Raw genomic sequence first — 56533 nt, 5'->3', positions numbered from 1 at the left:
ACGACCGTTGGGACCGCGCCTGGGACAAGGCGGGCCCGGACTGGGGCAGGACAGGGACCGGCAGCTGAGCGGCCTTCCGCTCCGGTCAACTCCCGTCCTTCGCGCACGCTACGGTGGACCCACCTTCGCCGCGGGGAACGCAGCGAGGACCCGCGTACGACGAGGTGGGGGCACGACAAAGCCATGGCACAGGGCACGGTCCAGGTGACGCACACCGGCACGTCGCGGTGGCGGCGCCGCACTGGGGAGTACGGATCGCTCGCCGCGGCTCTGGAAGCCGCGGGTGACGGCGACGTGCTGACCGTGGCGTCGGGCACCTACAGAGAGAACCTCGTCGTGGAGCGCGCGGTGACGCTGCGTGGTCCGGAGGGCTCGCCCGGGTCCGTGCGGATCGCCCCGGTCGACGGGGTGCCGCTCACGGTGCGCGCGTCCGCGACCGTCATCGATCTGCATGTCGAGGGGCAGGACTCGGCGGCCCCGGCACTCCTGGTGGAGGAAGGCGCTCCGGAGCTCTGCGATCTGCGGATCGTCACGCGCTCGGCGGCCGGCATAGAGGTGCGGGGCGGCGCGCGGCCCACCGTGCGGCGCTGCACCGTCGACAACCCCGGAGGCATCGGCATCGCCGTGCTCGACGGCGGGGGCGGTGTCTTCGAGGAATGCGAAGTCGTCTCGGCGGGCCAGGCCGGAGTCGCCGTACGCGGCGGCGCGCACCCCCGCCTGGAGCGCTGCCGGGTGCATCACGCGTCGGGTTCCGGACTGTCCGTCACCGGCGAGCACAGCGGCCTGGAGGCCGTCGGCTGCGAGGTGTACGAGGTCAAGGGCACCGGCGTGCAGATCACCGGGCGCGCCACGGCGCACCTCACGGACTGCGATGTGCACCGCACCACGGCGGACGGTGTCACGCTCGACACGGACGCGGTGCTCACCCTCTCCGACTGCCGTATCCACGAGATCCCGGAGAACGCGATCGACCTGCGCTCCCGGTCGGTTCTGACGCTCACCCGCTCGACGGTGCGCCGGTTCGGGCGCAACGGTCTGTCCGTGTGGGACCCGGGCACGCGCGTGGACGCCAACCAGTGCGAGATCCAGGACAGTACGGGCGACTATCCGGCGGTGTGGGTGAGCGACGGCGCGACCGCCGTGCTCGACGCGTGCCGGGTGCACGACGTGCCCGACGCCCTGTTCGTGCTGGACCGCGGCTCCCGCGTGGACGTCGTCGACAGCGATCTCTCCCAAGTCCGCAACACGGCCGTGTCGGTGAGCGACGGCGCCACGGCCCAGCTGGACGACTGCCGGATCAGGGAGGCCGCGACGGGTGCCTGGTTCCGTGATCACGGGAGTGGCGGCACCCTGGCCAACTGCACTGTGGACGCCGTCCAGACGGGCGTGATCGTCACCAAGGGCGCCGACCCGACGATCGAGCGCTGCACGGTCAGTTCCCCCGCCGAGGCCGGCTTCTATGTGTCGGCCGAAGGCCGGGGCAGCTTCCACGGCTGCCGCGTCACCGGGAGCGAGGGCTACGGCTTCCACATCATCGACGGCTGCCGCACGACGCTCAAGAAGTGCCGTACGGAACGGTGTTCGCGCGGCGGTTACGAATTCTCCGAGGACGGTCCCGTCGTCGAGGACTGCACCAGCGACGAGAGCGGCGGGGTGCGCTCCGCGGGTCAGGCCGCTCAGGCGCCCGGCGTCCAGAAGGCCACGCAGACCGTGGGCCTGCTCAGCGCGCTGCCCGACCAGCGTGCCGTGGCACCCGAGACAGAGGCGTCGGCCACGACGCGTACGTCGACCGACGTCCTCGGTGAACTCGACACCCTGGTGGGCCTGGAGAGCGTCAAGCGCGAGGTGCGCGCCCTGACGGACATGATCGAGGTGGGCCGGCGCCGGCAGCTGGCGGGCCTCAAGGCGGCTTCCGTCAGACGGCACTTGGTGTTCACGGGCTCCCCCGGCACCGGCAAGACCACCGTGGCGCGCCTGTACGGGGAGATCCTCGCCTCGCTCGGTGTCCTGGAGAAGGGCCATCTCGTCGAGGTGTCCCGGGTCGACCTGGTCGGCGAGCACATCGGTTCGACGGCCATCCGCACACAGGAGGCCTTTCAACGAGCCACCGGCGGCGTGCTGTTCATCGACGAGGCGTACGCCCTGTCCCCCGAGGACTCCGGCCGCGACTTCGGGCGTGAGGCGATCGACACGCTGGTGAAGCTGATGGAGGACCAGCGCGACTCCGTCGTGGTGATCGTCGCGGGCTACACCTCCGAGATGGAGCGCTTCCTCTCCGTCAACCCCGGTGTGGCGTCCCGTTTCTCACGGACCATCACGTTCTCCGACTACCTGCCCGAAGAGCTGCTGCGGATCGTGGAGCAGCAGGCCGACGAGCACGAGTACCGGCTCGGCGAGGGCGCGTCCGAAGCCCTCCTCAAGCACTTCACGGCGCTCCCGAAGGGGCCCGCCTTCGGCAACGGCCGCACGGCGCGGCAGACCTTCGAGTCGATGGTCGAGCGCCACGCGGGCCGGGTCGCCCAGCTCGCCGAGCCGAGCACGGACGACCTGACCCTGCTCTACGAGGACGACCTGCCCGCGCTGCCCTGAGGCGCGGCGGGCTCGCCGTCCGGGCGTGGCCCCGGGACCTCCGGGCGCAGCCTGGCGAGGAGGCGGGCCCGTTCCTCGGCGAAGACGGGGTCGGCCTGGTAGTCGGAGTGGCCCAGGATCGGTGCGGGCAGCGGGTGTTGCTCGGTCCGGCCGTAGGCGAGCGGATCCTTCAGTGCCGGGTGATCGACCTGGGGGCCGTCCTCGCCGGGCAGCCGGACGGGGCCGCCGATCGGGTCGGTGGTGCGGTGCAGATTGCGCCAGCAGTCGACCTGGCGGTGCAGGGCGCCGAGCGCGGCGGGGCCGAAGTGGGCCGGGAACCAGCGCCCGTAGAGGCGCTCCAGAGGCGAGCCGTAGGTGAGCAGGGCGACGCGTCGGCGGACCGTGGGATGCAGCTGCCAGGCGGCCGCGGCAGCGAGGACGCTGCCCTGGGAGTGCCCCGACAGGACGAGGCGGCCGCCCGTGGTACGAATCCAGGTGGCCATGCGCCAGGTCAGGTCGGGCACGGCGCGCTCCGCGTAGCAGGGCGGCGCGAAGGGGTGTGCGGCGCGCGGCCAGAACGTGCCGACGTCCCACAGGATGCCGATCGTGCGGCGGGCCGACGCGTCGCGGTAGGCGCGCCTTCCCCAGGTGACGAAGAGTATGAAGCCGAGGCCGATGAGCCAGGAGCCCATCGCCTGCGCGGTCTGCGCGGCGCCTTCCACGATGTCGTATGTGCCCTGTGCCGCCCGGCCCGGGACCTGGTGGGTCGCCCACGCGCCCGTGAGGGCTCCCGCGCCGAGGAGGAGGGTCACCGTGGAGACCACGCCGATGATCATGGGCGCCTCGTCGGTGAGGGCGGCACGCGCGCGCGTGCCCGCGATGCGGCTGGTGCGGGCGGCGTCCTCGGGCTCCCCCGGGTAGTCGGTCGCGACCGTGGCCATCTCGCGGCGCTTGAGCCGCATGGTGCGCTGGGCGAGCACGGCGCACACCACGGCGACGACGATCAGCAGGGGCGGGATCACGGAGGCCTGCCAGGACAGGAGGACGGGCGGTCCTTCGATGGTGCCGTCGGCGCCCGGCGTGCCGGAGCCGTCCAGCCAGTCGGCGACACGCTGGGCCACTCCCCCGGACATCACACCGCCCAGGGCGCAGGCGAGCATCGCGGTCGCGGGTCCGCCGAGGCCGCGCAGAGCCGCACGGGAGTCGCGGGCGCGGCGGTGGATGGCGCGGGCGACCACGGCGAGCGCCACGATCACGGCGCCCTGGACGAGGACGATCCCGCCGAACGTCGCGTCTCCGGGCAGGCGCCCGTGCGAGCGCCACTCGGGGCGCGACCAGCCCGCGTACAGGAACGTGAGTACCAGGAGGGCGAGGGCTGCCGCGGGCAGGAGGCGGACGAGGGTCCGGTCGAGGGTGCGGTCGACCGTGTTCTCGCTGCGGCCCCTGCGGCACACCACCCAGACGACGATGGCGGTGCCCACGACGAGCGCGCCGTCGAGGATGCGGCCGAGCACGTCGAGGAGGACGGGGCCGCCGCTCTCACGGTCGAAGCGGGCGGCCGAGGTGCCGACGGCGGCCACCACCGTGAGCAGGCCCGCGGCGGTGTGCGCGGCGCGCAGCCGCGCGACAAGACGGCGGCCGTACCAGAACCCCGGACGGCCGAGCGCGTTGGTCGGGGCCTCCTCCTCCGGGTCGGGCTGGTGGGGCAGCGGCTGCTGGGACTCGTACGCGCCCCAGGTGCGGTGGGAGAGATACCAGAGGAGTCCCGTGACGGCGGCCGGGACGAGGGCGGCGAGGGCGAGGCGACGGCCGGGCTGGCTCCACCAGCCGCCGTGTCCGTGCGCGTCGACCGACAGGAAGCCGAGCCAGGAGCGCCCCTCGGCGCACGCGTGCGTGCCCGCGCACTGCCAGGCCACCAGGTCGAGCGCCACCTCGCAGGCGGCGGCGACCAGGAGGACGGTGAGGCTGAGGCCGACGAGGCGCACCAGGAGTCCGTAGGCCCGCACGGTCCGCGTGCGGCGGTGGGCGTTGGGGCGCATCCAGTGGGCGAGGTTGACCACCATGAACGGCAGGAGCAGCAGCCATAAGGCGCGCGAGCCGTTGCCGGACGTGAGGTTGCACCAGACGTACGCCTCGGGGACGGGCTTGCCCCGGTAGTCGTCGGGGCGTTCCTCCGCGTCGACGTCGTCGGCGCGGCGGTAGACCGCGGCCGTGTCGTCGCCGGAGACCCGGACCGTGCGCGGGTCGTTGAGCATCACGTCCGGGGTGGTGCCCCCTACGCCGTGGACCAGAAGTTCGAGGGCGGTCTCGTCCGCCGTGTCACGCTCCACCGTTCAGCATCCCCCGATTGACGTGCGCGTGTGGTGCCGGAATCAGAATCCCCGCTCACGCCCGCGCTACGCATCCCTCGTCACCGAATCTCCCCCATCCGTGCCACCGCGCGCCATACTGCCCGCGCGAGCGGGCAGTGGTCCGACTGTCGGTGGCGCGTGCGAGGATGTGGCGACCAGGACGGGTGTGACGAGGCGAAGGGATCCGACAGGACGTGAGCGAGAATCAGAACCTCCTCGCGGAGCAGCGCCGGGCCTTGATCCTCGACGAGGTCAGGCGCCGTGGCGGCGTCAGGGTCAACGAGCTCACTCGCAAGCTGGGCGTCTCCGACATGACGGTCCGCCGTGATCTCGACGCGCTCGCCCGGCAGGGCGTCCTGGAGAAGGTGCACGGCGGCGCGGTCCCCGTGGAGGAAGCAAGCACGCACGAGCCGGGCTTCGAGGCGAAGTCGGGTCTGGAGCTCAGCGCCAAGGAGGACATCGCGCGGACCGCCGCGGCCCTGGCGGCGCCGGGCACGGCCATCGCACTGTCCGGCGGCACCACGACGTATGCGCTGGCCCACCACCTCCTCGACGTGCCGGACCTGACCGTGGTGACCAACTCGGTGCGGGTGGCGGACGTGTTCCACGGTGCGCAGCGCTCGTCGGGACAGCGGCAGGGCGCGGCGACCGTGGTTCTCACGGGCGGCGTGCGAACGCCTTCCGATTCTCTGGTGGGGCCGGTCGCGGACCAGGCCATCGCGGCGCTCCACTTCGACGTGCTGTTCCTCGGTGTGCACGGCATATCGCTGGAGGCCGGCCTGTCGACGCCGAACCTGGCGGAGGCGGAGACGAACCGGCGCCTCGTGCAGTCCGCGCGCCGGGTCGTCGTGGTCGCCGACCACACCAAGTGGGGGACGGTGGGCCTGAGTTCGTTCGCCTCGCTCGACCAGGTGGACACGCTCGTGACGGACGCGGGGCTGCCTGCGGACGCGCGCGCGGAGATCTCCGAGGAGCTGCGGCTCATCATCGCGGGCGAGCCCGGAACAGGTACAGACATCTGACAGTTCGCCAGCTATGGTGACCTCTGCCCGGTCAACCGCCCGATTCCGCTTGGGGGCTGAACGTCCATGGCACGCCGACTGAAGCCCGTGGGGCTCGAGTTCACCGAGTCCGCGCCACTGCGCCTGGTCTTCGCCCGTGAGGTGTCAGCACCCCCGCAGGCGGTGTTCAGGGCGCTCTCCGAAGACGTGACGGGCTGGCCCGAGTGGTTCTCCGCCGTGACGCTCGCCCGCCCGACGGACGGCGGCGCGGGGCGCGAGGTGCGGCTCAGGGGCGGTACGCGCATGCGGGAGACCATCCTCGCGGCCGAGCCCGACACGGTGTACGCGTACCGGGTGGACGAGACCAACGCGCCGGGGATACGTGCCCTGGTCGAGGAGTGGCGGCTCACGCCGTCGGGCGTCGGCGGGACGCGGGTGCAGTGGACGTTCGCCGCGGACGGCGCCGCCGCTTTCCGGGTGGGCCTGCGGCTCGGCCGGGCCGGACTCGGCCGAGCGTTCCGTGACGCGGTGGCCGCGCTCGACCGCAGGATCGCCGTGAACTCCCGGGATTCCAGGGCGAGTTGAGGCAGGTCCCGGGCCTCAGTCCGCGCTCGGCCAGACGCCAGTGGCGAGCAGTGTCTCGATGGTCCGCGTGTACGGCGCGATGTCCATACCCTGGTGGGCCAGCCACTGGTCGGAGTAGTACTTGTCGAGGTAGCGGTCCCCCGGGTCGCACAGCAGGGTGACGACGCTGCCGGTCCTGCCCTCGGCCACCATCTCGGCGACGATCTTCAGTGCGCTCCACAACCCCGTACCGGTCGAGCCGCCCGCCTTGCGGCCGATGGCGCCCTCCAGGGCGCGCACGGCGGCGACGCTTGCGGCGTCCGGCACCTTCATCATGCGGTCGATCGCACCGGGCACGAAGCTCGGCTCCATGCGGGGCCTGCCGATTCCCTCGATGCGGGAGCCGCAGTCGCAGGTGACGTCCGGGTCCCCGGTCGTCCAGCCCTCGAAGAAGCAGGAGTTCTCGGGGTCGGCGACGCAGAGGCGGGTGTCGTGCTGCATGTAGTGGACGTACCGGGCGATGGTCGCGGAGGTGCCTCCGGTGCCGGCGGTGGCGACGATCCAGGTGGGCTCGGGGTAGCGCTCCAGCTCCAGCTGCCGGTAGATCGATTCCGCGATGTTGTTGTTGCCGCGCCAGTCGGTGGCCCGCTCCGCGTACGTGAACTGGTCCATGTAGTGGCCGCCGGTGTCGACCGCGAGGGCCGCCGACTCCTCGTACATCGTGCGCGAGTCGTCGACGAAGTGGCACCGGCCGCCGTGGAATTCGATCAGGCGGATCTTCTCGGGGCTGGTGGTGCGGGGCATCACGGCGATGAAGGGCACCCCGATGAGCTTCGCGAAGTAGGCCTCGGAGACGGCGGTCGAACCGCTGGACGCCTCGATGACGGGGCGGCCGGGCCGGATCCACCCGTTGCACAGGCCGTAGAGGAACAGCGAGCGGGCGAGCCGGTGCTTCAGGCTGCCGGTGATGTGCGTCGACTCGTCCTTCAGATAGAGGTCGATGCCCCACTCCTCGGGGAGCGGGAAACGCAGGAGGTGGGTGTCGGCCGACCGGTTGGCGTCGGCCTGGACCTTTCGTACGGCTTCTTTGAGCCAGCTTCGGTACGCCGCGTCCGTGTGGTCCACGTCCAGCGTGGGCACCGGTTCCGGCCCTTGGGGGATCACGGCTGACGGGTCCTGCCGAGGGGTGCTCACCACATGGCTCCTTAGCGTCGTTCCGAGCGCCGGTCCGACGCCGTCCACACCCGGCCGTCGTCTTTGCGACCGGTCGGACGCCCCGATCATAAACACCTTCCGCACGCTTCTCACCTGCATAAACACCCCTTTGAGCAACTCAAAGGAACACCTGCCCCAAGGCAGGAACAGGCGTGCGGAGGAACAAAGGCGTGAGTCGACCCTTCCCCTGCCGGGCGCACTCCCCCGCGCACTGGTGCGGACGCCTTCGTGCGGGCAGACTGCACCGCGGGGCCGGTGAGAGCTCACACCAAGGGGGCGGACGACATGGCGGAGCCGGAGTTCACGGCGACGGGTGTGCGCATAGGGCGACTGCTTCGCTCGCTCACCCGGGCAGGCGAGGTCCGCATCAAGGGCGGCCGTCTCGAACTGCTCACGAGTTACGGCAGCGAGATCGACAGCGCGCCACTCCAGGAAGTCCGCGCCGGCAAGGCCTGGTTCGCGCCCGGCGACCGGGCGCTCGCCGATGTCGGCGGCAGGCGCTACCTGCTGAAACTCGGCGACGATCATGAACCCGGCGACGCGGTGCCCCGTCTCGTCGGCGAGAGCGGGCCGCCCACGACGCGTCGGTTCCTCGACGCGGTGCGCAGGGCGCGCGGCCGGCTGACGTAGTCGGCGGCGGACTGGGGGACTGCGTGCGCGAGTTGCAGGCTCGCACCCCCTGAGTCACTCTGGTCACACATCACTACTCAGGGTTTACCGGCGATAACGCTGCGAACCAGCCCGCCGGACATGCAGCAGGCGGGCCTCGGCTGACAACGCGACCCTCTGCTGGCTCGGTACTCCGCCTTCTTCCGGACCTTCAATTCGGGGAGTCGCAGCCGTGATCAGCCACCCAAGCAAGCATTGCACGGTGGAGCTCCAGGCCCTGCCGTCGCGGATCCGCCAGGTCCGCAGAATCGTATCGGCGCAGTTGCGCTACTGGCATCTGGAACCCCTGATCGACGAGGCGATGCTCGGCGTGACCGAGTTGCTGACCAACGTCCATCGGCACGCCGGTCCCGACAAGATGTGCACCGTCGAGATCGAGTTGCTGCGCGACCGCCTCACGGTGTCGGTGCACGACCACGACCCGCACCTGCCGCAACTGTGCGACGCCGACCCGCTCTCGACCTGCGGCCGGGGCCTCGCCCTGGTCGCCGCGGTCAGCGAGAGCTGGGGCGCGCGGCCGCAGGGCGAGGACGGCAAGGTCGTGTGGTTCACGCTCCCGGCACCGCCGGCGGCGCTGCCGCTGCCGCCGATTCCCGAGTACCGGGTGACGGACGCCTTCCCCGAGCTGGACTCCCCGGCGGACCGCCGCGCGGCCCGACATGCTCCCGCCCGGTCGGCCGTTGTCGGCTGACCGGGCGGTGACCACCCCCTCGTACGGCACGGGCCGCGTCACTCCTCACGGCACGGACCACGTCACTCGGTGGCGATGGCCCGCAGCACATCGAGGCGTGCGGCGCGGCGGGCCGGACGCAGGCCCGCGAGCGCTCCGGCGGCGAGGCCCACCAGGGCCACGACGACGAGCTGGAGCGGGGGCAGGGCGAACGCGAACGCGCTGTCGCTCGCGCCGTCCGACGCCTCGACCAGGACCCAGCCGAGGAAGCCGCCGAGCACCAGGCCGCCCGCGGTGCCGAACGCCGCGACCAGGACGGACTCCCACCGGACCATGGCCCGCAGCTGGGCGCGGGTCTGGCCGACGGCCCTCAACAGGCCCAGTTCACGGGTGCGTTCGTGGACGGCCAGGGTGAGGGTGTTGGCGATGCCGAGCAGAGCGATCAGCACGGCGAGGGCCAGCAGCGCGTAGACCAGGGTCAGCATCATGTCGATGCCACCGGCGGACGACTGCGCGTACTCGTCGCGGGTCTGCACCTCCGGATTCCCGTACGCCGCTGCGACCTTGGAGACGGCGGCCTTGCCGTCGGCCGTGCTCACGCCGTCCTCGAACGTGACGGCGATCAGGGTGTCGGAGTCCTGGGCGCGGTGCGGGGCCCAGGCCTCGCGCGTGATGACGTAGTCCCCCGCGAGCTCCGACTGGCCGTAGACCGCGCGAACCGTGAAGTTCTGCTGCTTGCCGTCGGTGAAGGCCAGTCGGGCGCGGCTGCCCGGTTCCAGGTGCTGCTTGTCGGCCTCCTTGCGGGTGATCGCGATGCCGTCCGTGCCGAGGTCGTTCAGGGAGCCGCGGACGGTGCCCAGGTCGAAGGACCTGGCGAGCGCGGCCGGGTCGGTGACGGTGAGGGCGCGGCCCTCGCCGTCGACGTCCGCGACGCCCTTGCCCAGGCCGACGGCTGTCGCGACCTGCGGCTGCTCGGCGATCGCCGGGGCGAGCTTCGGGCTGAGGCCGCTGCCGCCCGCGCCGAACGACGGCGCGGACACGGCGATGTCGCCGGCGAAGGAGCGAGACACCGTCTGGTCCATGGTCGCCTTCAGCGAGGCGCCGAAGACGGTGAACAGGGAGACGACGGCGACACCGATCATCAGGGCGCTCGCGGTCGCGGCGGTGCGCTTGGGGCTGCGCAGCGCGTTGCGCCGGGCGAGGCCGCCGGTGACACCGCGCAGCTTGTCGAGGGGGCTGCCGAGGACGCGTACGGCGCGCGACGAGGCGACGGGACCGAGCACCACGAACGCGACGAGGATCAGCACACTGCCGAGGCCGGCGAGCCAGATGGACGGCGCCGCGAGGACACCGATCAGGGTGACGGCGACCGCCGTGACGCCCAGTGCCGTACCGACGACGGCGCGGCGGCGCGAGGCCCCGGACTGGTCGACTGCCGTCTCGCGCAGGGCCGCCAGGGGTGCGGTGCGTCCGGCTCGTACGGCGGGCAGGAGCGCGGAGCCGAGGCAGACGAGGATGCCGACGGCGAGCGGGAGCAGCATGGACAGGCCGCTGATCACGAGAGCGCCGTCGGGGAACGGGAAGCCGATCGCGGGGAAGAGCGCCTGGAGCCCGGCCGCGATGCCGATGCCGCCGGCGAGACCGGCGACCGACGCGAGGACGGCGACGGCGCTCGCCTCGACGAGCGTGGTGGCGGTGACCTGGCGGCGGGAGGCGCCGAGGGCACGCAGGAGCGCGTTCTCCCGGGTGCGCTGGGCGACGACGATCGCGAACGTGTTGTGGATCGAGAAGGTCGCCACCAGCAGGGCGATGCCGGAGAACACGAGGAGGAAGGTGGTGAAGAGGGTCAGGAACTGCCCGGAGATCATGTCTGTGTTCTCCTGCGCCGACGCCTCACCGGTGATGGCCTCGACTCCCTTGGGCAGTACGGGAGTCAGCTCGTCGACGAGTTCCCGCTGGCTGGTGCCGGGGCCGGCCCGCACCTGGATGGACGCGGCCTCGCCGGGCTTCGGCGTGAGGTACTTCTCCGCGTCGGCCTGCGTCATGCCGGTGTACGTCACCTGGGCCATGCCGTCCTCGCCGCCGAACGTGGCGAGGCCGACGATCGTCACCTTGACGGGGTCGGGGGTGCGCAGGGTCGTGGTGTCGCCGATCTCGAGGTCACCCTTCTTCGCGGCTCCACGGTTGACGACCACCTCGCCGGTCTTCGAAGGGGTGTGCCCTTCGGCCAAGCGGTACGGGTTGAGTTCGGGGTCGGTGATCCAGTTGCCCGCGAGGGTGGGCGGGCCCTGGCCGCCGATCGCCTTGCCGTTGCTGCCGACGAGCTGGCCCGCGCCCTGGATGCCGGGCACGGCGGCGGCGACGCCCGGGGTGTCCGCGAGCTTCTTCGCGAGCGACGCGGCGACAGGCTGTCGGGTGCCCTGGCTCTCACCGGGGGTCGTGATCACGTTCGTGCTGCGGACGACGGCGTCGGTGCCGCTCGACGCGTTGCCGAACATGGTGTCGAAGCTGGCGCGCAGGGTGTCGCCCATGACGAGCGTGCCGGCGAGGAACGCGACGCCGAGCAGGACGGCCAGGAAGGTGCCGGCGAAGCGCCGCTTGTGGGCGCGCAGGGACGACAGGCTCAGGCGCGCGGAGGTGCTCACGGAGCTCATGACGGTGTCTCCCCCGCATGCCGTGCGCCGCCGGCCGCGTCGAAGGCCTTCATGCGGTCGAGGACCTTGTCCGGGGTCGGGTCCTGCATCCGGTCGACCAGGCGGCCGTCGGCGAGGAAGACGACCTCGTCGGCGTGGGCGGCGGCCACCGGGTCGTGGGTGACCATGACGACCGTACGGTCCATCTGCCGCACGGCGCGGCCGAGGAGCCCGAGCACCTCCTCGCCGGAGCGCGAGTCGAGGTTGCCGGTGGGCTCGTCGGCGAAGACGACGTCGGGGCGCCCCGCGAAGGCCCGGGCCACGGCGACGCGCTGCTGCTGTCCGCCGGAGAGTTCGGACGGTCGGTGGTGCAGGCGGTCGCGCAGGCCGACGACGTCGACCAGGGCGTCGATCCACTCCCTGGAGGCGGCGTCGTCCTTCGCGCCCGCGAGGTCCATCGGCAGGGTGATGTTCTCCGCGACCGTCAGCGTCGGCACCAGGTTGAAGGCCTGGAACACGAAGCCGATGCGGTCGCGGCGCAGCAGGGTCAGGCGGCGGTCGTCGAGGTCGCTCAGGTCGGTGTCGCCGATGAAGGCGGAGCCGGCGCTGAGGGTGTCGAGGCCCGCCGCGCAGTGCATGAGCGTGGACTTGCCGGAGCCGGAAGGACCCATGATCGCGGTGAACCTCCCGGCCTCGAAGCCGACGCTCACGCCGTCCAGGGCCCGGACCGCGGTGTCGCCGCTGCCGTAGACCTTCACGGCGTCGACGACTCGGGCCGCGGTCCGGGTACGGGTGGCGGTGGTCATTCCGCACCGCCCTTGGTGCGGCCGAACTCCTCGTTCAGGACGGAGCTGCGGCGCCAGTACTCGTCCTCGTCGATCTCGCCCGCGGCGAAGCGCCGGCCGAGCACGGTGAGGGGCGAGTTCTCGTCGGCGGCGGGCCGCCAGGGGCCACCACGACGGCGTCCGCGCCACACGGTGCGGCGCAGCAGCGTGACGACGCCGATGACGACGGCCGCCCAGATCAGCGGGAAGAACAGGATCCACGGGCCGGGCCCGCCGTCCCAGTTCGCCAGGGTCTGCATGAGAGTCATCTCCTCGGAACGTGTGCTCACGTCTTCTCGATGACTCGAGACTCGCTCCGAAAGGGGGTCGAAGTCGTCGTACAGCCAGCGGCAGCGCGCGTACCACCACGGGAGTACTGGGCCTGCTTCCGCCTACTCTCCTCGCTCTCGACTTCTGTACCTACTAGTATGTACAGTGGCTTTATGAGCACTTCGGAGCGGTTGATCGAGTCCACTCGTGAGCTCCTGTGGGAGCGGGGGTACGTGGGCACGAGCCCCAAGGCGATCCAGCAGCGCGCCGACGCGGGGCAGGGCAGCATGTACCACCACTTCGGGGGGAAGCAGGACCTCGCGCTCGCCGCGATCGAGCGGACGGCGCAGGAGATGCGGGCCACGGCCGCGAAGTCGTTCGACGGCGCCGGCTCCGCGTACGCCCGTATCGAGGCGTATCTGCGGCGCGAGCGCGATGTGCTGCGCGGCTGCCCGATCGGCCGGCTCACGATGGACCCGGATGTGATCGCGAGCGACGCGCTGCGCGCTCCGGTCGACGAGACGATCGACTGGCTGCGGGAGCAGCTCGCCGGGATCGTCGAAGAGGGCAAGGAACAGGGCGAGTTCGCGCCTTCGCTGGATGCCGAGGAGATCGCGGCGACGATCGTCGCGACGGTGCAGGGCGGCTATGTGCTGGCCCGCGCGTCCGGCTCGCCCGCCGCTTTCGACGCGGGGGTGCGCGGACTGCTCTCGCTGCTCGTACCCGCCGCCTGAGCCGAGGAGTGACACGACCGTGCACGCGATGCAGTACGAGATCACGCTGCCCGCCGACTACGACATGGCCATCATCCGCAAGCGGGTGGAGACCAGGGGGCATCTCCTGGACGACTTCCCCGGACTCGGGCTCAAGGCCTATCTGATGCGGGAGCGCGGCGTCGCCGGGTCACCCGTGAACCAGTACGCGCCGTGCTACCTGTGGAACACCCCTCAGGGCATGAACTCGTTCCTGTGGGGGCCAGGTTTCCAGGGCATCGTGGACGACTTCGGCCGGCCCGAGGTGCAGCACTGGGCCGGACTCGCATACGAGGAGTGCCCGGCCTCGCACGCCACCCCGAGGAGCGCGGTGCGCCGCCGCACCCCCCTCACCGGGCAGGCGCCGCTCGCCGAAGTGACGGACGCCGCCGTGCGCGACGCGGCCCGCGTCGCCGGGCAGGACGGGGCGGTGTGCGCGGCAGTCGCCGTCGACCCGCGCCGCTGGGAGCTGCTCACCTTCTCCCTCTGGGACCACGCGTCGCCGGACACGCCGGGCGACCTCTACGAGGTGCTGCACCTGAGCGCCCCCGAGCGCGACCGGCTTCCCCGGGGGAGGCAGTGGTGACCGCGACCGTACGGACCGTGCTCGGGGACGTGGCGCCGGAGGAACTCGGTGTGTGCGACGCGCACGACCACCTCTTCTTCCGCAGCCCGCTGCTCCCCGGCCAGGAACTCGACGACGCGGCAGCCGCCGAGGCGGAACTGCGCGCCTACCGGGAGGCGGGCGGCGGCGCGGTCGTCCAGTGGACGCCGCACGGTCTGGGGCGCCGGGCCGAGCTGCTGCCCGAGCTGTCGACCACGACGGGTGTACGCATCGTGGCCGCGACGGGACTTCATCAAGCCGCCCACTACACGCCGGAGTTGCTCGACCGGCTGCGCCCCGTCCTCGCCGACGTGTTCGTGCGGGAACTCACGGACGGGATCGGCGACAGCGGTGTGCGTGCCGGGCTCATCAAGGTCGCGGGCGGCTTCCACGCCCTCGACGCGCACGCGGTGTGGACGATGCGGGCCGCAGCCGAGGCCCATCACGCGACGGGCGCGCCGATCGCCGTCCACCACGAACTGGGTACGGGCGTACTGGACGTACTCGACCTTCTGTGCGGGGAGTTGGGGGTGGCGCCGGAGCGGGTCGTGCTCGGGCACCTCAACCGCTCCCCCGACTTCGCCGTGCACCGCCAGGCCGCCGAGTCCGGCGCGTATCTCGCCTTCGACGGGCCGTCGCGCGCCAACCACGCGACGGACTGGCGGATGCCGGACGCGATGGCGGCGCTCGCCGAAGCGGGGTTCGGCGAGCGGCTCCTGCTCGGCGGCGACACGACGACCGCCGGGGCGCGTTCGGTGAGCGGCGGGCCCGGGATGCCGTACCTCCTGCGCCGCGTCCGCCCACGGCTCGAACTGGCCCTGGGTAAGGAGTTGGTGGACCGGATCCTCGTCGACAACCCGGGCAGGGCGTTCGCGGTGGAGCGGCTGCCCGGGCAGTGACGGACGGCCTCACTCGGCCGGTGCGGTTTCCGCCGGCGGTGTGCGGCCGTCGTGGTGCACAGGGCCCGCGGAGGCCACGACCGACGTCGGCACCGGCGAGAGGATCGGGTACATGAGCCGGTTGGACAGATAGGCGAAGACCGGCCCGAGCGCGTTCATCGCGACCACGCAGACCCAAGCCGCCCATATGTTGCCCGGCTTGTACCCGAAGCCGCCGAAGAACGTGGCGAAGTAGCTGGCGAAGCCGAGGAACATGCCGGGAATCAGCGAGAACACCTTGATGCGGCCCGTGTACATCAGGACGGTGTTGACGACCATGATCACCAGGGCCAGCACCGTGTTCCGGGCGAACTGGCTGTCGCCGAACGCCGTGCCCACGTGCTGGTCGATCAGCACGATGACCAGGGCGAAGGCGGAGCCGGCGGGCATCGTGCACCACAGCCTGCGTGCGTTCGCCCAGCTCGGCCCTCCGAGTGCGAAGACGGCCGCCCACGAGATGAAGATCGCCCAGGGCGGGAGATGGAGCGCGGTCCCTCCGATGAACGCCGTGAGACCGGCGAGTACGGAGGCAACGATTTCGTGAGAGAGGCGTTCGCGCATGGGGATTCCTCTGCTGGAGTCGGATGGCAGAGCGCGGTGCCGTGCGGGGGCGGGTGCGAGGGAGGGAAGCGGAGGCTCAGTGGAGGAGGAGTTCGCTGGTCCTGGTCGTGCGGGCCACCACCTTTCCCGCCTTGACGACATGGGCGCGTTCGGGCCGGTCCAGGACGATGTCGTCGTAGACCTGCGTGTCGAGGACCACCAGGTCGGCGCGGGCGCCGGGCCGTACGCCGTAGTCGTCGGCGACCCCGATGACGCGGGCCGCGTCGTGCGTCACCATGCGAAGGACCCGATGAAGGTCGACGGGTCCGGACAGATGGCCGGTCTGCGCCAGCAGGAGTGCCGTGTCCAGGGGGTCCGCGCGCCCGAACGGGGTGAAGGCGTTGCGGATGTTGTTGGAGGAGCAGGCGGCGAGCACGCCGTGGTCCCACAGCTCCCGGACCGGAGCGATCCCCCGCCGGACCGACCGGGTGTCGCGCCGCCCCCCGAGGTGCAGGTCGGTCGCCGGGAGCGGCACGACGGCGACGCCCGCGCCGGCGAGTGCCGCCATCGCCCGCGCCCGGTCCGCCGGCTCCCGGCCGCCGAGCGAGGTCATATGGCCGAGCGTCACCCGGCCCCCCAGGCCCCGGCGCACGGTCTCACCGGCGATGAACTCGGCGAGCGCGTACCGGGGGTCGGACGCGTCGTCGGCGAAGTCGGCGTGCAGATCGGCCGGAATTCCGTGCTGTGCGGCGAGGTCGAGTACGAGCTCGACGTGACGGTGGCAGTCGTCCAGGGTGGCCTCGTTGTACGTGCAGCCGCCCACCACGTCGGCGCCCGCCGCCAGCGCCGCGATCAGCAGCTTCTCGGTGCCGGGTGCGCGCAGGACGCCCTCCTGGGGGAACGCCACGATCTGGAGGTCCACCACATCCGCGTACTCCTCACGGAGTTGGAGCAGGACCTCGACGCCGAGCAGCCCCGCGATCGGGTCGACGTCCGGATGGGCGCGGATCGCCGTCGTGCCGTTGAGGACCGCCGCCTCGAGGACGCGCCGCGCACGAGCCAGGACGTCCTCGTGCGTGAACGCGCTCTTCAGTTCGCCGGTCACCGCGATCGCTCCGGCGAGGGTTCCGTCGGGACTGCTTCGTACGCCGTCCAGGAGGGCCTTGTCGAGATGCAGATGCGGTTCGACGAAGCCGGGCAGGACGACCCGGCCCGCGCAGTCGATCACCTCGTCGGCGTCCTGGCCCGAGGCGTCACCGACGGCTCGCACCCGGCCGCCGTCGATCACCACGTCGCAGGGCGACCGGGCGTCCTCGACGCGCGCTTGACGCAGTATCAGTTGAGGCATACGGGCTCCCGGTGGATGGATGGGCGGGGGCGGATGCGGGGGGTGAATGGCATACGCGGCAGGCGCGATCGGACTGGATGGAACTGGATCAGTCGGGGAAGTCCGCCTTGCGGATGAGGCAGTGCACTCCCTGGACCTGGTCGACGACCTGCGAGATCTCGAAGTCCGCCGCCGCGCTCAGGTAGGCGTACGCGGTCGGCCCGTCCATGCCGAAGCGGTCCGTGAGGAAGCGGACTGCGGCGCGGACCGCTTCCCGCATCGCCTCGTCGAGGTCCTCGTGCAGCCCCACGGGGATCCAGTGCCGGTCGGTCTCGCCGAAGGGATGCGTGAGGGCCGCGGCGGCCGCGCGGGCCCGTGCGCCCTTGAGGAGGGTGAGCCGGAACGTGGCGCGCAGCGGCGCCTCCAGGGCGGTGAGGGCGACTTCGCCGTTGCCCTGGGCGTAGTGCGGATCTCCGGTGTAGAAGCCCGCGCCGGCCGTCTGTACGGGCAGATAGAGCGTGGAGTGCGTCGCGAGGTCCTTGATGTCGAGGTTGCCACCGTGCCGTCCTGGCGGCACGGAGTGCTCCGGCCCGTCCGTGTCGGTGGCCACGCCCATGATGCCCATGAAGGGCCGCAGCGGGAACCGGGCCGCCGCCCGGCCGTTGCCGTAGCGGATCACGCCGACGTCCCGGCCGTCCGCACGCTCCACCGCGCAGAAGGTGAACTCCGGCCCTGTGCAGGAGAATTCATCGGGCAGGGCGCCACGGCCGTGACGGCTGGAGATGACGCCGTAGTCGGCGCGCCGGTGCAGGGACAGCACTTCGGCCTTGAGGAGGTCGCCCGGCTCGGCGCCCCTGATGTGGACGGGCGCACTGACGACGTGAGGCCCGTCCCCCTCCGGGTCCCGTGGCGGCGGGGACTTGGCCAACAGGCGGGCGTCGGACAGCACTTCGGTCGCGGCGATGCCGTACCGCCCGAAGAAGGCGGCCGGATCGCGCCCCTGGTCCTCCAGGATGCCCTCGTGCGAGACGGTGTCGAAGGTGACGCTGTCACCGGAGTCGATCGTGAGCGCCGGCGCGGTGGTCCGGCAGGGCAGCCGCCCCCAGCCGGCGGTCTCCGGTGTGGCCCGCAGATAGTGCGTGCCGTCGATCGGGCCCTGTCCCGCTTCGAGTATCACTGCGGCCTCCCTGCCGTGACGGTGCCGTTGAGGGGTTCTTCGGTGGTCCGCGCCGGTTCGCTGTCGAGCCGGGTGCCGCCGCGCCCGTCGAGGGCGGCGCCGAGCTGCCGCGGTGAGGTGATGAGCACCTGACGGCCGGGGGCGCCGCGCAGGAAGTCGAGGGCGGCGCGGATCTTGGGGCCCATGCTGCCCGGCGGGAACTGGCCCTGCGCCAGGAGCCGTTCGGCCTCGTCGTGGGTGAGCCGGTCGAGGTAGCGCTGCGTGGGCCGGCCGTAGTCGACGGCGACGCGTTCCACTCCGGTGGTGATGACCAGCAGCTCCGCGCCGAGTTCCGCAGCGAGATGCGCCGAGGTCAGGTCCTTGTCGATGACGGCTTCGACGCCCCGGTAGCCGCCGTCGTCGGTCTCTACGAGGGGGATGCCGCCGCCGCCGGCCGCGATCACCGTGAATCCGGCCGAGGACAGCGCCCGTACGGCCTCCGTCTCCAGGACCCGGCGCGGCCGGGGCGACGGGACCACGCGCCGCCAGCCCCGCTCGCCCTCCTCCGCCACGGTCCAGTTGTGAAGGTCCGCCAACTCCCTTGCCCTGGCTGCCGGACAGAAGGCTCCGATGGGTTTGGTCGGGTGGCTGAACGCCTCGTCGTGCGCGTCCACCACGGTGTGGGTGATCAGGGCGGCGACCCGGTCGTCGGCGCGCCCGAGCGACCGGAGGCGGCCCGCGATCGCGGTAGCCAGGATGTATCCGAGGCCGCCCTGCGAGTCGGCCACGCACATGTCGAGGCCGACGGCGGGCAGTTCGGGCGCCAGGGCCGCCGCGAGCTCTGCGCGGCGCTTGATGAATCCGACCTGAGGGCCGTTGCCATGGGTGACGACGACCCGCCACCCCGTGTCGGCCAGCGCCACTACGGGGGACGCGAGCCGGCGCGCGGCCTCGACCTGTTCGGCGACGGTGGCGTGGGTGCCACCGCGCAGCAGCGCGTTGCCGCCGATGGCGACCACCGCTGTCCTCGGCACGGCTCGGGGAGTCATGCGGGTCACCGTAAGAGAGGCGGGCCGAGCCGGTCATGGGCACCGGACGCCAGGATGAGCGGCCCCCCGTTGACACCCGCTGACAAGGGGCGTCCCCAACCGTGGTGGGAAACATGGAAGTTACGCGCGGGGTATTACAGGTTACTCGCGGCTGTCGCATAGTGACTGTGCATGACAGGCATCGGTATCGGCACCGCCCCGACCGTCCCCCACGGCCTCTCTCCCGGGCTGACCGTGAGCGAGGCGCTGGCACTGCCCTGCCTCAGCGGCGCACGACTCGTCGCCGGGGCGAGCGGCCGCGGCCGCCGTATCCGCGTCGTCAACATCATGGAAGTCCCCGACATCGTGCGCTGGATGCGCGGCGGTGAACTGCTGCTGACCACCGCCTACGCCGTCCGTGACGACGCACAGGCCCTGAGCGACCTGGTCCCCGTGCTCGCCGAGCGCGGCCTCGCCGCCCTGGCCGTGAAGGTGGGTCCCTATCTGCCCGCGTTGCCGTCGGCGATGCTGGAGGTGGCGGACGAACTCGGCTTCCCTGTCGTCGAGTTGCCGGGTGCCGTCATGTTCAACGACATCCTGTCCGAGGTGCTGGGCACCGTACTGAACCGTCAGGCCCTGGAGTTGGAGCGCTCGCGGGCCATCCATGAACGGCTCACGGCGGTGGCCCTCGACGGAGGCTCCTACCAGGAACTCATGAACGTACTGCTCGAACTGTCCGGCTGCGCGGCCGCCGTGCTCGACGAGCACGGGTGGATCCTGGCCTCCGCGGGCTCCCCGCCTCCCGACCGTCCGCCCGCCGCCGAGCGCGCCATCGAGACGGGCACGGGCGCGAGCGGCGCCGTGGCCCTGTGGCGGGACGACGCGGAGGCCGCGGACCACGGGGCCGGGGCGGCCCTTGCTTCCACGCATGAGCTCGACACTCATCAGCGAATGGCGCTGGAGCACGCCACGACCGTCGCCGCCACCATCGCCGCCCAGGAACGCGCCCTGGCCAGCCGCCAGCAGCGCTACCGCACGCTGCTCCTGATGGAGCTGGTCTCCCGGCCGCCGCGCGACCGCGCCGAGACCGCGCGCCGGGCCGCGGCCATGGGCTGGAATCTGCGGCTGCCCCGCGCGGTCGTGCTCGTCGAGGTCGCCTCCACCGGCACCGGCAGTCCCACCGACACCGAACTCGCCTTGGAGGAACGGCTGTTGCCGCTCGTAAGGCCGGCGGCCGGGTCCGGCGCGATCATCTGGGGCAGCCAGAGCGGACTCGTCCTGCTGATGGAACCGGGGCCGTCACTCGCCGGCCGATGTCAGGCCCTGCATGCGGCTGTCACCGCCGCGCACCCCGGCTGGGACGTGGCTGTCGCCGCCGGGACCGTCCGGGACGACTTCACCGACTACCACCACAGCTACGAGGAAGCGGCGCAGACCCTGACGCTCGGCCGCGAACTGCACGGCCCCGACTTCGTTCGCGGCTACGCGGACCTGGGGGTGTACCGGCTCCTCGGACAGCTTCCCGCAGCGGAGCTCACGGCCCTCGTCGACGACGCGCTCGGCCCGCTGCTCGCCCATGACGCCGAGCACGAGGGCAGCCTCGTCGAGACCCTCGGCGTCTATCTCCTCGAGGACCGAAACGGTGTGGCCACCGCCGCGCGGCTGCACATCCACTACAACACCCTGCGCTATCGACTGCGCCAGATCGACCGCCTCACCGGCGGTCTCGAACGCCGGCCGACGGCCCGGCTCCAGACCGAACTGGCCGTCCACGCCCACCGGTTGCTCTCCTCGCGCGACCGGCGCTGAGCAAGCCCTCCTCGCGGCCGACCCCGACCCCCGCGAAGGCGGGTCACTGTCACCCGTTGCCGGTAAATGCCCGACCGGTTCTGGCACTTCGAGCCATGCCGCAAGGGGCGGGCCGCTGCCTAGAGTCGGAACCATGGTGCTACGAAACGCCGTGCACAAGGATCTCTACGCCGACTCCGTCGCCCTCATGAGGGTCGCCGCCCGCCTGGCCGAACCGCCGGGCATCGAAACCATCAGCCTCGTGATGGGAACACCCGCCAACCGCGACGTCCTCGCGCGGTCGGGGCTGCTGACCACCCCGGGCCACGACGCCGGACCCAACGACCTGCTCGTCGCCGTCCGCGGCGAACCCGACGCGGTGGACACCGCCCTCGCCCTGGCGGTGGATGCCCTGTCCGGTCCCGGTGAGGGACCGGGCGCAGGGCCGGAGGCCGGTGCGGACGCCGGGCCCCCGGTGCGCTCGCTCGCCGGCGCTCCCGCCGACGCAGGTCTCGCGCTGATCTCCACCCCCGGACCGTACGCGGCCGCCGAAGCCCTCAAGGCGCTGCGCCTGGGCATGCACGCCTTCGTCTTCAGCGATCACGTGCCGATCGAGCAGGAGGTGCTCCTGAAGCGGGAGGCCGCCCGCCGCGGGCTGCTCGTCATGGGGCCGGACTGCGGAACCGCAGTCATCAGCGGCATCCCCCTCGGCTTTGCCAACGAAGTGCGGGCGGGCTGCGTCGGCCTGGTCGGAGCCTCCGGTACAGGACTGCAGCAGGTCTCGAGCCTCCTGCACTCCATGGGCGCCGGGGTCAGCCATGTGATCGGCACGGGCAGCCGCGACGTGAGCGCGGAAGTGGGCGGGCTGACGATGCGGGCCGGGCTCGACGCCCTGGCCGCGGACCCCGCGACGGACGTCATCGTCCTCGTGTCCAAACCGCCTGCCTCGCACGTGGCCCAGCAACTGATATGTCACGCGGGCGCGTTGGGGAAGCCGGTGGTGGCCTGCTTCCTCGGCACGGACGAGACCTCCCCGGCTCCGGCCCGAGTCACGCTCGCTCCCACCCTCTTCGAGGCGGCACGGTCCGCAGCCTCCCTTGCTGCCGGCGGGGCGCTCCCTCCCGGCGAAGAGCTGCCCAAGCTGCCCGCCCCCGCTCGGCCTCGGCGCCTGCTGCGGGCCCTGTACGCGGGCGGCACGTTCGCCCACGAGGCGGCCTGGCTCCTCGGCCCGGTGCTCGGTGGCATCACCCGTTCCGCTCCCCCACCCGCGCCGGGCGCGGCCCCGAGCCTCCCGGACCGACATCTCGTACTCGACCTGGGCGACGACGAGTTCACCGCCGGGCGCCCCCACCCGATGATCGACCCCACGGTCCGCACCGAGTATCTGCGGGCAGCCCTCGCGGACCCGCGCAGCGCCGCGGTCGTCCTCGACGTGGTCATCGGACACGGCGCCGCGCCGGATCCGGCAGCGGCTCTCGCCGGAGCGCTGGCCGAGGCTCCTGCCGACGCACCACCGGTGATCGCGTTCGTCGTGGGCACCGATGACGACCCGCAGGGACTCACCGCACAGCGGCGGATTCTGCGCGCCGCGGGCGCGCATGTCGTCGACAGCAGTACGACCGCTGCGCGGGTGTGCGCCGAACTCCTGTCCAGCAGTGACGACTTGGTACTCGCCCCAGCTGCGTCTGCCCCCGCCCCCGCCTCCCGGATCGGAGAGACCGCATGACCGCACAGGCCATGCCCGCACAGGCCGTGCCCGCGCAGGGCCTCCTGACCGGCGTCCCGCACGTCGTGAACGTCGGCGTCGACGCGTTCGCCGGGCCGCCGCGGGCCGCGGGCGCGACGGTGACCGCGGTCGACTGGCGCCCCCCGGCCTACGGTGATCCGGAACTCGGCGCCGGGCTCGCCCGCCTGGTCGCGCACCCGGCCGTCGAGGCCGCCAACTCCGAAGCCCTCGAACGGATCCTGGGCGTCGTGCCGATGTGGACCGACGTCCGCGCCGCCGGGGAGCTGATCCCTGAACTGACGCAGGAGAGACTCCTGTTGCACGCCGGACCGCCGATCGAGTGGGAGCGCATGTGCGGCCCGATGCAGGCCGCCGTCGTCGGCGCCGCACTCCTGGAGGGCTGGGCGGCGACGCCGCCGGAAGCGGAAGCGCTCGCCGCCGCGGGAGCCATCCGCTTCGCCCCCTGTCATCACCACGACGCAGTCGGCCCGATGGCGGGCGTCATCTCCGCGTCCATGCCCCTGCTCGTCGTGGAGGACGAGGCCACGGGGCTTCGGGCGTACTCCAACCTCAATGAGGGACAGGGCCGTTGCCTGCGCTACGGCGCACTCGGCGACGACGTCATGGAGCGGCTGCGCTGGATGGGAGAGCGCCTCGGCCCCGCTCTGCGCGCTGCGATCGGCTCGCTCGCCGAGCCGGTGAACCTGCGGTCGGTCACCGCGCAGGCCCTTCAGATGGGCGACGAGTGCCACAGCCGCAACACCGCGGCGAGCGCCCTGCTCACCCGCGAACTCTCCGCCGTGCTCGCCCGGCATGCGGACCTGGGCGGGATCGAGGCGCTGGACTTCCTGCGTGACAACAACTACTGGTTCCTCAACTTCTCGATGGCCGCGAGCAAGTTGGCGCTCATGGCCGGGCACGGTGTGCCGCACTCCACGGTCGTCACAGCCTTCGCGCGTAACGGTGTCGACGTCGGCATCCGCGTCAGCGGCCTCGGCGACACCTGGTTCATCGCACCCGCCGCCCCCGTGGACGGCCTCTACTTCGCCGGTTACGGACCCGCCGACGCCAATCCCGACATCGGTGACAGCGCCATCACCGAGATGCACGGCCTGGGCGGGTTCGCGCTGGCCGCCGCCCCGGCGATCGTCGGCTTCGTGGGCGGCACGCCCGAAGGGGCCCGCCGCATCAGCCAGGAGATGGGGACACTCACCGTCGGCCGGCACCGCGACTACCGGCTCCCCGGCCTCGACTTCGTCGGCAGCCCCGTCGGCGTCGACATCCGCAAGGTCGTCGACACGGGCCTCGAACCGGTGATCACCACGGGCATCGCCCACCGCGAGCCGGGCATCGGCCAGATCGGTGCCGGCCTCACCCACGCCCCGATGCGCTGCTTCACGGACGCGTTGAGCGCCTTCGAGGTGCCCCCGGAGCCCGCGGAGTGACGGGTACGCCGGCCGGCGGGGGTTCTGTACGGGCCGGGGCGACCCGCCCTGAGCACGTACACCTCGGCACCGTCAGTCACGTACACCTCGGCACCATCAGCACGGCCGTCGCCCCCCTGCTGCACGGTCCGTTCCGGCCGGCCCGCGTCGTCGCCGCCACCCGCTACGCGGTCCATCTCGCCACCGGCGACCGGGAGTTACCCGCGCTCGCCGTGGTGACCAGGGACGCGATCCGCCTGCCGAACGCGCTCGTCCTGCCCTTCTCGTCGGCGGACCGGCCGTTGGACCTGAACACACCATGGGCCGGCGTCGGGGCGGGCCGCGTAATCATCGGGCCCGTTCGCCTCGAGCCGGAGGCGTCCTGGACACCGCCCCGTGTCCAGGACGCCTCCTCCCCACCGGACCCGGCGCGCATCGGACAGGCGACGGTGCTGCTCGACGCCCTGGCCCAACCCCTGCCGCCCCCATTGGCGCCCCGCCTGACGGACCTGCGCCACGCCCTGCACGCCGATAGGTCGAGCGAAGTCCGGCGGGCCGCCCGCGCACTGGTCGGCCTCGGCCCCGGACTCACCCCGTCCGGTGACGACATCCTGTGCGGCGCACTGCTGGCGAGCCGAGCGTGGGGAGGCCCTCTCACGCCCCTCTCGGGGGCGGTCGCGGACGCGACCCTGCGCACACCGCTGCTCTCGGCGGCGCTCCTGCGGCACGCGGTGCGCGGCGAATGCGTGCCGCAGGCCCACGCGTTCCTGCGGGCGCTGAGCGGGGCCGTGCCCCTGGAACCCGCTCTGCGCGAACTGCTCGCCGTCGGGCACCACTCGGGAGGCGATCTGGCGCGTGGGGTGCTCGCGGTGGCCCTGAGCACAGCGCGCGCGGCGACCGGTGACCGGTGACCGGTGACCGTAACGACTACCCGGTCAACTACCCGGGGCTGAAGCCCGGGCTTGCTGCTCGGGTCATCAGTGGCGGTGATGAGGCCCGGCTGCATCCAGCGCTCACGCGATGAGGGTGAGCGCAGGGGCCTGTGACTCAGCCCCGCGAACCCACGTCCACCAGCCGCGTGCGGCGATGTTGTGGGACGAGTTCGGATCCGCGTGCTCAACGAAGCCGCAGACCTGGCACGCGAACCGTGCCTGCGAGGGCCGGTTGCGTCTGTCGATGTGATGACACTGGGAGCATTCCTGGCTGGTGTACGCCGGATCGACGTGCACCAGCGGGACCCCGGCTCTTTTCGCCTTGTAGGCGATGAAGGCGCCGAGCTGATGGAAGGACCAGGAGTGCAGCGTGACGCGTTGGGGCTTCCTGAGCCGTGCCCGCTCGCGAATACCGCCCAGGTCTTCCAGGGCGATCCCGCGGCCGGTGCGTTGAGCCTCTGCCACGATGTGCTTGCTGATCTTGTGGTTGATGTCCCGGGCCCGCCGTGCTTCCTTGCCCGCGTGTTTCTTCGCCCGCCGCTTCGCGGACTTCGTGCCCTTCCTCTGCAGTTTGGCCCGCAGCGTGCGGTCCGCCTCGCGGCGCCGGTTCAGACGGCGTCCGCTGTGGCGGGCGCCGGTGGAGGTGGTCGCGATGTTCACGATCCCCAGGTCGACCCCGACGAAGGACGCCGGGTGCGCGTCCAGTTCGGCCTCTGCAACCTCACAGGTGGCGATCAGATACCACCGGCCGTCTCGGTACAGCAGGTCACTCTCGCCCTTGCGGTACGCCTCAAGGACGGCGAGGTGCACCGGTGAGCCGGTGAAGGCGATGTGCTTCATCCGGCCCGTGACGGTCCAGATCGACACCGTCCGCTCGCCCATCTGCCACGACAGACAGCGGTCATCGAAGGGCTGGGCCGCGGCCTCACGGAAGACGACCGGCTTCCCGGTGGCCTTCGCATGCCGGCTACTACTTGACCTGTGTCACCAAGATGGGAACCAAATCCGAACATCCGCAGGGGTCGTAGCGTCATCTACACGCTGCACGCCCATTTGGTCTTCGTCCCCAAGTACCGGCGTGCGGTCTTCACCGACGAGATCCTCACCCGCTGCGAAGAGATCATGGCCGAGGTGTGCGGCGACTTCCGGGCCGAACTGACCGAGTTCAACGGCGAGGCGGACCATGTCCACCTGCTCGTGCACTATCCCCCGCAGATCGCCCTGTCCCGGCTGGTCGGCTCCCTCAAGGGCGTCTCCGCCCGCCTGCTGCGCAAGGAGTACCCGGAGCACATCCACCGCCACCTGTGGGGCGAACACTTCTGGTCACCGTCATACTTCGCCGCCTCCGCCGGGGGCGCCCCACTACAGGTGGTCAAGGAGTACATCGAGAACCAGAAACGTCCCGGCTGAGCAACGCCCCGGCTCCGCCGGGACGGCAATGCGCCGCTCCGCGACGACCATCGGGTCCGGCTCCGCCGACACGCCACCGCGCCCGTCCGGAGCGCCGTCACAGGATGCGATTCCACCCGATGGCTAAAGACACGGGATTCCTCGCAAGAATCAGTTGAAGTACCGGTTGCCCTTGTCGATGAGGTGGGAGGCGTAGACGCGGCCGATGGCCGGCTTGCCGCGATAGAAACCGACGTAGCGCTGTGCGCTGTCCACGACGACGGGGCGCGCGAAGCAGGCGAAGCGGTTGCGCTGCTGCTGTTCGGCCCAGGCCATGGCGGCCGGGTCGACGCGCTCGCTGACGAGGACAGGGAAGGCGGCGACGCCGGTCTGCAGGCCGACCGGGAGGCCGCCCTTGTTCTTCTTCGCGTACGTCAGGACCTGCGAGGTGAACGCGTCGACGCTCTGCGGGGTGATCTCGGGCACGGCGGCGGCGACGGTGAACAGGTGCAGGTTGGTGGCCATCCAGCGCATCCGGAAGTCGGCCCGCCGCCCCACGAGGACGGGCACACCGAACCAGTCCTCCCAGCGCGTCGCGCAGCCGTCCGCCTGGAGGCGGTTCTCCACCGAGGCCAGGTAGTTTCGGGCCGATTCACCAGTCATGGCGGTGATTGTGCACGGTCAAGTCCCTGCCGGACCAGTCGGGGTGCGACGGAGTCCCGCGCGTCAGGCCAGGCCCAGCGCCGAGAGCGGGTCGTCGAGGACCGGCTGCCACGCCAACTCGGCAGCTCCCACGAGGCTGTTGTGGTCGAGGGTGCACGCCAGGATGGGCACGCCGCCGCTGCGGCCCCACAGGCTGCGGTCCGCGACGACGGCCCGCAGGCGGTCCGGGTCCGCGTCGAGGAGCGCCCGGTGCAGGCCGCCCAGGATGATGCGGTCGGGGTTGAGGATGTTCACCAGGCCCGCGAGGCCGAGTCCGAGACGGTCGATCAGGGCCTCGGTGGCCATCCGCACCTTCGGGTCGTCGAGGCTGCCGGTGATCAGGTCGCGGGCCTGCTGGAGCAGGGAGCCGTCGGGGCCCGGTTCGCGGCCCGCCGCGTCGAGCAGGGCCAGCGGGTCGGTCTCCACGTCGAGGCAGCCGCGGCTGCCGCAGTAGCAGGGCCGGCCCTCGGGGTTCACGGTGAGGTGCCCGACCTCCAGGGCGAGGCCCGAACTGCCGGTGTGCAGACGGCCGTCGAGAACGAGCGCGCCGCCGACGCCGCGGTGGCCGGTGGCGACGCACAGCAGGTCGCGCGCGCCACGGCCCGCGCCGTGCCGGTGCTCGGCGAGGGCGGCGAGATTGACGTCGTTCGCGGCGAACGCCGGCCGCCCGATGCCGGCCTCCCGTACGCGCTCGGCGAAGATCTCGCGGACGGGCGAGCCCGCGGGCCAGGCGAGGTGCAGCGGGTTGAGGGCGGTGCCGTCGGGCTCGGCCACGGCGGACGGCACGGCGAGGCCCGCACCGACGCAGTGGCGCCCGCTCTCGCGCAGCAGTTGGGCGCCGGCCTCCACGACCGAGCCGAGCACCTGCGCCGGGTCCGGGTCGATGATCTCGCAGCCGGGCGTGGTCGCGACGATCCGGCCGCCGAGGCCCACCAGGGCGGCGCGGTAGCCGTCGGCGTGCACCTGCGCGGCGAGTGCCACAGGTCCGTCCTCGGCGACGGACAGCCGGTGCGAGGGTCGCCCCTGTGAGCCTGCGGCGGCGCTCGGCTTGGCGTCGATCCTGATCAGCCCGAGCGCTTCGAGCTCGGCGGCGACCGCGCCTGCCGTGGCCCGGGTCACGCCCAGTTCGGCGGTGAGGACGGCGCGGGTCGGCGCGCGGCCGGTGTGCACGAGTTCGAGCGCGGGCCCGAGCGCGCCACGGCCCCGCTCCAGACGTGGCGAACGCGCGGAACCCTCCGCCTCGCCCGCCGTCTGCCCCCCGGCCCCGGAGGCCGCCTTGCCACGCATCAGCAACTCCTCGCCCTGATCACCGTGTCGCATCGTATCCGGTGAACGCCGCAGCCCCTGCGGGTGAACTCACCCCTGTGGGGAGGGTGCGGAGGGCGGTGCGGTGAGTCCGGTGACGCGCATCGTGAGATTCAGGCGGCCCCGGGAGAGCCCGGTGGCGGGGTCGCCGGTGCCGGGGTACACCTTCGGCACCCCGTGGAAGGCGAGCCGCGACGGCCCTCCGAAGACCAGCAGGTCCCCGGAGACCAGCTCCACGTCCTCGTACGGTCTGCCGCGGTTCTCGGTGTTGCCCAGCCGGAAGACGCAGGTGTCGCCGATGCTGAGCGAGACGACGGGTTCCCGGGCGCGCTCGTCCTTGTCCTGGTGCATGCCCATGGTGGCGGCGCCGTCGTAGAAGTTGATCAGTGCCGTGTCGGGGGCGTAGCCGTCGCCGGCCGTGTCGTCCTCGTACGCGTCGACCAGCGCGCGTCTGCCCAACTCCTGTAGCCAGTCGGGGAAGTGGGCCACCGGGGCGCCGTTCACATCGGATGCCGTACGCGTGTAGCGGTAGGGCTGCCAGTGCCATCCGACGCACACGGTCTGGACGGACATCACGCCGCCGCCCGGCAGTCGCGTGTGGCGCATCGGCACGGGCCCGGCGGCCCAGCCGCGGCAGGCTTCGACGAGTGCGCGCCGGGCCTCGGCGTCGAGCCAGCCGGGCACGTGCACGGCGCCGGGGGTGATCTCCCGGCGCTCCCGGTGCACCGGGAAGAGCGGGGGCGCGTGCGGTTCGTGCCGGCGGGCCATGGCCCCATTGTCCCCGGTACGAGGTGTCTTGCGCGTACCGGGGCGGGAGCGGGGCACGGGTCAGCGGCGCATCACCTCGACCAGCTCCGTCACGGTGCGGGCCATCGCCTCGCGGCCCACGCTCAGGTACTTGCGGGAGTCGACGGCGTCGGGATGTGCGGCAAGGAACTCCCGGATGGCCCCCGTCATCGCTATGTTCAGAGCGGTGCCGACGTTCACCTTGGCGATGCCGCCCCGGACGGCCTGCGAGAGTTCGTCGTCACCGACACCGGAGGAGCCGTGCAGGACCAGCGGTACGTCGAGGCCCTCCGAGAGCTGCTTGAGGAGGTCGTGGTCGAGCGTCGCGGTGCGGGTGGTCATGGCGTGCGAGGAGCCGATCGCGACGGCGAGGGCGTCGACGCCCGAGTCCGTCACGTAGGCGCGGGCCTCCCCGGGGTCGGTACGGGCACCCGGCGCGTGGGCGTCGAGCGGCGCGGAGCCGTCCTTGCCGCCGACCTCCCCCAGTTCGGCCTCGACCCAGAGCCCGTTGGCGTGGCCCCAGTCGGCGGCAGCGCGGGTGGCCGCGAGGTTCTCGTCGTAGGGGAGCCGGGCCGCGTCGTACATCACCGAGCTGAACCCGGCGTCCGCGGCCTGGCGGAGCAGCTCGTCGCTCTGGACGTGGTCGAGGTGGAGCGCCACGGGCACCGAGGACGCCTCGGCGGTGGCGGCCGCGGCCCTCGCGAGGGGCAGCAGGCGCCCGTAGCGGTAACGCACGGCGTTCTCGCTGACCTGGAGGATCACCGGCGCGTTCGCCGCCTCGGCGCCCGCCACGACGGCCTCGATGTGCTCCAGGGTGATGACGTTGAACGCGGCCACCGCGGTACGCGCCGCGGTGGCCTCGGCGACGAGCGCGCCGGTTGCTGCGAGGGGCACGGCCCCTCCTTTCGGAAGGCTCGGAAGCTCGGTCGACGGTCAGCCGGCGGTGAGGATCACCGAGCGGGTGAGGTGGCGCGGCTGGTCGGGGTCGAGGCCGCGGGCGGCCGCGACGGCGACGGCGAGGCGCTGCGCGCGCACGAGTTCGGCGAGCGGGTCGAGGCTCCCCTCGACCCAGAGCGCGCCGGTGCCGGTCACCTGCTCGGCGAGCCCCTCGGGCGCCGTGCCGATCATCCAGGTGGCGGTGCCCGCGGTGGTGACGCTGATGGGGCCGTGGCGGTACTCCATCGCGGGGTACGCCTCGGTCCACGACAGGGACGCCTCGCGCATCTTCAGAGCGGCCTCGTTCGCGAGACCGACGGTCCAGCCCCGTCCCAGGAAGGTGAACTGGCCGCACTCCACGAGGCCTTCGGGCAGCGGCGTCTCGAGCGCGGTGCGCGCGTCGGCGACGGCCTGCTCGGTGTGCAGGCCGAGGTGGGCGCGCAGGAGCGTGAGCGCCGTCGTCGCGAAACGGGTCTGGACGACGGACTGCTCGTCGGCGAAGTCCAGGACGATCACGTCGTCGGCGGCGGAGACGATCGGTGTGTTCGGGTCGCCGATCACGGCCGTCGTCCGGATGCGGCCCTTGACCGCGGCCAGCAGCTCGACGACCTCGGTCGTCGTGCCGGACCGGGACAGCGCGATGAGGCGGTCGTAGGGGCGCCCGGCCGGGAACTCCGAGGCCGCGAACGCGTCGGTCTCGCCCTGTCCGGACTGCTCGCGCAGCGCGGCGAAGGCCTGCGCCATGAACCACGAGGTGCCGCAGCCCACGATCGCGACGCGCTCCCCCGGCGCGGGCAGCTTGGCGGCCTCGCCCGCGGCCAGGCCCGCCGCGCGCGTCCAGCACTCCGGCTGGCTGTTCAGCTCGTTCTCGACATGGCTCATGCCGTGCCCACTCCCTGATGTGTCGTGTCCGTGGACCGGTCGAACACGTCGTATGCGTCGCGCTCGAACGGCCCTGTCGAGCGTATGCTCGTTCCTGCAAGAATTCGATACCTTTCGAGCATAACCAAGCATCAGGTAGTGCGCTAGGGTCACCGGAGAACGACGATTGGAGGCCGCGGATGTCCCGCGACGCCCGCTGGAAGTCCCTGCTGGAACTGCTCGTGGAGCGGGGGCGCCTGGATGTCGAGGAGGCGGCGGCCGATCTCGGGGTGTCCGCGGCCACGATCCGGCGCGACTTCGACCAGCTCGCCGAGCAGCAGATGCTCGTACGCACCCGGGGCGGCGCCGTCGTCCACGGCGTCTCCTACGAGTTGCCGCTGCGCTACAAGACGGCACGCAACGCCTCCGAGAAGGAACGAATCGCCAAGGCGGTCGCCGAGCTGATCACGCCGGGCGAGGCGGTGGGCCTGACCGGCGGCACGACGACGACCGAGGTGGCGCGCGCACTCGCGGTCCGCCCCGATCTCGCCTCCGGTTCCCCGGCCCTCACGATCGTCACCAATGCGCTGAACATCGCCAACGAGCTTGCGGTGCGACCCCAGTTCAAGATCGTGGTGACGGGCGGGGTCGCCCGGCCGCAGTCGTACGAGCTCATCGGCCCGCTCGCGGACGGCGTGCTGAGCCAGATCACCATCGACACGGCCGTGCTCGGTGTCGTCGGTTTCGACGTCGCACACGGCGCCGCGGCGCACGACGAGGCGGAAGCGGCCATCAACCGGCTGCTGTGCGAGCGGGCGGAGCGCGTGATCGTCGCGGCGGACTCCAGCAAGCTGGGCCAGCGCGCGTTCGCCCGGATCTGCTCGACGGAGCGGATCGGCACCCTGGTCACCGACAGCGCCGTGGACGCGGCGACGGTGGAGCGCTTCGAGGAGGCGGGGGTCAAGGTCCTCGCGGTGTGACGCCCCGAGCCACACCTACGGTTTTCATGGCTGCGGCCCCTCCCGGACGGGTGGGGCCGCAGCCATTTCCCCGCACCCGTCCGACATTTCCCTGCGCCTGCCCGGCATTTCCTGTGCCCACCCGCCGGATGTCGTGGCCGTCACGCCTCGCACCGTCTTGTCCCGGCCGGGGTGGCGCCCTACCCTGACTTTGTGCCGACACTAAACAAACTCCGGGCCGTCAAGGACGACAGCCCGCGGACCGCGTCCCTCACCCGCCTGCGTATCGCGCTCACGATCTTCTTCGCGCTCGACGGCTTCATCTTCGCGGGATGGGTCGTCCGCATCCCCGCCGTGAAGGAGCAGACCGGCGCTTCGGCGAGCACGCTCGGACTCGCGCTCCTCGGCGTCTCCGCGGGTGCCGTGATCACGATGATGCTCACAGGGCGTCTGTGCAGGCGCTTCGGCAGCCACCCGGTGACCGTGGTGAGCGGTGTGCTCCTGGCGCTGAGCGTCGCACTGCCTCCGCTCACCCACTCGGCGCTCACCCTGGGCCTGGTCCTGCTCGTGTTCGGCGCCGCCTACGGCGGGATCAACGTGGCGATGAACAGCGCCGCGGTCGACCTCGTCGCCGCCCTGCGCCGCCCCGTCATGCCGAGCTTCCACGCGGCGTTCAGCCTCGGCGGCATGCTCGGCGCGGGCCTCGGCGGCCTGGTCGCGGGCCACGTCTCCCCCACCCGGCACCTCCTCGCCCTCACCGTCGTCGGCCTGCTCGTCACGGCCGCCGTCGGCCCCACGCTCCTGCGCCACGACGCCCCGACGGCTCCGGACGACAGCAGTCGTACACGGAGCGAGCCCGCGTCGGCGTCCGAGCGGCCCGCCGGACGCGTGCGCGGGCTCGTCCTCGTCTTCGGCCTCATCGCCCTGTGCACCGCGTACGGCGAGGGCGCGCTCGCGGACTGGGGCGCGCTGCACCTGGAGGAGGACCTGCACGCCCATCCCGGCGTGGCCGCGGCAGGGTATTCCTGCTTCGCCCTGGCCATGACCATCGGCCGGATCGGCGGGACGACGCTGCTCGAACGCCTGGGCAGGACCCGCACGCTGGTGTTCGGCGGCGCCACCGGCGCGGTCGGCATGCTGCTCGGCTCGCTCGCCCCCACCGTGTGGCTGGCGCTCCTCGGCTTCGCCGTCACAGGCCTGGGTCTCGCCAACATCTTCCCCGTGGCGGTCGAACGCGCCGGCGCGCTGGCCGGACCCACCGGCGTCGCCGCCGCGTCCACGCTCGGCTACGGCGGCATGCTCCTCGGGCCGCCGATGATCGGCTTCATGGCGGACTGGTTCTCGCTCCCCGCCGCGCTGACCAGCGTGGCCGTACTGGCGGGCGTCGCCGCCCTGATCGGCTTCGCGACCCGGCGCGCGGCCGTCTCCTGACCCGCGCGCGACGAGCATCCCGCAAGGACGCATTCAAGCCAGGTCCCATCGGGCAGACTCCCGCCATGGAGACTGCGGAGCACATCGAGACGCTCAACGAGGAGGGCCGCCTCCTCGCCGGCGCCGCCGAGACGGCGGGGACCGACGCCAAGGTGCCGACCTGCCCGGGCTGGGCCGTACGGGACCTGCTGCGGCACGTGGGCATGGTGCATCGCTGGGCCACGGCGTTCGTCGCCGAGGGGCGCACGTCGTACCACCCCGACAACGGTCTGCCGGATCTGGACGGCGCGGAGCTCATCGCCTGGTTCCGTGAGGGCCACGGCCGGCTCGTCGGGACGCTGGCCGGCGCCCGGCCCGACGTGGAGTGCTGGACGTTCCTGCCCGCGCCGTCGCCGCTCGCGTTCTGGGCGCGGCGGCAGGCGCACGAGACGACCGTCCACCGGGTGGACGCGGAGTCCGCGCTGGCCGGGACGCCCGGCGTGATCCCCGCGGAGTTCGCCGTCGACGGCATCGAGGAGCTGCTGCTCGGCTTCCACGCGCGCGGCAGGAGCAAGGTGCGCTCGGACACCCCGCGCCTGCTGCGCGTGCGGGCCACCGACGCCGAACGGGCATGGACCGTACGGGTCTCACACGAGCCGCCGGTCACCGAGCGGGACGGGGCGGGCGAGGCCGACTGCGAGCTGTCGGGTCCCGCGGCGCGGCTCTATCTGTCGCTGTGGAACCGGCTGCCGTTCCCGAGCCTCACCGGCGACGCCTCACTGGCCGCGCTGTGGCGGGAGCGGTCGGGGATCACCTGGAGCTGACGACCCGCCGGGCCATCTGCGGAGATCAGCCCTTCGGGCCGTCCGCGAGCATCCGCCCCAGTACCGCGCGCTGCAACGGTCGCACCTCGGTGTGCAGGTCGCGACCCTTCGGCGTCAGGCAGACCCGTACGCCGCGGCGGTCCTCGGGGCACATCCCGCGCGTCAGGAGGCCGTCCTTCTCCAGGCGGCCGATCAGGCGCGACAGGGCGCTCTGGCTGAGATGGACCTGCGCGGCGATCTCCTGCACGCGGAAGGAGGAACTGCCGTCCTCCGCCGTACCGGCGGCCAGGACGTCGAGCACCTCGAAGTCGCTGGCGCCCAGACCGTGCTGATGCAGCTCGCGATCGAGCTCGCACATGGTGCGCGCATGCACCGCAAGGATGTCCCGCCACTGATCCACGAGGCCGGGCTCGGCCTTTTTCGCCGCCATAACCGCACCGTAGCAGAAAAGACAGGCATTGTTGCATCGGAATTAAATGCACTTGCAGTCAATGCATATGCATGTAGTGTGCTCCGCATGACCTCTCCGCTCGCCAACACCCCTGCGTCCCAGGAGCGTTGGTCCCCCCGTCTGTGGGGCACACTGCTCGTCCTCTGCGCCGCGATGTTCCTCGACGCGCTCGATGTGTCGATGGTCGGAGTCGCCCTGCCGTCCATCGGCTCGGAGCTCGACCTGTCCACGTCGACCCTGCAATGGATCGTCAGCGGCTACATCCTCGGCTACGGCGGCCTGCTGCTGCTCGGCGGCCGAGCGGCCGACCTGCTCGGCCGGCGCCGGGTGTTCCTGATCGCCCTCGGCGTCTTCGCCCTCGCGTCCCTGCTCGGCGGACTCGTCGACTCCGGGCCGCTCCTGATCGCCAGCCGCTTCATCAAGGGCCTCAGCGCCGCGTTCACCGCGCCGGCCGGCCTGTCCATCATCACCACGACGTTCGCCGAGGGCCCGCTGCGCAACCGCGCGCTCTCCATCTACACGACCTGCGCCGCGACCGGCTTCTCCATGGGCCTCGTCCTGTCCGGCCTGCTCACCGAGGCCAGCTGGCGCCTGACCATGCTGCTGCCCGCGCCGATCGCCGTGATCGCGCTGCTCATCGGCATCAAGCTCATCCCGCACAGCGAACGCGAGAAGAACCACCGCGGCTACGACATCCCCGGCGCCATCACCGGCACCGCGTCGATGCTGCTCCTCGTGTTCACCGTCGTCCAGGCACCGGAGGCGGGCTGGGCCTCGGCCCGGACCCTGCTGTCCTTCCTGGCCGTCGCCGTCCTGCTCGCGGTCTTCGTCTCCATCGAGCGCCGCTCCCCGGGACCGCTGATCCGTCTCGGAGTGCTGCGCTCCGGCTCACAGATCAGGGCGCAGCTGGGCGCGATGGCGTTCTTCGGCTCGTACGTCGGCTTCCAGTTCCTCGTCACCCTGTACATGCAGTCCCTGCTCGGCTGGTCCGCGCTGCACACCGCGCTCGCGTTCCTGCCGGCGGGCGCTCTCGTGGCGCTCTCCTCGACGAAGGTCGGCGCCATCGTCGACCGGTTCGGCACGCCGCGCCTGATCGCGCTGGGCTTCACCTTCATGGTGATCGGCTACGCGCTGTTCCTGCGCATCAGCCTCGACCCGGTCTACGCGTCCGTCATCCTGCCGACGATGCTCCTGATCGGCGCGGCCTGCGCCCTGGTGTTCCCCTCGCTCAACATCCAGGCCACGAACGGCGTCCACGACGACGAACAGGGCATGGTCTCGGGCCTGCTCAACACCTCGGTGCAGGTCGGCGGCGCCATCTTCCTCGCCGTCGTGACGGCCGTCGTCACCGCGAACTCCGGCGAGGGCTCGTCCCCGCAGGCCGTCCTCGACAGCTTCCGGCCCGGTCTCGTCGTCGTCACCGCGATCGCCCTGGCGGGACTGCTGATCACCCTCACCGGCCTGCGGACCCGTCGTCCGCAGGACACGATCCTGATCGCGAAGTCGGTACAGGAGCAGGGGCCGGTGCAGGAGTCGATGAAGGCGGACGCTGGCGCCGACGCGCGTACGGAGCGTGTCGCGGTCCGCGACTGACCCACAGGTTCTCGACCCCCTCACACATGGGTTGCGCCCGGCCGGCAGTCCCCTACCTGCCGGGCGCACCCGCGTGTCGGCGGCGCGTGTCCGCTCAGCCGAGCCAGCCGGGCCGTACGAGGCCCGACTCGTAGGCGAGCACGACCAGTTGGGCCCGGTCGCGCGCGCCGAGCTTCACCATCGTGCGGCTCACATGTGTCTTCGCGGTGAGCGGGCTGACGACGAGACGGCGGGCGATCTCCTCGTTCGACAGGCCGATGCCGACCAGCGCCATCACCTCACGCTCGCGCTCGGTGAGCTGCCCGAGCGACCCGGCGGCCGCAGGCTCCTTGGAGCGTGCCGCGAACTCGGCGATCAGACGGCGGGTCACCCCCGGCGAGAGCAGCGCGTCCCCGTGCACCACCGCCCTTACGGCACGCAGCAGTTCCTCGGGCTCGGTGTCCTTGACGAGGAACCCGGACGCTCCGGCGCGGATCGCCTCGAAGACGTACTCGTCCAGTTCGAAGGTGGTCAGCATGACGACCTTCACGCTTTCCAGCGCGGCGTCGTCGCTGATGCGGCGGGTCGCGGCGAGCCCGTCGAGGACCGGCATGCGGATGTCCATCAGGACGACGTCGGGCCGCAGTTCGCGTACGAGCCGCACCGCCTCGTCGCCGTCGGATGCCTCCCCCGCGACCTCGATGTCGCTCTGCGCGTCGAGCAGCGCCCGGAATCCGGCGCGGACGAGCGACTGGTCGTCGGCGAGCAGTACGCGGATCAACGGTTCTCCTCCGTCGGCGTGAACGGCAGTTCGGCGAGCACCCGGAAACCGCCGTCGGGCCGCGGTCCCGCCTCGATCGTGCCACCCAGTGCGGCGGCCCGCTCACGCATCCCCGCAAGCCCGTTCCCGCTGCCACCTGCCGCCTCATGGCTCGCCGGCCCGTCGTCGTCGATGCGCAGGGACAGCGCGGTCCCCGAGTACCGCACCTCCACGCGCGCGTTGCGCGACTCCGAGTGCCGTACGACGTTGGTGAGCGCCTCCTGCACGATGCGGAACGCGGCGAGGTCGGCGCCGGGCGGCAGCGCGGTGCGGGATCCTTCCGTGTCGATGTCGACGGTGAGGCCCGCGCTCGCCGCCTGCTCCACGAGTTCCAGGAGCCGGTCGAGACCTGGGGCGGGGGCGCGCGGCGCGTCACCCGGGGTCCTGAGGGTGTCGAGGACCTGGCGGACCTCGCCCAGCGCCTCCTTGCTCGCGGACTTGATGGTGGTGAGGGCGGTACGGGCCTGCTCGGGGTCGGAGTCGAGCAGCGCCAGACCCACGCCCGCCTGGACGTTGATGACCGAGATGGAGTGCGCGAGCACGTCGTGCAGCTCCCGCGCGATCCGCAGACGCTCCTCGTCCGCGCGTCGCCCGGCGGCCTTCTCCCGCTCGGCGCGCTCCTTCGCCCACTGCTCGCGACGCGTTTTGACCAGCTCGGAGAAGGCGACGATCGCCAGGACCCACGCGGCGATGAAACCCTCCTGCCCCCAGGACGCGGCATCGTCCCCCGACGGCGGCAGATACGCGTACAGCCAGTGCGCCACGAGGACATGCCCCACCCAGAACATGCCGACCGCCGCCCACGCGGCTCTGCGGTGCCCCGCGACGATCGCGGCGTAACAGCCCACGGCCACGGTGATGAAGACCGGCCCGTACGCGTAGCCCGCGCCGAGGTAGACCGTCGCGCAGGCCGCCGTGCCGAAGGCCACGAGGACCGGGTACCGCTGACGCCACAGCAGGAGAACGCCACTCGCGAGCAGCAGCACGCGGGCGAACACGTCGAGGCCGGCGCGACCGGTCTGGGCGTGCGCCGCGAAGGTCGAGCCGACGAGGACGAACGCGGTGATCAGGACGGTGGACCGCCAGGGCCAGCGCGGCCCCTGGCCCGAGGCACCCCACCAGGGCGGCCCGTAGTGGCCTCGCCGGGCGGCACCGGTCGCCGTCCAGGGCGGCCCGTAGCGCCTGAGGTGCGGCGGACCCGCCCAGGTCCGGGGCGGGCCGCCGGCCCCGCGTACGTGCTGCTCATCCATGACCGCAACGCTAGACGCCGGACGCCGTCGCGGGCGTCAGCCGGGCGTGGTGATCACGTGTACTCCCCGGGGAGTACACGACGCAGTTCGGGCGGCGCGCGTCACGCCCGGGGCAGCGACTTCCACTCCCGGGCCGAGGGCATGTCATTCCCGGGGCAGCACCAGGCCCACGCCGTGGGCGAGCTGTGTCGCGGCGTGCGTGAAGAAGGTGGCACGGTCCTCCACGACCCGGTTGAACTGGCCGAACAGCTCGAAGCCGATCAGGCCGAACAGCTGCGCCCAGGCGGCCACGAGCGCGGCCACCGTCGCGGGCGGCAGGTCGGGGGCCAGGTCGGCGCCGAGCCGCTCGGCCTCGGGCCGCAGCTCCTCGGGGAGCGGCGGCTCGGCGATCCCGCGGCCCTGGTGGGCGTCGCGGACGATGCTGAAGAACAGCAGCCCGACGCGCGACGCGGCCGGGACGGTTGTCATCGGCGCGCTGTATCCGGGTACGGGCGAGCCGAAGATGAGCGCGTACTCGTGCGGGTGGGCCAGCGCCCAGGCGCGGACGGCTTCGCTGACGGCGACCCAGCGGCGCACGGGTGCGATCGCCTCGGCCCTGCTGTCGGAGGTCTTCGCCTTGTCGCTGCTCTTCGCCGCCTTCTTGAGCAGGGCGGCGTCCGCCCGCTCGGCCGCCTCACCGACGGAGTCGTACGCGTCGATGATGAGCGCCGTCAGGAGGTCGTCGCGGCTGGGGAAGTAGCGGTAGAGCGCCGAGGAGACCATGCCCAGCTCGCGGGCGACGGCGCGCAGGGACAGCTTGGCGGCGCCCTCGGCCGCGAGCTGTCTGCGGGCCTCGTCCTTGATGGCGGCGGTGACTTCTTCCCGTGCCCTGGCCCTGGCTCCTCGTGTGGTGCTCATACGGGCAGTGTCCCACGATTTCGGAGCAGTGCACACGTTCCGGATCGATGCACGCGTTATGGATCGGTGCACTCATTTGGGAGCAGTGCACTCAGTGGCGAGCGGCGCACTCTGCCGCGGCGACCAGAAAAGAGAGCACCGCTCTTGCTTTGGATCGCCGATCTCGTGCACACTGATCTCAAGCGAGAGCAGTGCTCTCGCAACCGAGATCGAGACCGACTCCAGCGGCGCCCCCGTCGCACCACCCACACCCAGGAGAACCCCATGACCGCGAACGCCCAGTCCGGCTCGCCCTCCTCCCCCAGCCCCTACTACCTGAAGGGCAGCCGCCTGAACGTCCGGCTGAACGGCGTGATCGGCTGGCTCGCGCGCCACGGCGTCAGCCTGATGGGGTCCGCCGAGCTCTCCGTGCGCGGCCGTAAGAGCGGTCAGATGCAGCGCATCCCGGTCAACCCGCACACGTACAAGGACGCGCAGTACATCGTCTCGGCCCGCGGGCACTCCCAGTGGGTGCGCAACATGCGCGTCGCCGGGGCCGGCGAGCTGCGCGTCGGGCGCAAGGTCCGTACGTTCACCGCGACCGAGGTGCCCGACAACGAGAAGCTGCCGATCCTGCGCAGCTACCTGGAGAAGTGGGGCTGGGAGGTCAACCAGTACTTCCAGGGCATCACTGCCAAGTCGACCGACGAGGAGCTGACCGCGGCCGCGCCGGACCACCCGGTCTTCCTCATCACGATCGAGAAGTAGCCTCCGGATCGTCGACCGTCGGCACGGCCGACGGATCAGCCGAGGACGCGGCCGCGGATGCCGGCCGGTCCAGACGGCTCAGGACGCGACCCGCCATCGGATACGTCCTGACGATCTCGCCCAGCGTCGTCGATCCGCGGGTGATGCGGGCGAACGCCTTCCACGCGGGCCGGAACCCGGTGATCGCCGCGTGCAGCACGCCGGGCCTGCGCTCGAAGACGGTCAGCATCCGCCTGCCGACGCTCATCTCGACACCGAGCCCCGCCTTGACGGCGAACGCGTAGTTCAGAGCCTGCCGGCGCGCGTCCACCGCGTCGTGCGCCTCCGAGACGCGGACGGCCCACTCCCCCGCGAGACGACCCGACCGCAGCGCGAACGAGATGCCCTCACGGGTCCACGGTTCGAGGAGACCCGCCGCGTCACCACACACGAGTACGCGACCGCGCGACAGCGGTGAGTCGTCGGCACGGCAGCGCGTCAGATGGCCGGAGGAGACCGACGGTTCGAAGCCGGCGAGGCCGAGCCGGGCAATGAAGTCCTCCAGGTACCGCTTCGTGGCGGCGCCCTCGCCCCGTGCCGAGATCACGCCGACGGTCAGGGTGTCCCCCTTGGGGAAGACCCAGCCGTAACTCCCGGGCATCGGGCCCCAGTCGATGAGGACGCGGCCCTTCCAGTCCTCGGCGACCGTCTCGGGAACGGGGATCTCCGCCTCCAGACCCAGGTCGACCTGGTCGAGCTTCACCCCGACATGAGCCCCTATGCGGCTGGCACTGCCGTCCGCCCCGACGACGGCGCGCGCCAGGATGGTCTCGCCGTCCTGGAGGATCACGGCGACCGTGCGCCGGTCGGGCACGGCAGCGCCGTGCTGCTCTACCCGCGAGACCGTCGTCCCGGTGCGCAGCTCGGCGCCCGCCTTCTCGGCGTGCTCGACGAGCTGATGGTCGAAGTCGGCGCGGTTCACCAGGCCGAAGAGCATGTGGCGAGAGCGCCGGGTGCGGGTGAACTTCCCGTCGAGGGAGAACGTCACCGCGTCGATCCGGTCCCGGAACGGCAGCTCGAATCCCGGCGGCAGCGCGTCCCTGGAAGGACCGATGATGCCGCCGCCGCACGTCTTGTACCGGGGCAGTTCCGCTTTCTCCAGAAGGAGGACGCTGCGTCCGGCGACCGCTGCCGCGTAGGCGGCCGAGGCGCCGGCGGGACCGGCGCCCACCACGACGACGTCCCACACCTGCCCGCCGTCACCGGCGTCCGCCGCGTGCTCGCCCGTTCCGTTGCCGTCCGCCGAGTTCTCGCTGCTCACGATGGTCTACTGCTCCCGATCCAGCCGCCTGCCGCACCTTTCCCAGGCATCCTACGGCGGTGTCCTGCCAACCCCTTGTGGCAGGATCGGCACCGCATGCCCTGTGCACGAAACGCTCACGCACACCAGCCGACGGCGGACCCGCACGGACGCGTGCGAAAGCCGCATACGTACACACACGTGCAACGTCGCACCTACGAGGAGCGTTCCCATGTCACCGAATCCGATCGCCGAGACCGTCGCCTCGCTCATGCCCGGGGCCCGGACCGAGCTCGCCGAACTGGTGGCGTTCAAGTCGGTGGCGGACTTCGACCAGTTCCCGAAGAGCGAGAGCGAGGGCGCCGCGAACTGGGTGGCGGACGCACTGCGCGCCGAGGGCTTCCAGGACGTCGCGCTGCTCGACACCCCGGACGGGACGCAGTCGGTGTACGGCTTCCTGCCGGGCCCCGAGGGCGCGCCGACCGTTCTCCTGTACGCGCACTACGACGTGCAGCCTCCGCTGGACGAGTCGGCGTGGGTCACGCCGCCGTTCGAGCTGACGGAGCGCGAGGACGGCCGCTGGTACGGGCGCGGCGCCGCGGACTGCAAGGGCGGCGTCCTGATGCACCTGCTCGCCGTGCGCGCGCTCAAGGCCAACGGCGGTGTCCCGGTGAACGTCAAGGTGATCGCCGAGGGTTCCGAGGAGCAGGGCACGGGCGGTCTCGAGCGGTACGCCGAGCAGCACCCGGAGCTGCTGCAGGCGGACACGATCGTCATCGGTGACGCCGGAAACTTCCGGGTCGGGCTGCCGACGGCCACGTCGACGCTGCGCGGCATGACGCTCGTCCGCGTCCAGGTCGACACCCTCGGGGGCAACCTGCACTCGGGCCAGTTCGGCGGCGCGGCCCCGGACGCCCTCGCGGCGCTGGTGCGTGTCCTCGACTCGCTGCGCGCGGAGGACGGCTCGACGACGGTCGACGGTCTCGCGGGCGACGCCGCGTGGGACGGCCTCCAGTACGACGAGGGCCAGTTCCGCAAGGACGCCAAGGTCATCGACGGTGTCGAGCTGATCGGTTCGGGCACGGTCGCCGACCGCATCTGGGCCCGCCCCGCCGTCACCGTCCTCGGTATCGACTGCCCGCCGGTCGTCGGCGCGACGCCGTCCGTGCAGGCCGGGGCGCGCGCCCTGATCAGCCTGCGGGTGCCGCCGGGCACGGACGCCGTGGAGGCGACGAAGCTCCTCGTCGCGCACATCGAGTCGCACACCCCGTGGGGCGCCCGCGTCCAGGTCGAGCAGATCGGGCAGGGCCAGGCGTTCCGCGCGAACACCGGCAGCCCGGCGTACGCGGCGATGACGGAGGCGATGAGCGTCGCGTACGAAGGCCAGGAGATGCAGTACGCGGGCCAGGGCGGCTCGATCCCGCTGTGCAACACGCTCGCGTCGCTGTACCCGGAGGCGGAGATCCTGCTGATCGGCCTGAGCGAGCCCGAGGCGCAGATCCACGCGGTGAACGAGAGCGTGTCGCCGCAGGAGCTGGAGCGGCTCTCGGTCGCCGAGGCGCTGTTCCTCCAGAAGTACGCCGCGATCTGACTCTCGTCACAGCCGTCGTCTTCGCCCCGGGCAGAACTCTTCTGCCCGGGGCGTAGCCATGTCCCCCGGACAGCTGCGCGTCCCTACGGTCGGCGTATGGATGTCTACGGCATCACCGATGTGATCGAGGTCGTCCCGCGGCTGCACCTGTTGCGCTTCCCGGTGGGGCAGGCCTATCTGTGGGACGACGGGGGCGAGTTGACGCTGGTGGACGCGGGGGCCGCCGGCGCCGGGGCGCCGATCGCCGGCGCCGTACGCGCGCTCGGCCACCGTCCGCGCGACGTGCGCCGGATCGTCCTGACCCATTTCCACGAGGATCACGCGGGCGGCGCGGGCGAGTTCGCGGCGCTCAGCGGGGCGGACGTGTGGGCGCACCCGCTCGACGCGCCGTTCGTACGCGGCGAACGGCCCGGCCCCGACCCGGAGTTCGAGGAGTGGGAGCGACCGCTGTACGCACAGGCGCAGAAGCTGCTGCCGACACCGCCGACGAATCCTGTACTACCGCGTGAGGTACGGGAGTTGGCGGACGGTGACGTGCTCGACTTCGGCGGTGGCGCCCGCGTCGTCGCGGTACCCGGGCACACGGACGGCAGTATCGCGCTCCATCTGCCGCACCACGGCGTGCTGTTCACCGGTGACGCCGTGGCCGCGTCCCCGCTGGACGGGCAGGTCATATTGGGCGTGCTCAACCTCGACCGCGCGCGGTCCGTCGAGTCCTTCCGCACCCTGGCCTCGCTCGACTCCGCCGTGGCGTGCTTCGGTCACGGCGACCCGGTGACGGGCGGGTCGGCGGCGGTCCTGCGTGCGGCGGTCACGCGCCTCGACGCCGCGTAGGCATCCCCGTACGGCGTCAGCCCACCGGCACTCCCGCCTCCAGGTAGAGGGCGGCGCCGCGCTCGCGGGCCCGCAGCGCCCAGCGCAGGCGCTCGTACCGGACGGGAGGCATGAGTCCGGCAGCCTCCTGTTCGGTGACGAACCGCCAGCCGCGCAGCTCCGGTCCCGGAAGGATCATGCGGTGGGCCTCGGCGCCGTCGAGGCGCCCGCCGTCGAAGAGCAGCCGCAGGCCGCCGTACGCGGGAGGTGCGGGCGCCTCCCAGTCCACGACGAGCAGGCCGGGCAGCACGGGGAGCTGGATCCCGGTCTCCTCGGCGACCTCCCGTACACCGGCCCTGGCGGGGGCCTCTCCGGGTTCCACGACACCGCCGGGGAACTCCCAGCCGGCCTTGTACGTGGGGTCGACGAGGAGCACACGGTCCTCCTCGTCGAAGAGGAGTACGCCCGCGGCGACGGTCTCACCGGTGGGCTCGGGCGTCTGGACGATGTCGCACGGCTCGACGGCGCCGGTGCGCACGGCCTCGGCGATGCGTTCGGCCGCTCCGTACGCGCTGAGCGCGCTGGTGTCGACGGGGTGGGCGTCGGCGGTGAGCCAGGTGGCCAGCGCCGTGCGGTACGCCTCGATGTGGTCGTAGGACCATTGGCGGACGCGCAGCTCGCCGTCGCGTGTCTCGGGCGGTATCTCGCGCCGGGCTATTCGCTCGCGCAGGATCGTTTCGGCTGGGGCGAGGAGCACATGGCGTACGGGGATCCTGCGGGCGGCGAGACCGCCGAAGATCTCGTCGCGGTACTCCTGCCTGAGCAGCGTCGCCGGGACGACGAGGACACCGCCCACCTCGGCGAGCAGCGCGGCGGCGGTGTCGACGACGAGCCGCCGCCAGATGCGCAGGTCCTGGATGTCGGTCACCTCGGCCAGCTGCTTGGCGGGCAGCAGCTGGGCGAGTTCCCCGCCGATCGCGTCGGGGTCGAAGAGCGTGCTGTTCGGGATCAGCTCGATCAGTTCCCGTGCGGTGGTGGTCTTCCCCGCACCGAAAGCACCGTTGATCCAGACGATCACGGTTCCCCCTCCTCTGTCGGCCCCCTGAGGCTTGCCCGCAACAGCGTGCGGCGGAAACCAGCACCTGATGGGGGCGCGCCTCGCGTACGCCTCGCGCACGTCACCGAGGTCCGCGAACCAGCCGCGGGGGCCGCTTAGGATCCGCTCCGTGGACCTTCCCGAAGAGTTGATTCGCTTGCAGCACGACGCCGATGACAAGGGCCGCACCCTGGAGCACCTCGATGACGCGGAGCGTCAGGCGCAGCGGGATGCCTGGTTCGAGGCGGCGGCCAAGGTCGAGGCCGCGGTCACCGCGTACGCGCAGGAACAGGGCCTGAACCGGCACGACGTGGCGAAGGCCCTGCGCCAGGCCGCCCGCCGGCCGCACTCCCAGAGCTGACTCCGGAAGGTGTACGGGAGCGCTCCCCCCTTGACATGTGTCCGCGCGGCCGGGGGGATCCATGCGACAGGGTGAACAGCGTCGCGGCGCCACGGACGCGCCCCCGGCGCCCCCCGTGGTCTACGAGACCGGTGACTGTGTCGTCGTCGCGCTGCGCGGCGAGGTCGACATCGTGACGCTCCAGGACTCCGTCGCCCTGCTCGAGACGGTGGCGGCGGGCCCGGCCGCCACCGTGGTGATCGATCTGACCCGCACGACGTTCTTCGACTGCTCGGGCCTCACCCTCCTCCTGCGCACCCGCCGCCGCGTGGAGTCCCGCGGCGGCCGCCTGAGGGTGGTCTGCAACCAGCCGCGGACGCTACGCCTGCTGGAGGTGACGGGCCTGCTGCCGCTCTTCGCCCCGGCCCCGACCGTCGAGGCGGCGGTACGGCAGGACTAGGGCGGCCCGCCCGGCTACCCCTTGCTCGACCCCAACGTGAGCCCCGCGATGAAGTGCCTCTGCAGGAGCAGGAACACCAGGATCGTGGGGAGCGCCACGAGGACCGAACCGGCGGCCAGCAGGTTGTAGTCCGTGAAGAATTGGCCGCGGAGGTTGTTGAGGGACGACGTGATCGGGAGTTTGTCGGGGTTCGAGATGAAGATCAGGGCCCAGAGGAAGTCGTTGTACACCCAGGTGAATTCGAGCGTGCCGAGCGCCGCGAGAGCCGGGCGGCACAGTGGCAGCGTGATGCGCCAGAACTGCGTCCACAGTCCCGCGCCGTCGACGATCGCCGCCTCGAGGATTTCCTGGGGAAGCGTCCGCATGAAGTTCGCCAGGACGAAGACGCAGAATCCCAGCTGGAATCCGATGTTGACGATGATCACGGCCCAGTACGAGTCGTACATCGTCAGCGAGTCCGACATCCACCACGGCAGCGGAATCTTCAGGAAGAGAACATACAGCGGGGTGACGAGAACCTGGGGTGGCAGCAGGTTTCCCGCCGTGAAGAACATCAGGAGCACAATTCCGCCGCGCACCTTGATACGCGACACCGCGAAGGCGACGAAGGAGGCGAGAAAAAGTGTGATCAGGACGGCCGGGACGGCGATGATCAGGGTGTTCTTGAAGTACTCGCCCATCCCCGAGTCGCTGAAGGCCTCACGGTAATAGTCGAAGGACAGGTGCTCGGGCAGCGAGAAGTAGCCGTGCTGCGCCGTCTCCTCGTAGGGCCGCAACGAGGCGTAGACCGCGAGCAGGAGGGGTGCGAGGAACGCCAGCGAGACGGCCATGAGGAAGATGTGCACCCCGAACCGGCCGCGCCGGCGCGGGTGTTCACCGCGCCGGTCGCCGCCGGCCAGGGAGCGGCCCCGGGCGGCGGGGGAGGTCGTACGGATGTCGGCGGTCATCGGTCGCGCGCACCTCGCAGCTCTTGGACCAGGAACGTCACGATGAATCCCAGGGAGACCGTGAGGAGGACGACCGCGATGGCCGAGCCGAAGCCGATGCGGCTGGCCTCGCCGATGACGTTGTCCGTGATGAGGACGGACAGCAGTTCCAGGCCGTTGCGGCCCTTGTTCACGGCGTAGACGATGTCGAAGGCGCGCAGCGACTCGATGACGGTGATGACGCCGACGATGACATTGACAGGGCGCAGGGTCGGGAAGACGACGCGGAAAAAGGTCTGACGGGCGTTCGCGCCGTCGATCGCTGCGGCTTCTTTCAGTGTCGGGTCGACGGATTTGAGGCCGGCGAGATAGAGGATCATCACGTATCCGGTGTGCCGCCAGCTCGCGGCCAGCATCATCATCCAGATGTTGATGTCCGAGTCGCCCAGCCAGTCGATCGGGTTCTCGTGGTTGTCGAGAACGGTGTTGACGACGCCCTGGTCGGTGCCGAGGACGAGTTGCGCCATGAATCCGACGACGGCGAGTGAGAGCACGACCGGCATGTAGAGAGTCGACTGGTAGAAGCGGCTGAAGCGCACGCCCCGGTCGATGAGTACGGCGAGGAAGAGGCCGAAGGGCGTGGCGATCAGACCGAGAAAGGCGAGCCACAGGAGGTTGTGGCGCACGGCCGGCCAGAACGGCGGATAGTTGTCGACGAGGTTCTGGTAGTTCTTTCCGCCGACCCAGTGGATGTCGCCGATGCCGTCCCACGACGTGAAGGACAGGCCGATGGAGGCGAGCGTGGGCCCCCAGATGATGACGATGTCGAGCAGTACGGGTATTCCCAGGAGCACGACGAGAACGACGAGGTCACGGCGGGTGAACCGCCGCGACCTCCGCCGCCCTGCGCGCCGCGCGGTGTTCAGCGCCACGGAACGCATTCCCCCACTACTCAGCTGACGGCGGACGAGAAGATTTCCTTCTTCTGCCGCTCGATCCGGTTGACGAGGCCGTCGACGTCGTTCGGATTTCCGATGAAGTCCTGGAGCGCCTTGATCATCACGGTCTGCGCGAAGTCGGGCCGGGTGTCACGGTCCATGAACTGCGATATCTGCTTGGCACCGGAGACGAGTTCGGCGGACTTCTTCTGCAGCGGGGTGTACTTGGAGGTGTCGGCGCCGTCGTTCACGGCGACATTGTTCGGGTCGCCCGCGAGATAGATGTCCTCGGCCCCGGGAGTACCGAGGTATTTGAGGAGCGCCTTGCCCGCGTCGACGTTCTTGGCCTTCTTCGCGATCAGGAACCCGTCGATGGGAGCCTCTACCGCGTCCTGCCCGTACTGGGGGTCGATCTCCGGGAACGCGAAGAAGTCGATGTCCGCGCGTTCGTTCTCCGGGAACTGCTGGCCCGGGTGCGGCATTCCGAAGACGGCCATGCCGGTCTGGCGCTTCTGCAGGCCCTGAGCGGCTTCCTCCCAGGTCCGGCCGAGCGCGCCCTTCTGGTAGTACGGCATGAGTTCGCGCCAGAGGTCGAACACCTTCTTGACCTTGGTGTCGGTCCAGGCTTCCGTACCCGCCATGAGGCCCTTGTGGAAGTCGTATCCGTTCAGGCGCATGTTGATGTAGTCGAAGGTGCCCATCGCGGGCCAGCCGTCCTTGTCGCAGAACGCGACCGGGGTGCCGTCCTTGTGCATCTGCTTCGCCAGGGCGATGAAGTCGTCCCAGTTCTTGGGCTGTTCGTAGCCCTTCTTCTCGAAGAGGCTCTTCCGGTGGAACACGGCCCACGGATAGTAGTAGTACGGCACGAAGTACTGCTTGCCGTCGTGCGTGGACTGGTCCTTGAGCGCCTGCGAGAAGCCCTTGAAGCCCTTCCAGACGTCGTCGACGTCCGTCAGGAGGCCCTTCTCGGCGAAGTACTGCATGCGGTAGCCGGCGAACCACATGAAGACATCGTCCGGGGTGCCCTGGAGATAGCGCGTGATGTTCGTCTGGAACTCGTTGTGATCCGTGGTGTTGACGTCGACCTTCTTGCCGGACTTCTTCTCGTACGCCGTGAAGGCCGCCGCGAACGCCTTCTTCGGCACGGCGTCCGATGAGTTGGACCCCACGGTGACGGTCTTCTTGTCGCCGCCCGGGCCGTCCCCGCACGCCGTGAGCAGTGCCGGAAGCGTGAGCGCACCGGCGCCCACCGCCGCGCCCCGCAGGAGACCCCGACGGGACATCCGATGTCCTGTCGCGCTCCCGGGCGCGCCAGAACCGTAGAACGATGACTGTGCCATGTCCCCCTCCTGGGGCCGCAACCCAACACAACCGAACGCGAGGGTTGGATCCCACTCTCAACTCCCGAGATCGTCAAGGGTTCTGACGGGACATCGGGCAACCGTTACCGCATCTCTTCCAACAGAGTCCAACACGGCCTACCGTAAACGCGCGCCACTGACGCGAACATGACGTCACCCCACCTTTCGCGAGTACGGAGGAACGTAACGATGCGTCACCTTCCCACCCGCACCTCTCGCACCACCCGCCGAAGAGTCGTCGGAGCGTTGGCCACCGGGCTGCTGTGTGCCGCGGGCGTCACGGCGCCGGCCGCGGTCGCCGACCCGCCGAAAGCCGGTGCGGCCGGCTCGCACAGCGCAAGCGTCCAGAAGGCCTCGCCCACGCTCGACGACGGGCTCGCGCTGACCCCTCCCATGGGCTTCAACAACTGGAACTCCACGCACTGCCGCGCCGAGTTCAACGAGGCGATGGTCAAAGGCATCGCCGACATCTTCGTGGACAAGGGCCTCAAGGCCGCGGGCTACCAGTACGTCAACCTCGACGACTGCTGGGCCCTGCCGCAGCGCGACGCGAACGGCAAGCTCGTGCCGGACCCGGTGCGCTTCCCGGGCGGCATCAAGGCCGTCGCCGACTACGTCCACTCCAAGGGCCTCAAGCTCGGCATCTACACGAGCGCGGGCACCAAGACGTGCAGCGACATCGGCTTCCCCGGCGGCCTCGGTCACGAGTACAGCGACGCCCAGCAGTTCGCCGACTGGGGCGTCGACTACCTCAAGTACGACAACTGCAACAACCAGGGCGTCGACGCCAAGCAGCGCTACCGCACGATGCGTGACGCCCTGAAGGCCACGGGACGGCCCATCGTCTACAGCCTCTGCGAATGGGGATCCAACAAGCCGTGGGAGTGGGCCGCCGACGTCGGCCATCTGTGGCGCACCACCGGTGACATCAGTGACAGCTGGGGCTCGATGCTCTCCCTGATGAAGCAGAATCTGCCGCTCGCGCAGTACGCGGGGCCCGGGCACTGGAACGACCCCGACATGCTCGAGGTCGGCAACGGCGGCATGACCGCGACCGAGTACCGCACCCACTTCTCGATGTGGTCGATCATGGCCTCACCGCTGCTCATCGGCACCGACCTGCGCAAGGCCTCCGCCGAGACCCTCGACATCCTCAGCAACCGCGAAGTCATCGCGGTCGACCAGGACCCACTGGGCAAACAGGGCACGGTGCTCTCCTCCGAGGGCGGGCGCTGGGTCGTCGCCAAGGAGATGAAGGACGGCAGCCGCGTCGTCGCCCTCTTCAACGAGTCGGGCAACGCACAGCGGATCGCGACCTCGGCCGCGGCGGCCGGACTGCCGCACGCGAGCGCCTACACGCTGCGCGATCTGTGGCAGCACAAGAGCTACAACACGGCCGGGGCCATCTCGGCGACCGTTCCCGCGCACGGGACCGTACTGGTACGGGTGGCCGCCGACGGCAAGTGGGCCGCGAACCCGCCCGCCGTCGAACTCGGCCTGAGCGGCGCGCCGTTCGTCGAGGCGGGCAAGGCCGCCCGCCTCACGACGTCGGTCACCGACCTCGGCCGCACGCCCGCACGCCAGGTGTCCGTCGCACTGGACGGGCCCGCAGGGTGGAGCGTCAGGCCGACCTCGCCGACCGGCGCCGGATCCGTACCGACGGGCAAGGCGCTCACCACGTCATGGACCGTGACCGCGCCGGCGGGGACCGCGACGGGGGCGTACGACCTGTCCCTCAAGGCCACGTACCGCTCGCCGGGCGGGGTGCGCGCCCAGAGCGCACTGCCGCTGACCGCGCACGTGGTGGTCGCGCCGCCGGCCGGGGCCTCGTCCCTCGGCGATCTGCCGTGGCTGTCCACGACGAACGGGTACGGGCCCGTCGAGCGCAACACCAGCAACGGGGAGAGCGACGCGGGAGACGGGCATCCGATCACCATCGGCGGCGTCGTGTACGGGAAGGGGCTCGGCGTGCACGCGGACAGCGCCGTCGAGTACTACACGGGCGGCTCGTGCGAGCGCGTCACCGCGAGTGTGGGCGTCGACGACGAGAAGGGCACGAAGGGCACCGTGACGTTCGAGATCTGGGCCGACGGCAAGAAGGTGGCATCGACCGGCACCCTCACCAACGCGGACGCTGCGGAGCAGCTGTCGGCCGACGTGGGCGGGGCCCAGGCGGTACGCCTCGTGGTGACCGACGCCGGCGACGGCGTGGACTCCGACCACGCGGACTGGGGGGACGCGACGCTGTCCTGCTGACACGTCAGGGGGCGGCGCCGGGGCGGAGTTGCCTGCCCCGACGCCGCCCCTTCGAACTCAGGTGACGCGTCAGAGCGCCGACACGTCCCGGTCGCGCGTGAGCGCAGCCGCTGCCGCTCCGACGAGGCCCGCGTCCGTGCCCATGCGGGCCGGAGCCACCGTGAGGCGCTGCACGAACGACAGCGTCGCGTAGTCGCGCAGCGAGCGGCGCAGGGGCGCGAAGAGGACTTCTCCCGCCTTCGCCACTCCGCCGCCGATCACCGCGATGTCGATCTCCACGAGGGTGGCCGTCGCGGCGATGCCCGCGGCCAGCGCCTGGGCGGCGCGTTCGAACGAGGCCATTGCCACCTTGTCGCCCGCGCGCGCGGCCGCCGCCACCGCCGCGGCCGACACGTCGCCGTCCGCGCCGGGACGCCAGCCGCCGTCCAGCGCGCGGCGCGCGATGTTCGGCCCGCTCGCGATCCGCTCGACGCAGCCGCGCGCTCCGCACGGGCACGAGTCCCCGTCGAGATCCACGCTGATGTGGCCGATGTGGCCCGCGTTGCCTGTGGGTCCCGGGTGCAGCTTGCCGCCGAGGATCAGGCCGCCGCCGACGCCGGTGGAGACGACCATGCACAGCGCGTTGTCGTGGCCTTGCGCCGCGCCCTGCCAGTGCTCGGCGGCCGTCATGGCCACGCCGTCGCCGACCAGATCGACGGGCAGACCACCGGTGACCGCGCGAACCCGGTCCACGAGCGGGAAGTCGCGCCAGCCCGGCACGTTGACCGGGCTCACCGTGCCGGTGGAGGCGTCCACCGGACCCGCGCTCCCGATGCCCACGGCCCGCGCCCGCACCCACAGCGGCGCGGCGGTCAGCTCGCGCAGCACGTCCTCGACGGCCCGCATCACCGTGTCCCCGTCCTCCTTGGCCGGAGTCGGCCGCTGCGCGCGCAGCAGGATGCGGCCGTGGTCGTCCACCAGGGCCCCGGCGATCTTGGTGCCGCCGATGTCGAGCGCGGCGACGAGGTCGGTCTGCATCAGTGTGAGGTCCCCTGGTGAAATGGCAGGTCGGAGAATACGGTAGATAGTCTCTCCCGCATCTGACAACGTTGTCCAGGGCCTATGCTCGACGCCACATCCCCATACAGCATGATGAACCCCCTGGAACCGCAGCGACGACAGGACAGGACAGCCCACCGTGGACCGCACCGCCCGCCGCCCCGACAGCCGTTACGGCAACCGCCCGACCATGAAGGACGTCGCGGCGCGCGCCGGGGTGGGGCTCAAGACGGTGTCCCGCGTCGTGAACGGCGAGCCGGGGGTCACCCCCGACACCGAGCGCCGCGTCCAGGAGGCCATCGAGGCCCTGGGCTTCCGCCGCAACGACAGCGCGCGCGTCCTGCGCAAGGGCAGGACCGCGAGTATCGGCCTGGTGCTCGAGGACCTGGCCGACCCGTTCTACGGGCCCCTGAGCCGCGCCGTCGAGGAGGTCGCCCGCGCCCATGGCGCGCTGCTCATCAACGGGTCGAGCGCCGAGGACCCGGAGCGCGAGCAGGAACTCGTCCTCGCGCTCTGCGCACGCCGGGTGGACGGGCTCGTGGTGATCCCGGCCGGTGACGACCACCGCTATCTCGAGCCCGAGATCGCAGCCGGTGTCGCCACCGTGTTCGTCGACCGCCCCGCCGGGAAGATCGACGCGGACGTGGTCCTGTCCGACAGCTTCGGGGGCGCGCGTGACGGCGTCGCGCATCTGATCGCGCACGGCCACCGCCGTATCGGCTTCATCGGTGACCAGCCGCGCATCCACACCGCCGCCGAGCGTCTGCGCGGCTACCGGACCGCGATGGAGGACGCCGGGATAGTCGTCGAGGACGCGTGGATGTCGCTCGGTGTGACCGATCCGGAGCGGGTGCGGCGCGCCGCGGAGGAAATGCTCGCGGGGCCCGAGCCGGTCACGGCGATCTTCGCGGGCAACAACCGTGTGACGGTCACCGTCGTCCGCGTCCTTTCGGAGGTGACGCGCCCGGTGGCGCTGGTCGGCTTCGACGACATCGAACTGGGCGATCTGCTGCGCCCCGGCGTGACCGTCGTCGCGCAGGACGCCGCACAGCTGGGCCGCACGGCCGCCGAGCGGCTTTTCCGGCAGCTCGACGGGCTGTCGGTGGCGCCGGAGCGGATCGAGCTGCCGACCCGGCTGATCACGCGCGGCTCGGGCGAACTGCCCCCGGCCGACTGACAGTTGAGGCATCGGGCGGCTCGGCGGGCGGTCAGCAGACAGGGAGCCCGGGGAGTGGCGCGTTGTTGTCGCCGCCCTTGAGGTAGACGTCGCTGACGAAGACGTTCGTGTTGCCGCTGTCGTCGTCCGTCTTCGCCCACCAGACGTTCGTCCACTGCCCGTACGTCTCGCGGCGGCCCAGGTTCTGCTGGCAGTGGAAGTAGTTGATGCCCGCGTTCAGGACGCCCGCGCGGTCGCCGGACGCGGTGTACGAGTCGGATGTGCGCCACACCGTGCAGTTGTACTTGCCGCCGCCGACGGAGTGGCAGGCCGGAGGGGGTGCCGGGCTCGCCCCGCCGCCGCCTCCTCCCGTGGTGCCGCTCTTCGTGGGGCGGGGCTCGGCCGGGCTGGAGGCGGAGGGTACGGGCCGGCCGGCGGACGGCTTCGGGCCGGGCTTCTCCGAGACCTTGCCGTCGTCCGGCTCCCGCGACTTCTCGTGGCCCTGACCCGAGGGCTTCCTCGTGCCGTCCAGGGCGCCACGACTGTGGTCCGCTTCCGGCGTGCCCGTGGTGGCCGCACCCGATGAGGCGGCCCGGTCCCCCTTGTCGTCGGACCCGTTGAGCGCGGCCACGGTCGCACCGGCCGCCCCGAGTACGGCGATGACGGCCGCGACGGCGAGCAGCACGCGCGTACGGCCGGGCTTGCGCGGCGCGTCGGGGGGCGAGGCGTTGAGAGTGGTGGGCGGCGGGGCGTTCACAGGGGTAGACGCCTGGGCGTTCGCGGGGGTGGGCGCCGGGCCGAAGCCGGGCGGCGGCAGGGCCGGCACGCTGCGCACCGTCGTTTCCCTCGGACGCGGTCCGGGCTGCCGGAGCGCTGCGGTGGCGACGTCGGCCGGTGCCGCGGCGACCGCTTCGAGAAGCTCCCGGGCCCGACCGGCATCGGGCCGCGTCTGCGGATCCTTGGCCATCAGTTGCTGGAGTACGGGGGTGAGGTGGTGGCCGGCGCGCCGGGGTTCGGGCAGCGGCTCGACGACGATCGCGTTGAGCGTCGACCACGTGGACGTACGCCGGAAGGGCGAAGCTCCTTCGACGGCCGCGTACAGCGTGGCGCCGAGGGCCCATACGTCGGATGCCGGACCGGGGTCCTGGCCCTGGGCGCGCTCGGGGGCCAAGTAGTCGAGGGAGCCGACGAGTTCGCCGCTTCGGGTGAGGTGGGTCGCCGAGCCGTCACCCGGGTCGTCCATCGTCGCGATGCCGAAGTCCGTGAGGACGACGCGGCCCGAGCGGTCGAGGAGGATGTTGCCCGGCTTCACGTCCCGGTGCAGGACCCCGGCGCGGTGGGCCGCTTCGATGGCGTCCATGACCTTGGCGCCGATCGCGGCGGCCTCGCGCGGGTCGAGCGGGCCCTGGTCACGCAGGACGTCGTCGAGGGACGGGCCGTCGACGAGTTCCATGACGATGAGGGGCCGGCCGTCGACCTCGGTGACGTCGTGCACGGCGACGACTCCGGGGTGGCGCACGCGGGCGGCGGCGCGGGCCTCCCGCTGCATCCGCACGCCGAGGTCGGCCAGCTCGGACCCGGCGGCGTCCGAGTAGGTGCGCAGTTCCTTGAGAGCGACCTCACGGCCGAGCACCTCGTCGACTGCGCGCCACACGACGCCCATGCCGCCCCGGCCGAGCTGTCCCCGCACGCGGTACCGCCCCGCGAGGAGGCGGCCGCCTCCCGTCTCTTCCTGATCCCCCGAAGACACCGTTGCCCCGTCCCTGTGACGCCTCTTTAAGTGGCGTACAGACTACGGGGCAGCGGTGACAGGACCGGATACGCGTTACGGGACCGGGACGACCGTCACCGTTCCTGCGCGGTCAGGTCACCGCGGCGCGGGCCCGCGAATCCCTGGAGGCGGGCCAGCGTGAGACCCGTGATGCGGGTGACCTCGCCCGTGTCGAGGGCGCCGCAGTCCAGGCCGCGCAGCAGATAGCCGGCGAGCGCCTTGGCGGTGGCCGGCTCGTCCGCCACGTCGCCGCCCTCGTGGTGACCGGCGTAGGCGGCCAGGCGCGCGGCGGCCGACTCGAAGCCCTCGCGGTAGAAGGCGAAGACCGCGGCGTAGCGGGTCGGGATGTGGCCCGGGTGCATGTCCCAGCCCTGGTAGTAGGCCCGGGCCAGGGCGCGGCGGGTGAGGCCGTAGTGCAGGCGCCAGGCGTCGTGGACCTTCGCGGTCGTGCCGACGGGCAGGACGTTGGTGGAGCCGTCCGAGACGCGGACACCGGTACCGGCGGCGGCCACCTGCATGACGGCCTTCGCGTAGTCGGCGGCCGGGTGGTCGCTGGCCTGGTAGGCGGCGCTGACGCCGAGGCAGGCGCTGTAGTCGAAGGTGCCGTAGTGCAGTCCTGTCGCGCGGCCCTCGGCGGCGTCGATCATGCGGGCGACGGCGGCGGTGCCGTCGGCGGCGAGGATGGACTGGCTGGTCTCGATCTGGATCTCGAAGCCCAGGCGTCCCGCCTCGAGACCGTGCGCCTTCTCGAACGCCTCCAGGAGCCGGACCATGGCGGTGACCTGCTCCGGGTACGTGACCTTGGGGAGCGTGAGGACGAGCCCGTCGGGGAGGCCGCCCGCCTCCATGAGGCCGGACAGGAAGATGTCGAGGGTGCGGATGCCCCGGTCGCGTACCGGCGCCTCCATGCACTTCATACGGATGCCCATGTACGGAGCGGCGGTGCCGTTCTTGTACGCCTCGGCGACCAGCCGGGCCGCGCGGGCGGCGTCCTGGTCCTCGTCGGCACCCTTGTAGCCGTCCTCGAAGTCGATGCGCAGGTCCTCGACCGGCTCGCGCTCCAGCTTGGCGCGTACGCGCGTGTGGACCGCCTCGGCGAGGTCGTCGCCCAGACCGAGAACGGCGGCGAAGGAGGCGGCGTCCGGGGCGTGTTCGTCGAGCATCGCCAGGGCCTTGTCGCCCCAAGTGCGAATGGTGTCGGCGTCGAACTGCTCACCGGGGACGTACACGGTGTGGACGGGCTGCCGGGTGCCGGGGTCTCCGGGGTAGCGGCGCTCCAGCTCCGCGTCCACGGGGGCGAGGGAAGCGCTGATGCCCTCGCTGACCGCACCGGCGAGGCTCGTTGCCACCTTCTCTTGCTGACCCATTCCTGCACCCTCCACACTCTCGATGTTCCAGAGTTTCCGCTTCACGGAATCAACAATCCGCATAGCGAAGTTATCTGCGCTCGCCACCTGCGTCAATGGTCCCTCGTACGCGAACGGGGCCGCGCGGTGAAGATCACCACGCGGCCCCGTTCCCGGCCCGGAGAAGCTCAGCCCTTGCGGGTCTTGATTTCCTCGGTGAGCTGGGGGACGACGTCGAAGAGGTCGCCGACGACGCCGTAGTCGACGAGGTCG

General features: G+C 71.6%; 52 protein-coding genes (1 of these 52 cut by a window edge). 25 read left to right on the top strand and 27 right to left on the bottom strand.

The genetic code is table 11. From position 1 onward, the window contains the following. Together CG723_RS40450 and CG723_RS40445 are read left to right on the top strand one after the other, a co-directional pair. On the top strand, positions 1-68 hold the end of the coding sequence (locus CG723_RS40450; RefSeq protein WP_199842085.1) for an Rv1733c family protein. 538 nt of this gene lie to the left of the window's left edge; the window shows 68 of its 606 coding nt (coding positions 539-606); its start codon lies beyond the left edge, outside the window; it ends in the stop codon at positions 66-68. Positions 69-183: 115 nt separating this feature from the next. Continuing rightward, complete coding sequence (locus CG723_RS40445; RefSeq protein ID WP_100598551.1) at positions 184-2589, top strand: right-handed parallel beta-helix repeat-containing protein; 2406 nt, start codon at positions 184-186, stop codon at positions 2587-2589. On the opposite strand, the gene CG723_RS40440 is transcribed toward CG723_RS40445, so the two are convergent. After that, positions 2559-4898: a hypothetical protein gene (locus CG723_RS40440; protein WP_100598550.1), complete on the bottom strand. Its 2340-nt coding sequence runs from the start codon at positions 4896-4898 to the stop codon at positions 2559-2561. The two genes, CG723_RS40445 and CG723_RS40440, sit on opposite strands and share 31 nt — an antisense overlap. A gap of 215 nt (positions 4899-5113) precedes the next feature. On the opposite strand from CG723_RS40440, the gene CG723_RS40435 reads away from it, so the two are divergent. Next, positions 5114-5941, top strand: coding sequence for a DeoR/GlpR family DNA-binding transcription regulator (locus CG723_RS40435; RefSeq protein ID WP_100598549.1), 828 nt, complete (start codon positions 5114-5116; stop codon positions 5939-5941). Positions 5942-6007: 66 nt separating this feature from the next. Beyond that, positions 6008-6505 (top strand): SRPBCC family protein, encoded by a 498-nt coding sequence (locus CG723_RS40430; RefSeq protein WP_100598548.1) that lies wholly within the window; start codon positions 6008-6010, stop codon positions 6503-6505. A 15-nt stretch (positions 6506-6520) separates the two neighbouring features. On the opposite strand, the gene CG723_RS40425 is transcribed toward CG723_RS40430, so the two are convergent. Beyond that, entirely contained in the window at positions 6521-7678 is a 1158-nt protein-coding gene (locus CG723_RS40425) for a PLP-dependent cysteine synthase family protein (protein WP_324907084.1), read from the bottom strand. Positions 7679-7984: 306 nt separating this feature from the next. Between CG723_RS40425 and CG723_RS40420 the strand changes: the two genes are divergently transcribed. Next, positions 7985-8329 carry a hypothetical protein gene (locus tag CG723_RS40420; protein ID WP_100598547.1) on the top strand — a complete coding sequence of 115 codons (345 nt, stop codon included), beginning with the start codon at positions 7985-7987 and terminating at the stop codon, positions 8327-8329. 211 nt (positions 8330-8540) lie between these two features. Continuing rightward, positions 8541-9059, top strand: a complete 519-nt coding sequence (locus tag CG723_RS40415; protein WP_100598546.1) for an ATP-binding protein — start codon at positions 8541-8543, stop codon at positions 9057-9059. Positions 9060-9121: 62 nt separating this feature from the next. Here the strand turns inward: CG723_RS40415 and CG723_RS40410 are convergent, their stop codons facing one another. From CG723_RS40410 to CG723_RS40400, 3 genes are read right to left on the bottom strand one after another with little or no spacing between them, the layout of a single operon-like run. Further along, entirely contained in the window at positions 9122-11683 is a 2562-nt protein-coding gene (locus CG723_RS40410) for an ABC transporter permease (protein WP_199842084.1), read from the bottom strand. Positions 11684-11688: 5 nt separating this feature from the next. After that, complete coding sequence (locus CG723_RS40405) at positions 11689-12477, bottom strand: ABC transporter ATP-binding protein (protein WP_100598544.1); 789 nt, start codon at positions 12475-12477, stop codon at positions 11689-11691. Beyond that, entirely contained in the window at positions 12474-12755 is a 282-nt protein-coding gene (locus tag CG723_RS40400; RefSeq protein WP_100598543.1) for an SHOCT domain-containing protein, read from the bottom strand. The genes CG723_RS40405 and CG723_RS40400 overlap by 4 nt, the downstream gene beginning before the upstream one ends. A gap of 183 nt (positions 12756-12938) precedes the next feature. Between CG723_RS40400 and CG723_RS40395 the strand changes: the two genes are divergently transcribed. The 3 genes from CG723_RS40395 to CG723_RS40385 are packed head-to-tail and all read left to right on the top strand — an operon-like array spanning position 12939 to position 15020. Next, on the top strand, positions 12939-13499 hold the full coding sequence (locus tag CG723_RS40395; protein ID WP_199842083.1) for a TetR/AcrR family transcriptional regulator: 561 nt from the start codon (positions 12939-12941) through the stop codon (positions 13497-13499). Positions 13500-13518: 19 nt separating this feature from the next. Then, on the top strand, positions 13519-14103 hold the full coding sequence (locus CG723_RS40390; RefSeq protein ID WP_100598541.1) for a DUF4865 family protein: 585 nt from the start codon (positions 13519-13521) through the stop codon (positions 14101-14103). Next, positions 14100-15020 (top strand): phosphotriesterase family protein, encoded by a 921-nt coding sequence (locus tag CG723_RS40385; RefSeq protein WP_100598540.1) that lies wholly within the window; start codon positions 14100-14102, stop codon positions 15018-15020. Before CG723_RS40390 ends, CG723_RS40385 begins: the two co-directional genes overlap by 4 nt. A 9-nt stretch (positions 15021-15029) precedes the next feature. Here the strand turns inward: CG723_RS40385 and CG723_RS40380 are convergent, their stop codons facing one another. The 4 genes from CG723_RS40380 to CG723_RS40365 all read right to left on the bottom strand — a co-directional run bounded on the left by CG723_RS40380 (position 15030) and on the right by CG723_RS40365 (position 19131). After that, positions 15030-15620: a DUF1097 domain-containing protein gene (locus tag CG723_RS40380; RefSeq protein ID WP_100598539.1), complete on the bottom strand. Its 591-nt coding sequence runs from the start codon at positions 15618-15620 to the stop codon at positions 15030-15032. A 76-nt stretch (positions 15621-15696) separates the two neighbouring features. Then, a complete protein-coding gene (locus tag CG723_RS40375) occupies positions 15697-16947 on the bottom strand; it encodes an amidohydrolase family protein (protein WP_100598538.1) in 1251 nt (416 codons plus the stop codon). Between the two features lie 88 nt (positions 16948-17035). Beyond that, positions 17036-18103, bottom strand: a complete 1068-nt coding sequence (locus tag CG723_RS40370) for an acetamidase/formamidase family protein (RefSeq protein ID WP_234374777.1) — start codon at positions 18101-18103, stop codon at positions 17036-17038. Beyond that, positions 18100-19131: a carbamate kinase gene (locus tag CG723_RS40365; protein ID WP_100598537.1), complete on the bottom strand. Its 1032-nt coding sequence runs from the start codon at positions 19129-19131 to the stop codon at positions 18100-18102. The genes CG723_RS40370 and CG723_RS40365 overlap by 4 nt, the downstream gene beginning before the upstream one ends. A gap of 171 nt (positions 19132-19302) precedes the next feature. Between CG723_RS40365 and CG723_RS40360 the strand changes: the two genes are divergently transcribed. The 4 genes from CG723_RS40360 (at position 19303) to CG723_RS40345 (ending at position 24959) form a co-directional block, all read left to right on the top strand. Next, on the top strand, positions 19303-20919 hold the full coding sequence (locus CG723_RS40360; RefSeq protein ID WP_100598536.1) for a PucR family transcriptional regulator: 1617 nt from the start codon (positions 19303-19305) through the stop codon (positions 20917-20919). 133 nt (positions 20920-21052) lie between these two features. Next, positions 21053-22624 carry an acyl-CoA synthetase FdrA gene (fdrA, locus tag CG723_RS40355; RefSeq protein WP_100598535.1) on the top strand — a complete coding sequence of 524 codons (1572 nt, stop codon included), beginning with the start codon at positions 21053-21055 and terminating at the stop codon, positions 22622-22624. Further along, positions 22621-24069 carry a DUF1116 domain-containing protein gene (locus CG723_RS40350; protein WP_234374776.1) on the top strand — a complete coding sequence of 483 codons (1449 nt, stop codon included), beginning with the start codon at positions 22621-22623 and terminating at the stop codon, positions 24067-24069. The genes fdrA and CG723_RS40350 overlap by 4 nt, the downstream gene beginning before the upstream one ends. Next, complete coding sequence (locus tag CG723_RS40345) at positions 24066-24959, top strand: DUF2877 domain-containing protein (protein WP_159032642.1); 894 nt, start codon at positions 24066-24068, stop codon at positions 24957-24959. The genes CG723_RS40350 and CG723_RS40345 overlap by 4 nt, the downstream gene beginning before the upstream one ends. A gap of 102 nt (positions 24960-25061) precedes the next feature. Here CG723_RS40345 and CG723_RS40340 read toward each other — a convergent pair whose 3' ends face one another. Then, positions 25062-25862, bottom strand: a complete 801-nt coding sequence (locus CG723_RS40340; RefSeq protein WP_100598533.1) for an RNA-guided endonuclease InsQ/TnpB family protein — start codon at positions 25860-25862, stop codon at positions 25062-25064. Positions 25863-25961: 99 nt separating this feature from the next. On the opposite strand from CG723_RS40340, the gene tnpA reads away from it, so the two are divergent. Next, positions 25962-26390 carry an IS200/IS605 family transposase gene (tnpA, locus tag CG723_RS40335; RefSeq protein ID WP_100598532.1) on the top strand — a complete coding sequence of 143 codons (429 nt, stop codon included), beginning with the start codon at positions 25962-25964 and terminating at the stop codon, positions 26388-26390. A gap of 150 nt (positions 26391-26540) precedes the next feature. Here tnpA and CG723_RS40330 read toward each other — a convergent pair whose 3' ends face one another. The 5 genes from CG723_RS40330 to CG723_RS40310 form a co-directional block, all read right to left on the bottom strand. Then, the gene (locus tag CG723_RS40330; RefSeq protein ID WP_100598531.1) at positions 26541-27032 is read right to left on the bottom strand and encodes a levansucrase; all 492 of its coding nucleotides are present in this window, start codon (positions 27030-27032) and stop codon (positions 26541-26543) included. Positions 27033-27095: 63 nt separating this feature from the next. Next, entirely contained in the window at positions 27096-28358 is a 1263-nt protein-coding gene (locus CG723_RS40325; protein WP_100598530.1) for an ROK family protein, read from the bottom strand. 69 nt (positions 28359-28427) lie between these two features. After that, on the bottom strand, positions 28428-29144 hold the full coding sequence (locus CG723_RS40320) for an alpha-ketoglutarate-dependent dioxygenase AlkB family protein (RefSeq protein ID WP_100598529.1): 717 nt from the start codon (positions 29142-29144) through the stop codon (positions 28428-28430). Positions 29145-29204: 60 nt separating this feature from the next. Beyond that, positions 29205-30056 carry a class II fructose-bisphosphate aldolase gene (locus CG723_RS40315; RefSeq protein WP_100598528.1) on the bottom strand — a complete coding sequence of 284 codons (852 nt, stop codon included), beginning with the start codon at positions 30054-30056 and terminating at the stop codon, positions 29205-29207. 39 nt (positions 30057-30095) lie between these two features. Next, a complete protein-coding gene (locus tag CG723_RS40310; RefSeq protein WP_100598527.1) occupies positions 30096-30980 on the bottom strand; it encodes an SIS domain-containing protein in 885 nt (294 codons plus the stop codon). Between the two features lie 179 nt (positions 30981-31159). Here CG723_RS40310 and CG723_RS40305 point away from each other — a divergent pair, with 179 nt between their 5' ends. The 3 genes from CG723_RS40305 to CG723_RS40295 all read left to right on the top strand — a co-directional run bounded on the left by CG723_RS40305 (position 31160) and on the right by CG723_RS40295 (position 34152). After that, positions 31160-31939, top strand: coding sequence for a DeoR/GlpR family DNA-binding transcription regulator (locus CG723_RS40305; protein ID WP_100598526.1), 780 nt, complete (start codon positions 31160-31162; stop codon positions 31937-31939). Positions 31940-32131: 192 nt separating this feature from the next. Further along, positions 32132-33349: an MFS transporter gene (locus CG723_RS40300; protein WP_100598525.1), complete on the top strand. Its 1218-nt coding sequence runs from the start codon at positions 32132-32134 to the stop codon at positions 33347-33349. A 65-nt stretch (positions 33350-33414) separates the two neighbouring features. After that, positions 33415-34152: a maleylpyruvate isomerase family mycothiol-dependent enzyme gene (locus tag CG723_RS40295; RefSeq protein ID WP_100598524.1), complete on the top strand. Its 738-nt coding sequence runs from the start codon at positions 33415-33417 to the stop codon at positions 34150-34152. A gap of 25 nt (positions 34153-34177) precedes the next feature. On the opposite strand, the gene CG723_RS40290 is transcribed toward CG723_RS40295, so the two are convergent. Then, entirely contained in the window at positions 34178-34582 is a 405-nt protein-coding gene (locus CG723_RS40290) for a MarR family winged helix-turn-helix transcriptional regulator (RefSeq protein ID WP_100598523.1), read from the bottom strand. A gap of 87 nt (positions 34583-34669) precedes the next feature. Between CG723_RS40290 and CG723_RS40285 the strand changes: the two genes are divergently transcribed. Then, positions 34670-36196 carry an MFS transporter gene (locus CG723_RS40285; protein WP_234374775.1) on the top strand — a complete coding sequence of 509 codons (1527 nt, stop codon included), beginning with the start codon at positions 34670-34672 and terminating at the stop codon, positions 36194-36196. A gap of 94 nt (positions 36197-36290) precedes the next feature. Here CG723_RS40285 and CG723_RS40280 read toward each other — a convergent pair whose 3' ends face one another. The 3 genes from CG723_RS40280 to CG723_RS40270 all read right to left on the bottom strand — a co-directional run bounded on the left by CG723_RS40280 (position 36291) and on the right by CG723_RS40270 (position 39142). Further along, positions 36291-36956, bottom strand: a complete 666-nt coding sequence (locus CG723_RS40280) for a response regulator (protein WP_100598522.1) — start codon at positions 36954-36956, stop codon at positions 36291-36293. Then, positions 36953-38245: a sensor histidine kinase gene (locus tag CG723_RS40275; protein ID WP_100598521.1), complete on the bottom strand. Its 1293-nt coding sequence runs from the start codon at positions 38243-38245 to the stop codon at positions 36953-36955. The genes CG723_RS40280 and CG723_RS40275 overlap by 4 nt, the downstream gene beginning before the upstream one ends. A 144-nt stretch (positions 38246-38389) precedes the next feature. Further along, positions 38390-39142, bottom strand: a complete 753-nt coding sequence (locus CG723_RS40270; RefSeq protein WP_100598520.1) for a TetR/AcrR family transcriptional regulator — start codon at positions 39140-39142, stop codon at positions 38390-38392. Between the two features lie 264 nt (positions 39143-39406). On the opposite strand from CG723_RS40270, the gene CG723_RS40265 reads away from it, so the two are divergent. Continuing rightward, complete coding sequence (locus CG723_RS40265) at positions 39407-39889, top strand: nitroreductase family deazaflavin-dependent oxidoreductase (RefSeq protein ID WP_100598519.1); 483 nt, start codon at positions 39407-39409, stop codon at positions 39887-39889. Here the strand turns inward: CG723_RS40265 and CG723_RS40260 are convergent. Continuing rightward, positions 39873-41189 carry a geranylgeranyl reductase family protein gene (locus CG723_RS40260; protein ID WP_100598518.1) on the bottom strand — a complete coding sequence of 439 codons (1317 nt, stop codon included), beginning with the start codon at positions 41187-41189 and terminating at the stop codon, positions 39873-39875. The genes CG723_RS40265 and CG723_RS40260 overlap by 17 nt on opposite strands. Before the next feature lie 211 nt (positions 41190-41400). On the opposite strand from CG723_RS40260, the gene CG723_RS40255 reads away from it, so the two are divergent. Both CG723_RS40255 and CG723_RS40250 read left to right on the top strand, forming a co-directional pair. After that, a complete protein-coding gene (locus CG723_RS40255; RefSeq protein ID WP_100598517.1) occupies positions 41401-42759 on the top strand; it encodes a dipeptidase in 1359 nt (452 codons plus the stop codon). A gap of 96 nt (positions 42760-42855) precedes the next feature. Beyond that, positions 42856-43593 (top strand): MBL fold metallo-hydrolase, encoded by a 738-nt coding sequence (locus tag CG723_RS40250; protein ID WP_100598516.1) that lies wholly within the window; start codon positions 42856-42858, stop codon positions 43591-43593. A gap of 16 nt (positions 43594-43609) precedes the next feature. Here CG723_RS40250 and CG723_RS40245 read toward each other — a convergent pair whose 3' ends face one another. Further along, positions 43610-44650, bottom strand: a complete 1041-nt coding sequence (locus CG723_RS40245; RefSeq protein ID WP_100598515.1) for an NUDIX hydrolase — start codon at positions 44648-44650, stop codon at positions 43610-43612. A gap of 148 nt (positions 44651-44798) precedes the next feature. On the opposite strand from CG723_RS40245, the gene CG723_RS40240 reads away from it, so the two are divergent. Both CG723_RS40240 and CG723_RS40235 read left to right on the top strand, forming a co-directional pair. Beyond that, positions 44799-45029: a hypothetical protein gene (locus tag CG723_RS40240; protein ID WP_100598576.1), complete on the top strand. Its 231-nt coding sequence runs from the start codon at positions 44799-44801 to the stop codon at positions 45027-45029. Between the two features lie 61 nt (positions 45030-45090). Further along, on the top strand, positions 45091-45468 hold the full coding sequence (locus CG723_RS40235; RefSeq protein ID WP_100598514.1) for an anti-sigma factor antagonist: 378 nt from the start codon (positions 45091-45093) through the stop codon (positions 45466-45468). Positions 45469-45482: 14 nt separating this feature from the next. Here the strand turns inward: CG723_RS40235 and CG723_RS40230 are convergent, their stop codons facing one another. The 3 genes from CG723_RS40230 to CG723_RS40220 are packed head-to-tail and all read right to left on the bottom strand — an operon-like array spanning position 45483 to position 48615. After that, entirely contained in the window at positions 45483-46415 is a 933-nt protein-coding gene (locus tag CG723_RS40230; RefSeq protein WP_100598513.1) for a carbohydrate ABC transporter permease, read from the bottom strand. Further along, complete coding sequence (locus CG723_RS40225) at positions 46412-47335, bottom strand: carbohydrate ABC transporter permease (protein ID WP_100598512.1); 924 nt, start codon at positions 47333-47335, stop codon at positions 46412-46414. The genes CG723_RS40230 and CG723_RS40225 overlap by 4 nt, the downstream gene beginning before the upstream one ends. Before the next feature lie 11 nt (positions 47336-47346). Next, the gene (locus CG723_RS40220; protein WP_100598511.1) at positions 47347-48615 is read right to left on the bottom strand and encodes an ABC transporter substrate-binding protein; all 1269 of its coding nucleotides are present in this window, start codon (positions 48613-48615) and stop codon (positions 47347-47349) included. Between the two features lie 267 nt (positions 48616-48882). Between CG723_RS40220 and CG723_RS40215 the strand changes: the two genes are divergently transcribed. Then, positions 48883-50949, top strand: coding sequence for an NPCBM/NEW2 domain-containing protein (locus CG723_RS40215; RefSeq protein ID WP_100598510.1), 2067 nt, complete (start codon positions 48883-48885; stop codon positions 50947-50949). Positions 50950-51018: 69 nt separating this feature from the next. Here CG723_RS40215 and CG723_RS40210 read toward each other — a convergent pair whose 3' ends face one another. Then, positions 51019-51966, bottom strand: coding sequence for an ROK family protein (locus CG723_RS40210; RefSeq protein ID WP_100598509.1), 948 nt, complete (start codon positions 51964-51966; stop codon positions 51019-51021). A gap of 160 nt (positions 51967-52126) precedes the next feature. Between CG723_RS40210 and CG723_RS40205 the strand changes: the two genes are divergently transcribed. Next, the gene (locus CG723_RS40205; protein ID WP_100598508.1) at positions 52127-53164 is read left to right on the top strand and encodes a LacI family DNA-binding transcriptional regulator; all 1038 of its coding nucleotides are present in this window, start codon (positions 52127-52129) and stop codon (positions 53162-53164) included. Positions 53165-53195: 31 nt separating this feature from the next. On the opposite strand, the gene CG723_RS40200 is transcribed toward CG723_RS40205, so the two are convergent. After that, positions 53196-54893: a serine/threonine-protein kinase gene (locus CG723_RS40200; RefSeq protein ID WP_100598507.1), complete on the bottom strand. Its 1698-nt coding sequence runs from the start codon at positions 54891-54893 to the stop codon at positions 53196-53198. Between the two features lie 95 nt (positions 54894-54988). Next, positions 54989-56281: a DUF6986 family protein gene (locus tag CG723_RS40195; protein WP_100598506.1), complete on the bottom strand. Its 1293-nt coding sequence runs from the start codon at positions 56279-56281 to the stop codon at positions 54989-54991. Between the last annotated feature and the right edge of the window lie 252 nt (positions 56282-56533).

Origin of the sequence: Streptomyces sp. CB01635, from assembly GCF_002803065.1 — a bacterium.
GTDB lineage: Bacteria > Actinomycetota > Actinomycetes > Streptomycetales > Streptomycetaceae > Streptomyces.
Note: the sequence above shows the minus strand (reverse complement) of the source record. Positions and strands in the feature narration are given on the sequence as shown.

Excerpts from the sequence above, each read along its gene's own strand:
- CG723_RS40445 (WP_100598551.1), top strand. The coding sequence starts at position 184 with ATGGCACAGGGCACGGTCCAGGTGACGCACACCGGCACGTCGCGGTGG.
- CG723_RS40430 (WP_100598548.1), top strand. The coding sequence starts at position 6,008 with ATGGCACGCCGACTGAAGCCCGTGGGGCTCGAGTTCACCGAGTCCGCG.
- CG723_RS40420 (WP_100598547.1), top strand. The coding sequence starts at position 7,985 with ATGGCGGAGCCGGAGTTCACGGCGACGGGTGTGCGCATAGGGCGACTG.
- CG723_RS40405 (WP_100598544.1), bottom strand. The coding sequence starts at position 12,477 with ATGACCACCGCCACCCGTACCCGGACCGCGGCCCGAGTCGTCGACGCC.
- CG723_RS40400 (WP_100598543.1), bottom strand. The coding sequence starts at position 12,755 with ATGCAGACCCTGGCGAACTGGGACGGCGGGCCCGGCCCGTGGATCCTG.
- CG723_RS40395 (WP_199842083.1), top strand. The coding sequence starts at position 12,939 with ATGAGCACTTCGGAGCGGTTGATCGAGTCCACTCGTGAGCTCCTGTGG.
- CG723_RS40380 (WP_100598539.1), bottom strand. The coding sequence starts at position 15,620 with ATGCGCGAACGCCTCTCTCACGAAATCGTTGCCTCCGTACTCGCCGGT.
- CG723_RS40375 (WP_100598538.1), bottom strand. The coding sequence starts at position 16,947 with ATGCCTCAACTGATACTGCGTCAAGCGCGCGTCGAGGACGCCCGGTCG.
- CG723_RS40365 (WP_100598537.1), bottom strand. The coding sequence starts at position 19,131 with ATGACTCCCCGAGCCGTGCCGAGGACAGCGGTGGTCGCCATCGGCGGC.
- CG723_RS40360 (WP_100598536.1), top strand. The coding sequence starts at position 19,303 with ATGACAGGCATCGGTATCGGCACCGCCCCGACCGTCCCCCACGGCCTC.
- fdrA (WP_100598535.1), top strand. The coding sequence starts at position 21,053 with ATGGTGCTACGAAACGCCGTGCACAAGGATCTCTACGCCGACTCCGTC.
- CG723_RS40350 (WP_234374776.1), top strand. The coding sequence starts at position 22,621 with ATGACCGCACAGGCCATGCCCGCACAGGCCGTGCCCGCGCAGGGCCTC.
- CG723_RS40340 (WP_100598533.1), bottom strand. The coding sequence starts at position 25,862 with ATGGGCGAGCGGACGGTGTCGATCTGGACCGTCACGGGCCGGATGAAG.
- CG723_RS40330 (WP_100598531.1), bottom strand. The coding sequence starts at position 27,032 with ATGACTGGTGAATCGGCCCGAAACTACCTGGCCTCGGTGGAGAACCGC.
- CG723_RS40325 (WP_100598530.1), bottom strand. The coding sequence starts at position 28,358 with ATGCGTGGCAAGGCGGCCTCCGGGGCCGGGGGGCAGACGGCGGGCGAG.
- CG723_RS40320 (WP_100598529.1), bottom strand. The coding sequence starts at position 29,144 with ATGGCCCGCCGGCACGAACCGCACGCGCCCCCGCTCTTCCCGGTGCAC.
- CG723_RS40310 (WP_100598527.1), bottom strand. The coding sequence starts at position 30,980 with ATGAGCCATGTCGAGAACGAGCTGAACAGCCAGCCGGAGTGCTGGACG.
- CG723_RS40305 (WP_100598526.1), top strand. The coding sequence starts at position 31,160 with ATGTCCCGCGACGCCCGCTGGAAGTCCCTGCTGGAACTGCTCGTGGAG.
- CG723_RS40295 (WP_100598524.1), top strand. The coding sequence starts at position 33,415 with ATGGAGACTGCGGAGCACATCGAGACGCTCAACGAGGAGGGCCGCCTC.
- CG723_RS40290 (WP_100598523.1), bottom strand. The coding sequence starts at position 34,582 with ATGGCGGCGAAAAAGGCCGAGCCCGGCCTCGTGGATCAGTGGCGGGAC.
- CG723_RS40285 (WP_234374775.1), top strand. The coding sequence starts at position 34,670 with ATGACCTCTCCGCTCGCCAACACCCCTGCGTCCCAGGAGCGTTGGTCC.
- CG723_RS40275 (WP_100598521.1), bottom strand. The coding sequence starts at position 38,245 with ATGGATGAGCAGCACGTACGCGGGGCCGGCGGCCCGCCCCGGACCTGG.
- CG723_RS40270 (WP_100598520.1), bottom strand. The coding sequence starts at position 39,142 with ATGAGCACCACACGAGGAGCCAGGGCCAGGGCACGGGAAGAAGTCACC.
- CG723_RS40265 (WP_100598519.1), top strand. The coding sequence starts at position 39,407 with ATGACCGCGAACGCCCAGTCCGGCTCGCCCTCCTCCCCCAGCCCCTAC.
- CG723_RS40255 (WP_100598517.1), top strand. The coding sequence starts at position 41,401 with ATGTCACCGAATCCGATCGCCGAGACCGTCGCCTCGCTCATGCCCGGG.
- CG723_RS40250 (WP_100598516.1), top strand. The coding sequence starts at position 42,856 with ATGGATGTCTACGGCATCACCGATGTGATCGAGGTCGTCCCGCGGCTG.
- CG723_RS40235 (WP_100598514.1), top strand. The coding sequence starts at position 45,091 with ATGCGACAGGGTGAACAGCGTCGCGGCGCCACGGACGCGCCCCCGGCG.
- CG723_RS40230 (WP_100598513.1), bottom strand. The coding sequence starts at position 46,415 with ATGACCGCCGACATCCGTACGACCTCCCCCGCCGCCCGGGGCCGCTCC.
- CG723_RS40225 (WP_100598512.1), bottom strand. The coding sequence starts at position 47,335 with ATGCGTTCCGTGGCGCTGAACACCGCGCGGCGCGCAGGGCGGCGGAGG.
- CG723_RS40220 (WP_100598511.1), bottom strand. The coding sequence starts at position 48,615 with ATGTCCCGTCGGGGTCTCCTGCGGGGCGCGGCGGTGGGCGCCGGTGCG.
- CG723_RS40215 (WP_100598510.1), top strand. The coding sequence starts at position 48,883 with ATGCGTCACCTTCCCACCCGCACCTCTCGCACCACCCGCCGAAGAGTC.
- CG723_RS40210 (WP_100598509.1), bottom strand. The coding sequence starts at position 51,966 with ATGCAGACCGACCTCGTCGCCGCGCTCGACATCGGCGGCACCAAGATC.
- CG723_RS40195 (WP_100598506.1), bottom strand. The coding sequence starts at position 56,281 with ATGGGTCAGCAAGAGAAGGTGGCAACGAGCCTCGCCGGTGCGGTCAGC.